This is a genomic window from Trichococcus shcherbakoviae, from assembly GCF_963666195.1.
In the GTDB taxonomy this organism is placed as follows: domain Bacteria; phylum Bacillota; class Bacilli; order Lactobacillales; family Aerococcaceae; genus Trichococcus; species Trichococcus shcherbakoviae.
The window spans coordinates 57,672-115,342 of the sequence record NZ_OY762653.1 but is presented as its reverse complement, the minus strand read 5'-3'; the positions used below and the strand labels follow the sequence as shown (position 1 = coordinate 115,342).

General features: G+C 43.4%; 46 protein-coding genes (2 of these 46 cut by a window edge). 11 read left to right on the top strand and 35 right to left on the bottom strand.

From position 1 onward, the window contains the following. A protein-coding gene (locus ACKPBX_RS00475; protein WP_319995703.1) for a S8 family peptidase crosses the window boundary here: on the bottom strand, positions 1–1,155 show its 5' portion. It extends 741 nt beyond the left edge of the window; 1,155 of the gene's 1,896 nt are visible here — the first part of the coding sequence; the start codon lies at positions 1,153–1,155; the stop codon falls past the left edge of the window. A gap of 301 nt (positions 1,156–1,456) precedes the next feature. On the opposite strand from ACKPBX_RS00475, the gene ACKPBX_RS00470 reads away from it, so the two are divergent. Continuing rightward, positions 1,457–1,732: a GNAT family N-acetyltransferase gene (locus tag ACKPBX_RS00470; protein ID WP_319995702.1), complete on the top strand. Its 276-nt coding sequence runs from the start codon at positions 1,457–1,459 to the stop codon at positions 1,730–1,732. Positions 1,733–2,072: 340 nt separating this feature from the next. Here ACKPBX_RS00470 and ACKPBX_RS00465 read toward each other — a convergent pair whose 3' ends face one another. The 5 genes from ACKPBX_RS00465 to ACKPBX_RS00445 form a co-directional block, all read right to left on the bottom strand. Then, positions 2,073–2,849, bottom strand: coding sequence for a SagB/ThcOx family dehydrogenase (locus ACKPBX_RS00465; RefSeq protein WP_319995701.1), 777 nt, complete (start codon positions 2,847–2,849; stop codon positions 2,073–2,075). A gap of 107 nt (positions 2,850–2,956) precedes the next feature. After that, a complete protein-coding gene (locus ACKPBX_RS00460) occupies positions 2,957–3,175 on the bottom strand; it encodes a helix-turn-helix domain-containing protein (RefSeq protein ID WP_119092950.1) in 219 nt (72 codons plus the stop codon). Between the two features lie 10 nt (positions 3,176–3,185). Continuing rightward, complete coding sequence (locus tag ACKPBX_RS00455; protein WP_319995700.1) at positions 3,186–3,665, bottom strand: DUF2975 domain-containing protein; 480 nt, start codon at positions 3,663–3,665, stop codon at positions 3,186–3,188. Between the two features lie 166 nt (positions 3,666–3,831). Then, positions 3,832–4,668: a Cof-type HAD-IIB family hydrolase gene (locus ACKPBX_RS00450; RefSeq protein ID WP_068559397.1), complete on the bottom strand. Its 837-nt coding sequence runs from the start codon at positions 4,666–4,668 to the stop codon at positions 3,832–3,834. A gap of 23 nt (positions 4,669–4,691) precedes the next feature. Further along, positions 4,692–5,075, bottom strand: a complete 384-nt coding sequence (locus ACKPBX_RS00445) for a VOC family protein (RefSeq protein ID WP_107995294.1) — start codon at positions 5,073–5,075, stop codon at positions 4,692–4,694. A 190-nt stretch (positions 5,076–5,265) separates the two neighbouring features. Between ACKPBX_RS00445 and ACKPBX_RS00440 the strand changes: the two genes are divergently transcribed. Beyond that, complete coding sequence (locus ACKPBX_RS00440; RefSeq protein WP_319995699.1) at positions 5,266–6,180, top strand: LysR family transcriptional regulator; 915 nt, start codon at positions 5,266–5,268, stop codon at positions 6,178–6,180. 82 nt (positions 6,181–6,262) lie between these two features. Next, positions 6,263–7,204, top strand: a complete 942-nt coding sequence (locus ACKPBX_RS00435; protein WP_319995698.1) for an NmrA family NAD(P)-binding protein — start codon at positions 6,263–6,265, stop codon at positions 7,202–7,204. Between the two features lie 171 nt (positions 7,205–7,375). Here ACKPBX_RS00435 and ACKPBX_RS00430 read toward each other — a convergent pair whose 3' ends face one another. From ACKPBX_RS00430 to ACKPBX_RS00375, 12 genes are all read right to left on the bottom strand, one after another. Further along, positions 7,376–8,365 carry a transketolase family protein gene (locus tag ACKPBX_RS00430; RefSeq protein ID WP_319995697.1) on the bottom strand — a complete coding sequence of 330 codons (990 nt, stop codon included), beginning with the start codon at positions 8,363–8,365 and terminating at the stop codon, positions 7,376–7,378. A gap of 19 nt (positions 8,366–8,384) precedes the next feature. Continuing rightward, the gene (locus tag ACKPBX_RS00425) at positions 8,385–9,290 is read right to left on the bottom strand and encodes a thiamine pyrophosphate-binding protein (RefSeq protein WP_319995696.1); all 906 of its coding nucleotides are present in this window, start codon (positions 9,288–9,290) and stop codon (positions 8,385–8,387) included. Positions 9,291–9,369: 79 nt separating this feature from the next. Then, positions 9,370–10,548: a RuBisCO large subunit C-terminal-like domain-containing protein gene (locus ACKPBX_RS00420; protein ID WP_319995695.1), complete on the bottom strand. Its 1,179-nt coding sequence runs from the start codon at positions 10,546–10,548 to the stop codon at positions 9,370–9,372. Positions 10,549–10,557: 9 nt separating this feature from the next. Then, a complete protein-coding gene (mtnA, locus tag ACKPBX_RS00415) occupies positions 10,558–11,631 on the bottom strand; it encodes an S-methyl-5-thioribose-1-phosphate isomerase (protein WP_068559385.1) in 1,074 nt (357 codons plus the stop codon). 13 nt (positions 11,632–11,644) lie between these two features. Beyond that, the gene (gene mtnK, locus ACKPBX_RS00410) at positions 11,645–12,871 is read right to left on the bottom strand and encodes an S-methyl-5-thioribose kinase (RefSeq protein ID WP_068559383.1); all 1,227 of its coding nucleotides are present in this window, start codon (positions 12,869–12,871) and stop codon (positions 11,645–11,647) included. Between the two features lie 16 nt (positions 12,872–12,887). Further along, on the bottom strand, positions 12,888–13,871 hold the full coding sequence (locus tag ACKPBX_RS00405) for an ABC transporter permease (RefSeq protein ID WP_319995694.1): 984 nt from the start codon (positions 13,869–13,871) through the stop codon (positions 12,888–12,890). After that, complete coding sequence (locus ACKPBX_RS00400; RefSeq protein WP_319995693.1) at positions 13,855–15,387, bottom strand: sugar ABC transporter ATP-binding protein; 1,533 nt, start codon at positions 15,385–15,387, stop codon at positions 13,855–13,857. The genes ACKPBX_RS00405 and ACKPBX_RS00400 overlap by 17 nt, the downstream gene beginning before the upstream one ends. 103 nt (positions 15,388–15,490) lie before the next feature. After that, entirely contained in the window at positions 15,491–16,624 is a 1,134-nt protein-coding gene (locus ACKPBX_RS00395; protein ID WP_319995692.1) for a sugar ABC transporter substrate-binding protein, read from the bottom strand. A gap of 691 nt (positions 16,625–17,315) precedes the next feature. Further along, on the bottom strand, positions 17,316–18,599 hold the full coding sequence (locus ACKPBX_RS00390) for an O-acetylhomoserine aminocarboxypropyltransferase/cysteine synthase family protein (RefSeq protein ID WP_319995691.1): 1,284 nt from the start codon (positions 18,597–18,599) through the stop codon (positions 17,316–17,318). A gap of 497 nt (positions 18,600–19,096) precedes the next feature. Continuing rightward, a complete protein-coding gene (locus ACKPBX_RS00385; protein WP_319995690.1) occupies positions 19,097–19,474 on the bottom strand; it encodes a hypothetical protein in 378 nt (125 codons plus the stop codon). Between the two features lie 58 nt (positions 19,475–19,532). After that, complete coding sequence (locus tag ACKPBX_RS00380; protein WP_319995689.1) at positions 19,533–21,680, bottom strand: hypothetical protein; 2,148 nt, start codon at positions 21,678–21,680, stop codon at positions 19,533–19,535. Positions 21,681–21,682: 2 nt separating this feature from the next. Further along, on the bottom strand, positions 21,683–23,887 hold the full coding sequence (locus ACKPBX_RS00375; RefSeq protein ID WP_319995688.1) for a hypothetical protein: 2,205 nt from the start codon (positions 23,885–23,887) through the stop codon (positions 21,683–21,685). 67 nt (positions 23,888–23,954) lie between these two features. Here ACKPBX_RS00375 and ACKPBX_RS00370 point away from each other — a divergent pair, with 67 nt between their 5' ends. After that, positions 23,955–25,379 carry an IS5 family transposase gene (locus ACKPBX_RS00370; protein WP_319995687.1) on the top strand — a complete coding sequence of 475 codons (1,425 nt, stop codon included), beginning with the start codon at positions 23,955–23,957 and terminating at the stop codon, positions 25,377–25,379. Between the two features lie 29 nt (positions 25,380–25,408). Here the strand turns inward: ACKPBX_RS00370 and ACKPBX_RS00365 are convergent, their stop codons facing one another. Next, positions 25,409–26,824 carry a hypothetical protein gene (locus ACKPBX_RS00365; RefSeq protein WP_319995686.1) on the bottom strand — a complete coding sequence of 472 codons (1,416 nt, stop codon included), beginning with the start codon at positions 26,822–26,824 and terminating at the stop codon, positions 25,409–25,411. Positions 26,825–27,216: 392 nt separating this feature from the next. On the opposite strand from ACKPBX_RS00365, the gene ACKPBX_RS00360 reads away from it, so the two are divergent. Continuing rightward, positions 27,217–28,941, top strand: coding sequence for an ABC transporter ATP-binding protein (locus tag ACKPBX_RS00360; protein WP_319995685.1), 1,725 nt, complete (start codon positions 27,217–27,219; stop codon positions 28,939–28,941). A 240-nt stretch (positions 28,942–29,181) separates the two neighbouring features. Here the strand turns inward: ACKPBX_RS00360 and ACKPBX_RS00355 are convergent, their stop codons facing one another. Both ACKPBX_RS00355 and ACKPBX_RS00350 read right to left on the bottom strand, forming a co-directional pair. Further along, entirely contained in the window at positions 29,182–30,723 is a 1,542-nt protein-coding gene (locus tag ACKPBX_RS00355) for a flavocytochrome c (protein WP_319995684.1), read from the bottom strand. A gap of 242 nt (positions 30,724–30,965) precedes the next feature. Then, entirely contained in the window at positions 30,966–31,739 is a 774-nt protein-coding gene (locus ACKPBX_RS00350) for an ABC transporter ATP-binding protein (RefSeq protein WP_319995683.1), read from the bottom strand. Between the two features lie 173 nt (positions 31,740–31,912). Between ACKPBX_RS00350 and ACKPBX_RS00345 the strand changes: the two genes are divergently transcribed. The 5 genes from ACKPBX_RS00345 (at position 31,913) to ilvA (ending at position 37,536) form a co-directional block, all read left to right on the top strand. Beyond that, positions 31,913–32,782: a patatin-like phospholipase family protein gene (locus ACKPBX_RS00345; RefSeq protein ID WP_319995682.1), complete on the top strand. Its 870-nt coding sequence runs from the start codon at positions 31,913–31,915 to the stop codon at positions 32,780–32,782. Positions 32,783–33,141: 359 nt separating this feature from the next. After that, positions 33,142–34,842, top strand: a complete 1,701-nt coding sequence (gene ilvB, locus ACKPBX_RS00340) for a biosynthetic-type acetolactate synthase large subunit (protein WP_462709215.1) — start codon at positions 33,142–33,144, stop codon at positions 34,840–34,842. A gap of 1 nt (position 34,843) precedes the next feature. Next, entirely contained in the window at positions 34,844–35,107 is a 264-nt protein-coding gene (ilvN, locus tag ACKPBX_RS00335; RefSeq protein WP_086627981.1) for an acetolactate synthase small subunit, read from the top strand. A gap of 87 nt (positions 35,108–35,194) precedes the next feature. Beyond that, the gene (ilvC, locus tag ACKPBX_RS00330) at positions 35,195–36,190 is read left to right on the top strand and encodes a ketol-acid reductoisomerase (RefSeq protein WP_086627982.1); all 996 of its coding nucleotides are present in this window, start codon (positions 35,195–35,197) and stop codon (positions 36,188–36,190) included. A gap of 83 nt (positions 36,191–36,273) precedes the next feature. Then, a complete protein-coding gene (ilvA, locus tag ACKPBX_RS00325; protein ID WP_119092965.1) occupies positions 36,274–37,536 on the top strand; it encodes a threonine ammonia-lyase IlvA in 1,263 nt (420 codons plus the stop codon). 271 nt (positions 37,537–37,807) lie between these two features. Here ilvA and ACKPBX_RS00320 read toward each other — a convergent pair whose 3' ends face one another. The 5 genes from ACKPBX_RS00320 to opp3b form a co-directional block, all read right to left on the bottom strand. Continuing rightward, positions 37,808–39,457: a peptide ABC transporter substrate-binding protein gene (locus ACKPBX_RS00320; protein ID WP_319995680.1), complete on the bottom strand. Its 1,650-nt coding sequence runs from the start codon at positions 39,455–39,457 to the stop codon at positions 37,808–37,810. 161 nt (positions 39,458–39,618) lie between these two features. Beyond that, positions 39,619–40,563, bottom strand: a complete 945-nt coding sequence (locus tag ACKPBX_RS00315) for an ABC transporter ATP-binding protein (RefSeq protein WP_106448557.1) — start codon at positions 40,561–40,563, stop codon at positions 39,619–39,621. After that, entirely contained in the window at positions 40,563–41,708 is a 1,146-nt protein-coding gene (locus ACKPBX_RS00310; protein WP_319995679.1) for an ABC transporter ATP-binding protein, read from the bottom strand. The genes ACKPBX_RS00315 and ACKPBX_RS00310 overlap by 1 nt, the downstream gene beginning before the upstream one ends. Before the next feature lie 11 nt (positions 41,709–41,719). Continuing rightward, complete coding sequence (gene opp3C / locus ACKPBX_RS00305; protein WP_407702558.1) at positions 41,720–42,766, bottom strand: oligopeptide ABC transporter permease; 1,047 nt, start codon at positions 42,764–42,766, stop codon at positions 41,720–41,722. A 2-nt stretch (positions 42,767–42,768) separates the two neighbouring features. Beyond that, positions 42,769–43,713: an oligopeptide ABC transporter permease gene (gene opp3b, locus ACKPBX_RS00300; protein WP_108032494.1), complete on the bottom strand. Its 945-nt coding sequence runs from the start codon at positions 43,711–43,713 to the stop codon at positions 42,769–42,771. Positions 43,714–44,017: 304 nt separating this feature from the next. Here opp3b and ACKPBX_RS00295 point away from each other — a divergent pair, with 304 nt between their 5' ends. Next, a complete protein-coding gene (locus ACKPBX_RS00295) occupies positions 44,018–44,245 on the top strand; it encodes a DUF3899 domain-containing protein (protein ID WP_319995678.1) in 228 nt (75 codons plus the stop codon). A 54-nt stretch (positions 44,246–44,299) separates the two neighbouring features. Here the strand turns inward: ACKPBX_RS00295 and ACKPBX_RS00290 are convergent, their stop codons facing one another. The 9 genes from ACKPBX_RS00290 to parE form a co-directional block, all read right to left on the bottom strand. Next, positions 44,300–45,976 (bottom strand): peptide ABC transporter substrate-binding protein, encoded by a 1,677-nt coding sequence (locus tag ACKPBX_RS00290; RefSeq protein WP_086627989.1) that lies wholly within the window; start codon positions 45,974–45,976, stop codon positions 44,300–44,302. Between the two features lie 371 nt (positions 45,977–46,347). After that, positions 46,348–48,339 carry a type I pullulanase gene (gene pulA, locus ACKPBX_RS00285; protein WP_319995677.1) on the bottom strand — a complete coding sequence of 664 codons (1,992 nt, stop codon included), beginning with the start codon at positions 48,337–48,339 and terminating at the stop codon, positions 46,348–46,350. Positions 48,340–48,479: 140 nt separating this feature from the next. Next, positions 48,480–49,433, bottom strand: coding sequence for a magnesium transporter CorA family protein (locus ACKPBX_RS00280; RefSeq protein WP_319995676.1), 954 nt, complete (start codon positions 49,431–49,433; stop codon positions 48,480–48,482). A 117-nt stretch (positions 49,434–49,550) separates the two neighbouring features. Then, positions 49,551–50,375, bottom strand: a complete 825-nt coding sequence (locus tag ACKPBX_RS00275; RefSeq protein WP_119092973.1) for a putative phosphoesterase — start codon at positions 50,373–50,375, stop codon at positions 49,551–49,553. Between the two features lie 89 nt (positions 50,376–50,464). Next, positions 50,465–51,394 (bottom strand): manganese-dependent inorganic pyrophosphatase, encoded by a 930-nt coding sequence (locus tag ACKPBX_RS00270; protein WP_119092974.1) that lies wholly within the window; start codon positions 51,392–51,394, stop codon positions 50,465–50,467. A gap of 99 nt (positions 51,395–51,493) precedes the next feature. Next, a complete protein-coding gene (gene pflA, locus ACKPBX_RS00265) occupies positions 51,494–52,255 on the bottom strand; it encodes a pyruvate formate-lyase-activating protein (RefSeq protein WP_086627994.1) in 762 nt (253 codons plus the stop codon). Between the two features lie 162 nt (positions 52,256–52,417). Beyond that, positions 52,418–54,646, bottom strand: coding sequence for a formate C-acetyltransferase (gene pflB, locus ACKPBX_RS00260; protein ID WP_086627995.1), 2,229 nt, complete (start codon positions 54,644–54,646; stop codon positions 52,418–52,420). Between the two features lie 300 nt (positions 54,647–54,946). Further along, positions 54,947–57,412, bottom strand: coding sequence for a DNA topoisomerase IV subunit A (gene parC / locus ACKPBX_RS00255; RefSeq protein WP_462709496.1), 2,466 nt, complete (start codon positions 57,410–57,412; stop codon positions 54,947–54,949). After that, positions 57,409–57,671, bottom strand: partial view of a DNA topoisomerase IV subunit B gene (gene parE / locus ACKPBX_RS00250; RefSeq protein ID WP_319995675.1) — the 3' end only. Its footprint extends 1,807 nt past the window's final position; 263 of the gene's 2,070 nt are visible here — the last part of the coding sequence; the start codon falls outside the window, past its right edge — the gene reads right to left on this strand; its stop codon occupies positions 57,409–57,411. Before parE ends, parC begins: the two co-directional genes overlap by 4 nt.

The window sequence follows — 57,671 nt, the reverse complement described above, 5'->3', positions numbered from 1 at the left end:
AGATGCCATCAGCAAAGCTGCAACGCCTGCGACATGAGGTGCAGCCATTGATGTTCCATTTGCTTCTATGAAGTACTCGCCTGCGTAACCTGCGAACGAAAACGGCTGCGGGCCCGCAAAGTTGGTGCCGTCTTTCCATGTCGAAAGAATTGATACACCAGGAGCAGCTATTTCAACGTCTGCGCCCGTGCTAGAAAAACTGGCCCGCAGATTGTTTTTGTCGAGAGCCGCAACTGCTACTACCGATTCATATTTAGCAGGATAACTGACATTATTACCGTTGCCCGCGGCACTCCCGTCGTTGCCTGCAGAGCCTATATGCAGAACCCCGGAGCTGCCCAACACATCAAAAGCTGCCTCAAGCTGTGACGAATTGGATCCGGTGCCATAACTATTATTTGTGATGCGTATCGGAGAATCGGGATGCGCGGCATTATAATTCTGAATCCACTGCAGCGCTTCGATGATCCTGCTTGCGGTACCTTCCCCATTGTCATCCAGAACTCTGAGTGCCACTATCTGTGCGTTTGGTGCAACGCCGACAACCCCAAATCCGTTGCTCGCTGCAGCAAGTATTCCTGCTACATGGGTACCATGCCCATAAACATCCTCGGGGAAGAAATCATCCGAAACAAAATCGTAGCCTAATTCATTTGCGGAAGAGTCAAAGTTATCCCGAAGGTCAAAGTGATTGAAGTTCACTCCGGAGTCCAAAACGGCGACCTTGACACCTTCGCCAGAATAACCAGCTGCAAGAGCTGCATCGGCGTTGATATGATCGGCGCCCCAACTATTCCCAAGCTCGTTTTCTGACGAATATTCAAGTGCTTGCACAGTGTAATCCAATTCGACTACTTCCACTTGCGGATTGTTTTTCAGGGCTTCGATGGCTTTCGCCGGAAGTCTTCCGGAAATCGCAGGAATAATGGTGAAAACACTGTTGACATCGCCACCTAGCCCCTTAAATGCATGCAATTCCGCCTGACCAGGTTTGTCTTTAAACCGTACAATGACATCCTGAAAATCGGCCGAGTTATTCGGGGTTGCGGCTGTCTGGGCTGGTGATTGGGATGCCATTGCCTCAGTAGTTATTGATGTATAGTTAAAAATGAACAAAAATGTTAATAGGACTGCATAAAATCTTTTCGAAAACATATCATTTCCCCTTTCTTGCTATCAAAAATCGACCATGGAAGGTCGGTCACACCACAGATTAAGAAATTTTGAACGGAGCTGTACCCAACTCATGTCTCAACGATTATAACATTTAATTCCCTATACAATATTTTTTTATTGTATACCTTTACATTGATAATTTACAAGAAGAAGTTTCTTTTCGTCATGACTATCTTTTCAAGACTAATCTCTTGACTGGACTCAACCGCAAGAATAATATGAAATGGAAAATGGATATCTAATGCTGTAAATACATCAAAAATAAAAAGGAGATCAGACAATGAACTTTGATAGCGGCGACTCATGTTTCTACAAAAACGACGAAAACGAAAACCTAATCTGTGAAATTAGCTATTCCATTGCAGACAACAACATGATCAGCATCGACCGTACCTTTGTGAATGACGATTACCGTGGCCAGGGAATTGCCGCACAACTGGTTGATCGCGTGGTGAAAATGGCACGGGAGGAAAATAAAAAAATTATCCCTCGCTGCCCTTTCGCCAAAGGCATGCTCGAACGAAACAGCTCACTTTACGCAGATGTAATAGAATAGAATCAAAAAGCGGAATCACTGTTTCATTAGACAGTGATTCCGCTTTTTGATTAGATTTGCGTCTCATGGGCGGTTCCAGCAACGCGATCGCAACCTTCCAAGTCACTTATGGCCTGGATGCCATGCTATCCAAGGCTGATTTCCCTATGGGCGGAACCTCGCCGGGGATATCTGTCCAATTTCGATGCGAATTCCCGATGAAGCGGTCTTCGTCGGGAATTCCGGCTTGATTTTGCAGTTAGTTCTCGCTGAATGGCTCCTCACCGGGTAATCTGCCCTCCTTCAAGCCGCAAAAAAAGAAACCCCAATTAATAGAGTTTCTTCCCGATACTATGATGATTTAGCTGCGTTCTTTCTTCTCCACTTTCTTCCCGACAGCCGCCAGGAAGATCGTGAATTCATCATCGCCGTCCAAATGCAGCAGTTCATCGACCATGTCCTGGTCGTAGATACCCAATGCGCAAGTACCGGCATCGATTGATTCGCTTGTCAGGTACAGGTTTTCCATGACTGCGCCGATGTCGATCAGGATTTTTTTGTGCGCGGTGATGTCGTACTTCCATTCCGAACGGTACGGGATGCAGCTCCATGAGAAGATGACCGACGCGCGTTTGGCGAAATTCGGCACGAATGGCTGATCGAGCGTCATTTTGTCGACCTGTTCATCGATGTCGTTGACTTCGCTCAGGTACAATAGTTTATGGCAATCCGCCAAATAACGGTATACGCCCTTCTTCAACCCATCCACATTGAGGATGAACAGATAGGTCTCAAACGAATGCGTCCCTCCGCTGCAGGGAACCGTGCGGAAAGTGATGCCTGATCTGTTGGTACCGGTGATGGCCTGCGTGCTCCACAATAGGTAGGAAAGTTCATCTATCGTGAGCGCATTTTTCGCATAGTGGCGGACGCTTCTTCTTTCTTTGATGATTTCGTAGATGTTCTCCTTCTTCACAACCCCGCCGTCGACGGCAGGCAAGTCCACGATTTCCGCATCCGCATCGTAGGCTTTGACGTTGGGTGGTTGCGGAATCCCCTTTTGTTTATCCGTTTCGATCGCGCTGAATGTTTTGAAATCCGACTTCAGAAAATTGCGTTGTTCTTCATATCTTGCCATGGTAAAACCTCCATTTTTCTTACTATTTTACCACGGATTGTGAATGTTCGCACTATGTCGGACTAAGGGTTTCCCCTGTATTTCCAGGTTATGTGGGCGCAGCATCGCTATTCCTCTTCTTCATCCTCTCGGTATTCCAAAATATCCCCGGGTTGGCAGTCCAAGGCTTTGCAGATGGCTTCCAAGGTCGAGAAGCGGATCGCCTTCGCTTTCCCGGTTTTCAGGATGGAGAGATTGGCCATCGTGATGCCGACATGCTGTGACAGTTCGGTGACGCTCATTTTTCGTTTTGCCAACATGACGTCTATATTGATGATTATTGCCATTTTGCACACCTCATATCGTATAGTCGTTTTCTTGCTTGATTGCGATCGCATTTTGCAGGAGTTTTTGAAGGACAGCGGCAAATACGGCAATCACCATGCAGGCGAAAATGATGATCAAGCCTATCAGGACGATGCCGGGAGCGTCATCCATATCACCCATCATAAAGATGAGCGGCATGAACAGGATGAACAGCCCGCCGATCGCCGCTGCACAAAGTTTGATGTTTTTCAGGACTTGCACCGTAAAATCGGAAAAAGCCAAGTCCTTATCGATGTAGCCCAACAATTTAAAGACTTGGTGCAGGGCGACGAAATAGATGCCAGCAGATGCGTACAGTCCGATCATAAATGGATATTGCAAATAAGTAAGGCTTGGGACCAGTTCGACCAAGAAAGCCGCGATTTCAGGGATAATAAAAATGCATAGCGCTACTACCGGAAGCCCCATCAGAACGACGACCGCCTTCAAAAAGAATGTTTCTCGTTTCATGTGTACAACACCTCATTTGGATTTGTTACTGTTAGTTTAGCCTTTTATTTATCGTTTCACAATAAATATTTATCCTTTTAATCAATTCTTAAAATATGTGTTCGGCAAAAAGCCAGAAGCGCTCAAAAGCGGTTCTGGCTTTTCCAACTAATTTTATTGAGTGTTCCTACAGATATCTTTCAAGCATGTGCGCAATGCCGTCCTCATTGTTGGACAACGTGATTTCGTTCGCGCTCGCTTTCAAGGCGTCGATCGCATTGCCCATCGCCACGCCGACCCCTGCGTAGGCGATGATCGATGTGTCGTTTTCTCCGTCACCGAATGAAATGACATTTTCGCTGTTGATTCCCAGCGGCTGCAGGGATTTATCCAGCGCAAAGGCTTTATCGATGCCCTTGTCGGTGAATTCGAAGTAGAACGGCGCGGAGAAATACCCGCTCACGCGGCCTTCGAACGGCTGCATGATTGCTTTCCAATTTGCTTCCAGATATTCCGATTCCCCTGCGACCAAGATCTTGTGCAACGGGAAATCGACGAACTCGGCGAGGTTGTCCACTTCGCACAATTTGAAATTGCCGCTGCGCGATTCATACTCGATGATGTTCTTCAATCCATGCGGCGGTGCGGTGATCATGCAGTCATAGACGTTGTTCACGTACATGTAATCCTTGTGCGCGACCATCGGCTTCACTTCAAAGTTCGCCAGGTGCGCCAGGATTTCCTTGCCCACTTCGTCGGACATGCTTTGGCTGAACAAAGTCTCATTTGTTGCGCAATCCGTCACGCACGCCCCGTTGTAGGACAACAACAGGCCGTGGTACTGATCCAGTTTTAGTTCCTTCGAGAACCGTTCCATCGCGGAGATCGGCCTCCCGGACGCCAACACGACTTTCACGCCTGATTCTTGCGCTTTCAGTAATGCTTCCCTTGTTCTCGAGCTGATTTCTTTCTGGTCATTCAACAGCGTGCCATCGATGTCCAAAACAATCGCTTTCAGATCCATTCAATTCACCTCATCTTTTATGGTCAAATCGTGATTTCGATTCTGTTTCCTTCCGGATCGCCGATTACCGATTCATAATAGCCGTCGCCGGTCACTCTGCACGGGCTCAACAAAGGATAGCCGGCATCCACCAGTTTTTGCGTCAAAGCATCAACTATGTCTTTGCTGCCTACTGCGATTGCCAGATGCGCGAAGCCTAATATTTCATTTGTATGGGAGCCTTTGATTACATCTTCGCGATGCATGATCTCCAATCTGGCACCATCCGCGAAGGATAAGAAATAGGATTGGAATCCTGATTTCTGATTATGGTACTTTTCACCTGCCGTTGCTTTGAAGAAATCACAGTAAAATTCTTTCATTTTTTCCAAATCCGCAGTCCAAAGACCGATATGTTCTATTTTCATCTGAAAACCTCCTCGATAACTAACGTTAGTATATGCCATTCATCCAAAAAAGACAGACGAAACGATTAGGTTGAAATAAATTTGTCTATACACTTCCATTCAGCCTCGAATTCGTGAAACAATCCTGTCAAAATCTCTGATTGCCTCTTAATAGCAGGATATGGTACTTTACAGACAGAAGTATTTTTGATTGGAGGCGAACCGCATCAATATTGAAAAAATCAAATATTACATAGATTTGGTTGAATGCCGCAGCTTCACGGAGACGGCCAAGCGGAACTATGTGTCGCAGACCACCATCAGCCAGACCATCGCTTCGCTGGAGGAGACGTTCCAGATCCGGTTGATCAACCGCAAAAAGACACCGATCGAGCCGACGGAAGCGGGACAGCTTTTCTACGAGGAAGCGCTGGTGCTGTGGAAGCAATACCAAAGCATGCAGCAGAAAATGCGCAATTTCCAAGCCAATCAGCGGGAAACCTTGTCGATCGAATATTCGGCCATGACGGATATCCAGACGCTGCTTTCCGTCATCCCGGTTTTCCGGAAAGAAAACCCGCTGGTCGAATTGAATCTGAATAAGGTGCTGTTGAAGAACATTTCCGACTATCTCGTGAAAGGTATCTATGATGTAGCCATCGCTTTCGACTCCGAATTCGAAGGCAAAAAAGACATCACGACGGTGCCTTTGTACGCCGGTAAATACCAGGCCGTCGTCAGTGCAGGCCATCCCTTGTTCGACAAAACGTCGGTTACCCTTGTTGAACTGTATCAGCACCCGCTCGTCATGCTGGACCCTTCCGTCATCGGCGCATCCTACGATTTGATGGTGCAGCATGCCCAAAAAGACGGTTATCAGCCACAGATTGCCAAAACAGTGGACGATGTCGAAACCGAATTGTTCGCAATCCGGACCGAAAACCTGATCGGCTTCTTTCCGGACAACTACAATCTGAACTACTCGTCAGAGGAAATCCGCATGATTCCAATCGAAGGCTCCTTCCATACATTCGTGATTGCCTTGGGATACTTATCCGTCAATTCAAAGCCAGGCATCCAAGCGCTGATCCGTTCCATCAAAGCGCATTATTCGATTTCCGGATAACCCATTCGCTTTTTGTATTGGAGTTTGCTCTTTGTTTCACATATCATGAAGATAGTTAAAACAGACAGGAGACGATACAAATATGGGTAAATTATTATTGACAGGCGTGGACGGTAACCTTGGAAATCAAGCAGCGGAATACCTTTTGGATTTAGTCGAAAAAGACCAACTGATTTTCTGCGCATACAGCGAGGCTGCTCTAAAGAAATATGCAGACCTAGGGATTGAAACACATGTCACAAATTTCAATCATAAGGGCGGCTTGGCTGAGGCCTTCGCCAATGCCGATAAAGTCGCGCTGATTTCGATGCCTTTCGTCGGCGCAAAACGTCAAAACGCACATAAAAACGTTGTCGATGCCGCCAAAGAAGTCGGCGTTCAGCAGATCATCTACACTTCATTGGTCAATGCGGCTGACGAATCCAACCCGAGCGTCGAAAAAATCGACCACATCTTCACAGAGGACTATATCAATGAAGTCGGCATGGATCATATTTTCCTGCGCAACTCACAATATGCCGAAGCCATGGTCACCAACTACTTCACCTTCGTAAAAATGGGTGGTGTCATGCAGAACAATCAAGCTAACGGCAAAATGGCCTACATTTCCCGTAAAGATTGCGCCAAAGCTGTTGCACATGCATTGGCCACCGATAAATACCACAATGCGGTGTTGAACATCAACGGACCTGAACTGATGACCATCACCGACTTCGTGAATTACGGCAACGCAGCGACCGGCAACAACGTCACTTATCAAGCCATCTCCGACGAAGAGAACTATGCCATCTTTGACGCGATGGGCGTTCCGAGAACAACGGAAGGCGCATTCAAAAAAGACTCCGAAGCACCCTTCTCTTCTGAAGGCATGGTCACTTTCGGAGAAGCGATCCGCCTGGGCAAGATGGACAACTTCACGGATGATTTCAAACTGCTGACAGGCGAAGAAGCCATCACAGTGAAATACATGTTTGAGCACTCTGATGAGTTCCAAGTCGGCGAACGCCATTCGGAAGACAAATAAATCCAATAACTGAAAATGAACGCCACCTCAAAATTGGGGTGACGTTCATTTTTTCTGAAATATTATTCTTTTGATTGTAAAAAATATATTCATACGTTTATGTCCAACTGTGGGATACCTCTTGTTTCAAAAGAAGTTAAAGTACAGTCAGGAAACGATCAACGGATGTAGTTAAACAGCATCATAATCTTCCAAACGAATAGAATCTAAATCTGCTTCACTAAAATTAAGGTTTTTCCCGATTAATTTTTCTACTGCATTAATCAGCGCTGTAGCATCCAACCCGTATTTTTTCATTAAATATGGTTTGGATGCGCCATGGGTGAATTCATCTTGAATACCAACTTTGATAAGTTTCTTGCCGATTTGATTTTCGACCATTACTTCGGCTACCGCAGTTCCTAAACCGCCTATAACTGTATGATTTTCCATTGTAATAACACCGTATTTTGCCTTTTTAATACTTTCAACCACAAGCGGATCATTAAATGGCTTCAATGTTGTGATATGGACATGCTGGACAGATAGCCCTTGGTTTTCTAAATATTTAGTTGCACGCATGGCTTCTTCTGTACATACGCTGCTGGAGAATAATGTAATGTCTGTCCCTTCACTCAGCGTTCTGCCTTTATTAAATTGAGTTGGCTTTAGCGGATTGAACAGGCGAGGTATTTCACCTCTCAGCATTCTTATATAAATGGGACCATTTACCTCCTTTGCAATTTCCAACGCAGATTCTACATCCGTTGCATCCCCACAATCAAAGATGGTCATATTGGGAATACCTCTAAGCACCGCAACATCTTCAATCGATTGATGTGTAACTCCGCCTGGAGTGGTAATGCCCGGAACAAATCCAAGAAGCGCTACTGGAAGATTGGGATAAGCGATTGACATTTCCAACTGATCAAGGGGTCTTCTATAAAGGAAAACAGCAAATGTATGAATTAATGGTCTAAAACCTTCTTTCGCCATGCCTGCAGCCCAACTCAACATATTTTGTTCTGCAATTCCCATTGAAAGATATCTTTCAGGAAATGCTTCCTGAAATTCTCTTATTTCACACGAAGTTCCTAAATCTGCCGACATAACAATGACGTCATCATTATCTTTCGAAAACTTGATTAAGTTTCTTGAGTGTACATTTGTTTCGGTTATCATACTATTCTCCTTTCACAAATTAATATTTGTCATAGAATTTTTTGAATTTGTCATATTCTTCACCTTTTTTTAGGCGAATGAAATGTAAATATGGCTTCTTTTCCTCTAGAAGCGGTATGTCTGTCGTACCAGATGTTTTACACAGGATGACCAAAGGTTTATCTTTTTCACCCTTCGTTGTCGCTTTTTTAATTTCCTTAACATCGTGGCCGTTTATTGTAATAACTTTTGCACCAAAAGCTTCAAATCGCTTGTCAATTGGTTCGATGTTCATTACATCCTTCGTTAATCCCTCTACTTGTTGACCATTTACATCGACGAACAATACGAAATTATCTAATTTATAAAATGAGAGCGCTTGGATGGCTTCCCATAATTGCCCTTCTTGTAATTCGCCATCGGACATGAAAACAAATACTCGGCCATCTTCATTTTTCAATTTTCTACTATGCGCAGTTCCACCTGCGGTACTGATAGCTTGCGCTAACGTTCCCGCAGCTGTTTCGAATCCGGGTGTGTGATTCGCGCCAATCATTTCCATTGCATAACCGTCTGTATTGAATTTATCCAAAGCATCTTCTGCCAATCTTCCGCATTCTATCAATGCTGCATAAACAGGTGCAGCGTAGTGAGCTGGGGATATAAACAAACGATCATTTCCAGCACCTAAATCACCATGGTATGCTGCACCTTGCAAGTATTCCATGTTCTCTCTTGATGGAGCTCCTGGAAACAGGCCGGGCTGCATTGGCGCTTTGCTCTTACTCAAATGCAATACTTTCATGTAAAGCGTAGCTAAAATTTCTGCGGAAGAACAGGCCTGTGCTAAGTAACAACCGTTTCTTTCTAGCGTTAATTTCAAAACATTTTTCCGGATATTATGAGCTGCTTTTTCGACATCCTGATAAGTATAAGATTTCCCCACAATAAATCTCCCTTTCTTAAAAAAATCCTAGCAATGTTTGTAAATATAAAAAATAAAAAAATCAATCCAACTTCAAATCTCAGACATTGCTGATCTTCTCGACTAGCCCACGAAAATATTTACAGTTCTGGATAATATCAGGCCCATGTTTAAATAAGCCTCCTCCTACGAGGAAAATCACATCATTTCCGTATGCTTGCAGCGATTCGGGAATGCTTTCAAGACTCATCCCGCCTGCAGGGCAAGGGAAAATCGGCTTCAGATTACCCATCTTTTCCTCTGAAGCGTGCGCTATGTTTATGCATTGTTCACGGCTAAATGAGAAACGGCCGCCAAAGGTTGGAAAAATAGTCCCATCGGCTCCAGCAAGACGGGCGATTTGTCCAAAAAGCGCCTGTTGAGATATTCCGTTATTGCCCAAAACATAACTTCCCTGGAAAGCTGGATGACTTATGATAGGAAGCGCTATGCTATCGTCTTCAGCAATTTGTTTCATAACATCCAGACCTGTAAGCCCAGGCGCAATCATGAGCCCACCTGCCCCAATTTCCTTTGCCAGTCTGGCTCTGTTTACGATTTGGTTGCTTTCAGCAGTAATATTCGGCACATAGATTGTTCTATTTCCTGTTTCTCTATTTGCCCTTTCTACAGCCTCCACACAAAGATGAACTCTTTCCTCAAAAGGAGAAAAAGCCTGATTAGATATACCATGGTCATCCTTTATTATGTCTATGCCCCCAAGTGCAAATTTATACGCAAGATCTGCTAATTCCTTATTGGTCAGACCCATTGGTTTAAGTGCCGTAGATAACAACGGACGATTTTCAACTCCCAACAGCTGTCTTAAGCCCTCTTTGCCATATCTTGGTCCTTTAAAATTCTTAAGCACTGACTCAGGGAGGTCCAGTTTTTCAACTTTTATACCGGGTTTCATACTTATATTCCCAAAAATGACGTTTAAAAGCTGGGTAAACTCATTTGCAGCAGCTTCCACGGGATAACTGATAAATGCTGTATAGCTTTTTTTATCATAGGATTCAAAAGATTCTATTCTTCCTACAATATTATTTGCTATCACTCCTTTTGGAATAAATTCCTCAGGGAATTCTACGGTCTGTTCAATACAAATATCCTTTGCTTTTTCATGAGCTTCTTGTTTATCACCCCAAATTCTGTATATCACAGTAAATCTTTCACAGGGGAGCTGCAGCTTGCTATCACCAGAAAAAAACATTTTTTGTCTCCTTTCTTCTTTCAAAAATTTCTACTATTCAAAAAATTTCTTAAGGCTATTTTCATATGGAGGGTAAGCAATACCTTTTTCTGTAATAATTGCTGTTATTATTTTGTGGTCAGTCACGTCAAAGCAAGGATTATACGTATTGACACCTTCAGGAGCCATAGGCTTCTCGTACCATTTTGAAGTTATCTCTTCCCCATTGCGGATCTCTATTTCAATGCTATCTCCCGTTTCGCATTTTAAATCTATCGTCGATAAAGGTGCACATACATAAAAAGGTATGCTGTAATAATTTGCCAATATTGCCACACCGGAAGTTCCTATTTTATTAGCTACATCACCATTGGCCACAACCCTGTCGCACCCCACCAGAACGGCTTGTATCTTCCCTTCCTTCATAACGATGGAAGCCATATTGTCGCATATCAGCGTAACATCCACCCCTGCCTCTTTCAGTTCCCATGCTGTAAGCCGGGCTCCCTGAAGTAAAGGTCTTGTTTCATCTGCAAACACTTTGAAATCATAACTTTCAGCTTGTCCCAGATAAATAGGTGCTAAGGCCGTACCTAATCCGGATGTTGCTATTGTTCCAGCATTGCAGTGAGTTAGTATTCCCCATCCTGGCTCAAGTAGTGATAAGGCGTTTTTGCCGATCGCCTCACAGACTTGTTCATCCTCCAGGCGAATTTTTTCCGCTTCGTCTTTTAGCGCAGCAATCATTTCTGCTTTTTTATTGTGTTCCTCAGCTTTTAACCTGTCTTCCATCCTATCGAGTGCCCAAAAAAGGTTTACTGCAGTAGGGCGAGACGTTGCAAGAAAATCCTTGCCCTTTATAAAATCTTCAAATAAATTTTCATATGTTTCAGATTGAGATGACTTTGCCCATAAGTATATTCCAAATGCAGCAGCAATTCCGATTGCTGGAGCGCCCCTCACTCTTAACGAATGGATTGCTTCCCATACATCTTCAATTTTCTTCACTTCTAAATACTTCTTTTCATTAGGCAGAAGCGTCTGATCTAAAATAATCAAGGCATTATTGTCGTCATCAAGCCTAACTGATTCAGTGACCGCAACGCCTGAATTTTGAAATCCATCCATGATGCACCTCCTGTCAGATTATGATTTTCTCGATTGAATTTACTATGTTTATAAAATCTCTGCCGTCCTTATAGGAATCCCTCTCAAGGATGAATTTTTTGCCTACTGAAAGACATATTTTCTCTGCCCTTTCCCTTTTTTTTGGATCCTCTATTTCTGTAATATCTTTTACATGAGCAAGCCCGATTATCCTTCTGATTAATTCACAACCTGCAACTGCTGCAGTATCCCGAATGATGCTATCCAAGTAATATTCTTGAAATCCGATATAAGCTGCCGTTTGTTCAGTGACTCTTTTTTCCCATAGTTTATTGAATTTCGCTTTGAACAAGTTCACTACATCCACAATCGTTTCTCCAAGCCATGATTTATATTCTTCTCTTTCATTAGGGTTTTCTATACGCGCTTCCGCATTTTCGTATGCAAAAATCAGGTTTGCGATCACATTACCGACGTCATAACCTGCAGGCCCATAAAAAGCGAATTCAGGGTCGATTATCTTTGTTGAATCCTCCTTTATGAATATAGATCCTGTATGAAGATCGCCATGCACAAGAGTTTGAGCGTTATTCATGAATTCAAATTTCAACTTTGCAGTTTCCAAAAGTAATTTGTCATCTGACCACAGTTCCTTCAGTGCAAATTCTCTTATAGCATGAGTCACATCATTTCTTTCACAGTCATAGAAAGGTTCTGTGTACACCAGATTTTCCGTTATTTCGCATAATTCAGGATTAATAAAGTTTTTCACTAATTGCTTTTTCTCTTTATGATCCAAGACAACATCTGAGTTCAAGAGTAATGTATTGGCCATAAAAGTAGCTATATGCTCCGCAAATAGCGGGAATTTTTTGTGCTCATGAAGAGCTGCACGCATGATCTTGTGGTCTGACAAATCCTCCATTACCGTACAGTTCATGACAGAATCATACTTAAAAATTACAGGCACAAATCCTTCTGCCAGAGTGTGCTGAATCTTCAGGATATCGCTCTCTATTCTATTTCGGTCCGGTGAAAGTTTAAAATCATCGGAAATTCTCGCGATTGGTCCAGCCTGTTTAATAATCACTGCCTCACCTGAATTCGCATCAATAATTCTGAACACATAATTTAAGTTGCCATCTCCGATTTCTTTGCAACTGAGCATAGATTCCGGATTGAACAATCCCAATTCGGTGATTGCATATTCCAAGGCATCGTCCTCATTCATCGTAAAATAACCTTCTGTGAATTTTGACACATTCCCTACCTCCAGTTTATTTTTTTCTCCAATAGGTAAGGGCTAAAGCAAAAGCAAGTACAAGCCCCTTCACTATGTCCATGGAATAATATGGAACGGACATCATAACGAGTCCGTTCTGAAGTATTCCTATCAGTATGGCTCCTACAAATGTTCCCAGCACATTAGGTTTACCGGAGCCACCAACAGAAAATCCAATGTATGCAGCCGCTACTGCATCCATAAGATATGCTGATCCTGCATTTATTTCAGCAGTCTGTACTCTGGACGCTAGGATGATCCCTCCAACAGAAGCAAAAAACGCAGATATCAGATATGCATACACCTTATATTTTTTCACAGGAATTCCTGAAAGTCTTGCTGCTTCTTGATTTCCCCCAATAACATACATATATCTACCGTGTTTTGTTTTTGTAAGGAATACGTGAACAGTGATCACTATGGCAACCATTATTATTATTATCCATGGCACCTGGCCCAATTTTTTGAAAAGTTCAGTTACGTTCCCTTGTGCAAAATTACCATCAGGCATAATCATATTTTTAGATACTGTAGCGCCTCTTGTATAGGTCTGTGCCACACCTTGAAATATGAACATGGTAGCTAGTGTCAGCAGCATATCCGGTATTCTAACTTTTACTATTAGCAATGCGTTTATCGCACCCATTATTAGTCCAACTCCCAGAGCAACAAGTATGGATACCCATGTAACCTGGTTATACCAGACAAACATCGATAGTACTACCGCGTCAGCTACAGACGCTACAGAGCCTACAGACAAGTCAAAACCGCCTACTGTAAGGGAAACTGTAACACCTACGGCTATAATTGTTACGATTGATATGGACCTTAAGATATTGATGATATTTTCTGGCTGTAAAAAAGAACTCTCGACTATGCCGAATATCATTATCAAAAAAACTATGGTGACAATCGTTCCGAATTTATACAAGTAATCAAAAATCCCACTATCAATCTTTTCTTTATATTTTAATTCCATAATTTCCTCCCCCTGTAGAATAAAACAACACCTCTTCTTCATTTGTGTTAGCAGTTTCAAACTCCTTTGCAATCTTTCCATCGTATAAAACATAAACCCTATCTGTTATACCCATGATTTCTGACAGTTCGCTGGATGCATAGACGATTCCTTTTCCTTGCGAAGCCAGTTTATCTATCAGGTTGAATATATCTCTCTTTGCCCCTATATCTACTCCTTTTGTTGGTTCGTCGAAAATAAATATCCTTGCATCGGCATCCAACCATTTACCAATTACAACCTTTTGCTGATTTCCGCCTGATAGTAATCCAACTTTACATTTTTCATCTGTAGTTTTTATTCCTAGAGCTTCTATGGATTTTATCGTAGTCTTTATTTCACCTTTGAAATCTAAAAATCCGGCAAATTTACTGAACTTTTCTATATTTGCTGAAGTAATGTTTGTTGTAATTGGCTCTTCTGAAAATATTCCTTCTTTGCGTCTTTCTTCCGGTACAAAAGCAATTCCGTTCCTTACTGCATAATAGGGACTTTTTAAATCAAGCTTCTTACCTTCTAACAGAACATCACCTGATATCACCTCAGTATCTCCGAACAAGGCTTTACACAGTTCTGTCTTTCCTGCTCCTACCAAACCTGCGATGCCAATGATCTCTCCCTGATTTAATTGAATGGTTATATTTTTCAATTTATTTTTATCAGTCAAACTGACTGTCTCAAATATTGTCTTACCAATTTTCCTCCTATTTTCCGGGAAAATATCTTCAAGTTTCCTTCCCAGCATATCCTCGACGATTTCATTTTGCGTTGTTTCAGATATTTTTCGGTTTGAAATTATCTTTCCGTTTCGCATAACCGTCACATCGTCGCAGATCTGAAATAATTCAGGAAGTCGATGAGATATAAAAATGACCCCCACACCTGCAGTTTTCAAATCGTTTACTACGCGAAATAACTCTTCAGTTTCCAAATTGCTTAAGGGCGCGGTTGGTTCGTCCAAAATAAGCAACTGGCATTTCTGGTATATGGATCTTGCAATTAGAACCATCTGTTTTTCTGCAAGAGTCAATTCATCTACTTGCTTTTTCGTGTTTATATCTAAATTTAATTTTCCGAGAACATCCGAGGCTTTTTTATGAATTTCCTTCCAATTAATGAATACCCTCTTCTCCATATTGTTAACCATATCGTCAAGCATAATATTTTCTGCCACAGTTAAATTGGAGATAAGGGCTATATCCACTTCCTGATAAACAACCTGAATCCCTATTTTTTTTGCATCAGATGGTGTATTAATATTTTTCTTATCGCCATTGATATAGATATCCCCTGAAAAAGAATTATTTGCCCCTGACAAAACTTTCATCAAGGTTGATTTCCCTGCACCATTGGCACCAACTACCGCATGAACTTTCCCCGCTAAAGAGATAAAATTAACATTTTCCAATGCTTTAACTCCAGGAAATTCTAATGAAATATCTCTCATTTCTAAAAGCGCTGAATTAAAAGTGCTCATTATGCATCCGCTCTCCTGTTATATCTAATTTTGATTAGTAGTTTCATACTGACTAAATAAAATGGCCAGTGAATCTTCACAGTCTCACTGGCCATTTTATGAATTATTTTGAGTTTTCTGCTTTTAACGTTGTCATCCAGGGTTCTTCGAATGCTGTTGTTTCTCCCCAGCCAGATATCACTTCAGACAAAGTTTCCATAGTTATGGTTTCTCCACTATCTTCAAGTTTGTCTTGTGTTATTAGTGCAGCCTCTAAATCATAATATTTCGGTGTGCTTTCTCCTGCAATTTTCTTAAGTAAGATTCTTGTGTCAACTGCTCCGATAAGCTTCGGATCTACTGCAGCCGTACTCACCCATGTACTGTTTTCTTCTTGCATAGCTTGCAAGTCTGCATTCGACACATCAATACCATATATCTCGATTTCATCACGTCCAGCTTCTTTCACAGCACGTTGAGCACCTATAGCAAAAGCATCCCAAGAAGCATAGATTGCATCAATCGTACCTTCCGGGTATTTAGCAAGCATTGCAGCTACAGCATTTTGAGTCTGGACCGATGTATCAGATGCTGCAATACCGAATCTTTCCACTTCATTGATTCCAGGATATTTTTCCAACAACACGTCATATTCCCTGTTTCTATTGACCATTGGAGGGAATCCATCTACCCACAAATAAATTATATTTGCCTCACCATCGTGATCCTGAATTAGATTTTTTAACGAAAGGAGTGCCAATGATTCATCATCCTGTGAAGTCAGTGTTACTCCGTCTATCTTAGCTGCTTCGGGATTAGAATCGAATGTAACTACAGGTATACCTTTATCAGTGATTTTTTTGATATCCTCTAATGTTGCTTCATCGTCGCCATGGGATATGATAAAACCATCATAATCCTTTTCTGCGGCCTGATTGATAGCATCATGAAATTTTGCGCTGTCTCCATTTGCACTATAGGTGTCCACCGTTATTCCCATAGACTCGCCTTCTTGTGTCACGCCTGCGAGGAATTGCGCAGTATGATCATCCCCTCCGATTTTTCTTATGACCATTATTTTTATCTCATCATCATTCGCTATCGCTTCGGGTATATTCGTAGAATTTTCCTGAGTTATGCTGTTTACGCTTACTTCCTCTGACGTATTTGAGTCACCAGTACTCTGAGCGCATCCTGCAAGCAAAAATAAACCGGCCATTGATATAGTTAATGCTGGAAATACAATCTTCTTTTTCATATAATTTCTCCTCCATTTTTTGATTATTAATATGCCTTATCCAACCGCTCAAATTTAGCAATGAAACATTTAAAACATCCTTGATTTATTAACTGTTGCAGTACAATAATATATACAAATGAACTGAACTAAATTAGACCACAAAATACAACTTGCCTTACTTACTCCGTGTAAAATAAATATGCTTTCATAATAGAACTAATATTTGACGGTATATAATTTAATAAAATAATTACTACACTGCTTTAATAAAGACTGTCAGTCCGCACAAATTGAAATTAGTTTAATTGCTTTTAAATAGAGCGTTATTCAAAAATTATTTTTGATGTTCCTTGAAATTTGCATACTCTGTTCCTGTTTTCAATATTTTTTACTCATTTTTCATTCGTTTATTATTTATTTAACGCAACATAAAAAGATTAACATGATTCTTGGTTTATGAAAAATATGTATTACCGAACAAAAATGATAGTAAATTCCGAACACGCACTTGTTGTTTAGTTAGCTTTTTCAGAAAATATCCCTCTATTTTTGTGATTTAAAAAAAATAAAATCTGAATATCTTTTTCATTACCAAATTATAAATTATTTTGCTGTTGTGAAATATCAATATTAAAAAAACACCTATAAGATTGGATACTTTCCTTCGTATCCAATCTTATAGGTGTGCTCTTTATGAAGATTATTTTATTTATTTAATTTGTTGGAACGCTTGATCCAGGTCTGCGATGATGTCATCCACATTTTCGATTCCGATGGACAGGCGGATCATGTCTCCGGAAACGCCAGCAGCCACCAAATCATCTTCACTCAATTGGGCATGGGTTGTGCTTGCCGGATGGATGACCAAAGACTTCGCATCTGCAACGTTCGCCAACAGGGAGAATAGTTGCAATTTGTCGATCCATTCGATCCCAGCTTGCTTACCTCCTTCGATGCCGAATGTAAAAATCGATCCGGCTCCTTTTGGAAAGTATTTATCAGCCAAGGCTTTGTACTTATTGCCTTCCAATTCCGGATAACTCACCCAAGATACTTTCGGATGGTTCACGAGGTAGGCAACGACTTTACGGGTGTTTTCCACGTGGCGTTCAACGCGCAGCGACAGCGTTTCGATCCCTTGCAACAACAAGAAAGAGTCGATTGGCCCGATGCAAGCGCCGGTGTCGCGCAACAGTTGCACCCGGATCTTGGTAGTGAAAGCTCCTGGGCCTAGATCGGTATAGACCAAGCCGTTGTAGTGTTCATCCGGTTCCGTGAAACCAGGATATTTACCGCTCGCTTTGTAATCGAATTTTCCAGATTCAACGATAACGCCGCCCATTGTCGTGCCGTGGCCGCCCAAAAATTTTGTTGCGGAATGGACAACGACGTCCGCTCCGAATTCGAATGGACGGATCAGATAAGGCGTCCCGAAGGTGTTGTCGACGATCAAGATGATGCCGTGTTTATGCGCAATATCAGCCACTTTTTCGATGTCAATCAGGTTGATGCTTGGGTTGCCGATTGATTCTATGAAAATTGCTTTCGTTTTCTCGGTGATGGCAGCCTCGAAGTTATCCAGATCATCCGGATCGACGAAAGTCGTTTCGATTCCCAGATTCTTCAACGTTGCACCGAACAAGTTGAATGTTCCACCGTACAATGTGCTTGCAGCGACAATTTCATCTCCAGCGCCCGCAACGTTCAGGACTGCGTATGTGATCGCCGCCGATCCGGATGCTACTGTAATACCTGATGTTCCACCTTCTAACGCTGCAACGCGTGCATCCACGACTGCTGTGGTAGGGTTCGTTAAACGGGTGTAGACATTGCCTGCATCAGTCAAAGCAAAACGGCCCGCTGCTTGTGCCGCACTGTCAAAAACAAAAGCGGTTGTTTGGTAAATTGGGACTGCACGGGCACCAGTCACAGGATCCGGTACTTGCCCAGCATGCACTTGCAATGTTTCAAAGCTATAATTATTTTCTGACATCTATTATCTTTCCCTTCGAGGTTCGTTTCTGAGTATTTTAACTCAGTATTGGATATCTGCAGTAGCTTGCAAATATTGATAACCAAATGCTACCATGCCAACTAAGCTTTGAATATCATATAATACAGGTCAAGTATGATAGATAATAACGATCACAAGAAGCGCAACTACTAAGAAATCTCCCTATTTATAACCTGAGTACATTCTAGCGTTGGATACTCTCTACTCATCCAAGATAAGATTGGGATTATTCACTACAGCACTAGTGATTTTGATTACGTATATTATCTAGTGTGACATTTTCCTATTATTGAGACCTCTAAAAAAGACTCCGAAGCACGCTGATGAGTTCCAAGTCGGCGAGCGCCATTCGGAAGATAACTAACTCCAATAACTAAAAATGAACGCCACCTCAAATTTGGGGTGACGTTCATTTTCAGTTTGCCATCCAGAGAATTTATCTGGAAATAGTTGAATGTTTGCTTTGTAGTATAAATTTACCTGAATGGCTTTCCTGTGATTTTAGAGATGGCCTGTCGGAATTTTCCCCATTGCTCAGGGTAACAGTTGCATCCATGTTTAGTGATTGTAAGGTCCTCCATCACTAAATCCACTTGCCATTGTGTCCCATCGAGGGTACCCGGATCTACGTATTCCTCTTCCCAATTCAACAAATCTAATGTTTCCAGCTGTTCAAGGAATTTTTTTGCAGTGGCTAAGCGAATGTTTTTATGAACTATTTCTTCCAGTTTGCCTTCACCGCCAGTAGTCCAACTGACCGAATTATTCTCCAAATCTACTTCAACTTGGTAATAACCACCAAAGTAGCCACCGACATATGCTTCAATCTTTTTTATTTTTTCATATTCAGTCATCACATTGCTCCTCCCGTGAGTCAGTAAAAGTCAAACTTATTATCCACACAGTATTTTATTAACCGATTGACTCGCCAAAACCGTCGGAATTATTCCCATTTATATTGGCAAATTCACGCAAATACTTAAAAGGAAATGGTAATACTGTATATTGTCCATTTCTAACAAAAGTAGCAGAAAGAAGAGGTAACAATTTTACTATCTCGGTATCTTTGCCACCCGAGAAATCAGGATAAATTGTCCTGATCGTAGCAGCTCTAGGGATTTTACTTTGCATGCCCTTTCCTTTTACGCCCACAAAATAACAAATTGCGTCACCTTCCTTATAATAACGAATATCTGTTATACTTTGCAGCAAATTGCCCCGAAAAGACTCATTCCGCATATGATGGTTCACAACAATCTCTTCTTCATCAAAAATATACCACCGGAATCTTGTCGCAAACAACGACTGGCCGCAAAATACGCGATAGTCATTTAGTGTAATCACCTCATCAGGACTATTCATAATTTTACTTTTAGCATCTTCTGTCCCACTCAATATTTTTTTTGCCTTCACTTCATCAAATTCGGTTTCTGTGACATCGGCATAAAAAGAATCCAATAGCTCCAGTAAATGCGTTTTGTTTAGCTTACTTCCAGCAATTGGGCTTCGTAGTATCGTTTTGATTGCTGTTAACGCAGGAATGGTGTACTGAGAAGATTTTCTAATAATCGCGCTATTTTGAATTTCCCCTGAATCATTTTTTGCGTAAACCAGTCCCTCTATATTGTAATCAAAGGAGTGTTTGTCAAAAGAATTGAGCTTTGTTTCAATTTGGTAAGTGGCAGAATCTATCGACTTTAATTGTTGAATACTAAATGCTCCCGTCTGTTGAATTTGCATTTCATAATAAACTGGCTTTCTACTTAAAATTTCTCTGTATGCAAAATATAAATCATTCTCAAAAGAAAATGAAGGCCATTTAACTATAGTTAGATGATTCTGTTGTATGTCCTGTTTTATCCAAAGTTCTTGAATGATTTTTATAAGTCTTGCATCCTTGCTTTTCTTCTTATCAAATTCTTCATTTTTTAATTTAAAATCTTCTATCGTAACATGTTGGATGACTTGCTGATTTGAATTTTCAGTTTGATGTGGATCAGGTATTCCGCTGTTTTCATAGTAATCCCGATTATGGATGATCTTAATGGTCAATCCATTTGATTCTTGATTTTCAGAACCCAATTTTAATGATGTTCCACAAGCCGTTAGGAAAAAGCCTTGAATGTAGTCCACCAAATTACCCGATTGGCTATTTCCGACAGCATCGATCAATTGAATTTGTTGTCCTTGGATCCATTGTTTATAGTCATCTTCCGATAGCTGCAGTTGATGAGATACTTGGACGTTTTTGTAAGAAGGTATCTTTTCAACTCTTAGTTTTACATAAGAAGAAAGATATTTTTCGACGTCCTCCAAAAATCTTAGTGTTATGCCCATTTTAGTTCTATAAAAAGAAGATTGATCCTGAAAATCAATAAAATCAACGGTATTTTTATGCTTCTTGCTGATAGGCTTTTCGATGTAAGTCTGTTCATCCTCAGAAACATCATCAGACAACTTTCTACGCAATCTATTCGTGCCTTCATCCAAAATGTACCTCGCCTTTTTATCCACATTAACATGATATTTTTTTAATGCAGAAAGCTTTGAAAAAGTTACAACATTCGTTTGCAGCATAGATTCACCATCTATTTGAATGCGCAAGAAATGCATATCATTTTTTCTGACCCATGATTCATGCTGATAAAGCAGCATACCCGTCAAATTTTGATAGTGCTTTTTCTCATTTTTAGCATTCGATAAGCTATTCAACAATAACTGCATTACCTGCAGTTCATCATCTTTCTTGCCATTGCTAGCCAAATCATTGATGTTTAATTGTGTGATTTTGAATTCTGATTCTATATTTTGGCTATCGCAAAAATATTGTACATTCTTTCGGAATTGATACTCTGAAATGCTCCCCTTTTTGATAAGAATCAGAAAGGAATTTCCTTGCTGATAATTGACGGCGATTGAATGGTAGTCTTCTAATGCCCCATCAATTATCTTAGCAGTACCCATATAGGAATTCGTCGTTCTGGTAATTTTGAATACATCAAAATCCGCATTTATTTTGTCGCAATCTAATTCGTAGTGAATCTTGTTTGTTTGTAACATGGCTATTTTCCTCCCAATGGTTGGATTGCCTTATGGTTTAGACCGTTTTCTTTATGCCACAAATAAGGAATTTCAATAATCCCCTCATTCTCATGTATTGTGTAATTTCCTTCACCCAATAAATTAATAATGAAAACTTTTTTTGCACCAATCTTTTCCATCTTTTTGGATATAGCTTGAATCATCTGTACATGGTTTGCGGTAAATGTCTCCTTCCAATGTTTGAAGTCTATGTAGACATCAGGTGAATCAGCCACCTCGTAATCAAAGAATTCAAATTTATCCGGATCTGTTATAGGCTTTAATGCTATTGCGGATTGCTCAAGGATAAATTTCCCGGCTACCTCTCCAAGAGATCCTTTATAAATATTATGGAAGAGGACAGGTGATAAAATATAGGGCTGTTCTTCAAATTGTGTCGCCCAGCCATTTTTTTCAAAAAATTGACTCATCCCTGGAAAATCAAGCAAATGGGATAGTCGAGCTTCTGTTTCGCTCACTTCGGATATATAGTTGTATTTTTGTTCAGGCTCACTTAAGGAATATTTGAATTGTGCCAAGCTCGAAGATTTCAAGCTAATCCTGACCTCACTAAAATCACTCCTTTGAGCAAAAAAATATTTGTTTAAAGGTACATCTCCAGCGATATACAATTGCTTCATAAGTGGGTTCACATCTACAATTTCGGCGCAAGCTGTTGGATTGCTTAGTACCAGATTCCTTAAATTGTTCCAAAGCGTCATTTTTTCAGTGTCCCAATCTCCCGCTAATATTTCCATGATGGCTTGTTTGCCACGTGAGGAAATCTTACTTGCTTTCCATTCTTGCTCGGGTTGTTGTACTGGCGTCTTCATGTGTTGTGCCGCTTGTTCCAAGAATAATGCATCCATTTCCGGATTCAACAATTTATGATTTATTGAAGTATCATCCAATTTTTCCAGTACCGATTTTGTTGTATAAATATGTATATTTGATTTCTTGTTGAATGTCCGGCAAATTCTTCCTACAGACTGAATAACGGTCTTCGTTAACGCCAACCTAGTGCTTTTTAAATTATAGAGACTCATATCCGTATAAACCTTGCCAGTACTGCCATTACTATATTTCGTGAATACTTCTTTGACGAATTCCCGTTTTTTAGCGGGCGAAATTTCACTATTCTCGGATAAGGACTCAATTTGAAATAAATATTTCAGCAACTCTTTTTCTGACCCAGTAGCTTGATTTTTGAATAACTGACTCGAACTCAAAACGTTATAGGTTATATCACCTAGGTAAAGTCCATCAAAGTCCTTTGTCTGGTTTCGTTTATCAGTTTGCTTGTTGGGTTGTATAGAGAAACAAGAGTTACTTTCAGGGACGGGGTACTGCAGATTTTGTCCGGCACCTATTGTCAAATAAGAAGACAAGACAGCAACTTTAGAACCTTTCCCTAGTTTCTGCAAAAGTTCATCTTTCTTTGAATCAAAGTCTTGGCTATTTAGAATGACCAATTCAGCATTTGTTAACTGTCCATCAGCGGAATGAAGCAATATAATTTGCTCAAAAAATTTGCGGATGTAAGTCTCATCGAATGCTGGATGATCCATTTTTGGTAAGGGCATATTCAGAACAAGAAGTGACTCCATATCGCTATTTCTCAAAAAATATTTCAGTACCCTGAACAGATTTAAATAACGGTGAGATATATATTCTCTATTTTCAGTATTGCTTAAATTAGATAACAGGTGACTCAACTTAATACTTTCACTCTCTGCTTCATCTATATCTTCCAGTAGATCCATGAACTGATCTGTAATACTTTGCTGCAATCGAATTGCTGCTTCATCAATTACATTTACTCGGACAGTGACCTTACCATTATGATAAGCTTCCATTTCTTTTTTGAAATTAGCCTCCAGTTTTTTCTGTTCTGAATTCTCCAGAAGCAGAAAATTGCTGCCCAATTGATCCTTTAAAAAAGGAATATCATAATTGCACAATACTGATTCAATTTGCGCAGTCGCTGATATGCCTAAAACTTTCGCCCGCATACTGATTTTCAACAACCATTTTTCTGGTGTATCATTTAATTCGGTATATCCAAAATTGGTAGTGGTACTGTGTTCCTCATCATCGATAAATTCGTAATAATTAATGTCTACTGAATAATTAACAAACCTTATCGCAACAGCGTTTTTAGCTGTTTTTTGGTATAATAGATGCATGGATTCCAGAGGGAAATACCAAAAACCCGTGCACTTTTTTCAAAAATGATACAAAGAGGCGATGAAAATGTACAAAAAGCAGACGAATCGGCAATTAACCATTTATGACTTCGATCAGCCATTGGGCCTTACGATGAACCCAGAAAACCGTTGGGTCAAAAAAGCAGATTCGATTCCCTGGTCAGTCATTGAAGATAAGTACGCTGCTCTGTTCAGCAGTGACAGAGGCAACATCGCCAAACCGGTAAGGATGGCACTAGGTGCCTTGATTATTCAAAGTGAATTTCAGTATGCAGATACCGAAGTCGTCAATCAGATTCGCGAAAATCCCTATCTGCAGTACTTTGTCGGACTACCTTCCTATAAGGATGAAAAGCCGTTCGATGCTTCTTCGATGGTGCACTTCCGCAAACGTCTCTCCTCCGAAATTCTGATTGAAATCAATGAATTGATCCTCAAACCTATAGAGGATGGAGCAGATGATTCCCAAGCTGACGATAATGACAATAGTGATGACAATGATGCATCGGGATCTAAGAATGAAGGGACGCTCATTCTAGATGCCACTTGCGCGCCTTCAGAAATCAAGTTCCCGCAAGACACGGAACTGTTGAACGAATGTCGGGAAAAGTTGGAAGGCATCATCGACGAAATCTGCGAAGCAAACCACCTTCCCAAACCGCGTACCTATCGGAAAATAGCCCGAAGGGATTATCTCAACATCGCACGCAAGAAAAAGAAAAGTGGCAAACAAATTCGCAAAGCCATCGGCAAGCAACTGAACTACATCCGGCGGGATTTAGGATACATCGACGCATTTATGGAGCAAGGTTATACGCTAAGAGCGAAGCAAGTCGACCTGTTGGGAACTTTGCGGAAATTGTATGAACAGCAGCTCTACATGCACACAAGTAGGACGCACAAAGTGCAGGATCGCATCGTCAGTATCAGCCAGCCATTTATCCGCCCGATTGTCCGCGGAAAAGCCAAGAACCCGGTGGAGTTCGGAGCCAAACTGGACATGAGCATAACCAATGGGTACGCCCGAATCGAGAAAATTTCTTTCGATGCCTACAACGAGAGCGAATGCCTCATAGTTGCGGTGGAACGCTACAAAGAACGGATGGAAGTGTATCCTGAACGAGTTTTGGCGGATAAAATATACCGAAATCGCACAAACTTAAGCTACTGCAAAGAACTCGGAATCCGATTATCCGGCCCGTCGCTCGGCAGGCCCAAGAAGGATCAGAAGATTGACAAAAAACAAGAATACAGCGACAACTGCGATCGAGTAGAGGTAGAGAGAGGCTTCAGCCTGGCGAAAAGAAAGTTCGGGCTCAGGCTTATTCGAACACGCCTTGAAGAGACCAGTCTCTGTGTGATTGCTTTATCCATCCTTACAATGAACCTGTCCAAGGTTTCATTGCGCATTTTTTTGACTTTCATCCAATGGATGAGCTCCCCTAGAATTGAACCTCTAATGAAGCCGTAAGCTAAAAATAGGGATTTATTCAGCAGGCATTAATTAAACCCGTTTGTATAAAAAGATGTATCCCGTAATGGTTGTTTCTCTTTCTTTCTTGATGTGTACCTTCCTTCAATATCTTTCATCAAAAAATGCACAACATCTTCTGTGAGCGAGAAATCATAATATATGGTGGATATGATTTTTTCTATTTGAGGTTCTCCGCCTCCTTGATCGCTTGCATTCATCGTGTCACTCACTAATGTTTGCGCCCAAAGAAAAACAGTTCTGCGAAAACGGCGGATAAAATTATTCACTTGACGTAATAGGCTGTATAGACTGACATCAATTTGATAATTTGCATTTTTATTATATCTATCGTGAGATTCGAAGGATATCAGCATATTATTTCCCTCAGCAATATTTGGCGTTGTTCGAATATAATCCTTTGATTTGCTGAGAATGGATATGAACGTATCACTATGGAAAAGAAAATTACGATTGCGATCTATGTCCCCTTCATTCGTTTTATAGGATAGATTCAATAAGAATTCGTCATAAATTCGATTCGATTCATGTCTAAGTGCCTCTAACTGTTCCTTGATAGGTCCTTTCGAAATGATAATTTTTTTGGATATTTGCTCATTATTCAATCCAGAGCGTATCTGTTTGAATGTGCTAAGAATTTCGCCTCTGTAATTAAGAGCTTCTTCGATATAGTGATTTGATACTGTATCTTTAGTGGAATCAAATTCATCCAAAACGATAACAGCGTTCTCTGTGATGGGATTATTTAGGAAATGATAGGAAGGTTCGATTAATGTGGCGTGTTGTGAAAGGAATTTTTTCATGCTCAAAAAAAATACTTTTCTCTCTTTGGTGTACACAGACGGATAAAGTTCACCAATCCATTGGTAGGTGGAATTATTTTTGATGGCATCTAATTTTTGATTGGGGGTATTGAAGTTTTTCTTTAATTCTGAGGAAATAAATTTTCGGAATTCAGGTTCTAACTTTAAGCGTATATCACCTAAAATTTTATCTTTGTTATCGCGGAAAATGTGGCCCACATGCGGATCCTGACTTTTTTTAATGTATCCCTCTGTCCGCTTTAAATCATTTATTATTTTTACTAATTTACGGTAGGACTCTTTTTTGAATTGTTCCGGAATCTGTATTTCAAGTATTTTTTGGATATAATCTGCATTTGATTTGATTTGTAATACTTCATTTTGGTAATCCTGGCCCCTGCCGGCTGCTCTATAGCACCCCTCCAACTTTTCCAAATCTAAATTCTTTTTTAGGTTGGTTATAAAGAAAACTTTCTGATGCTGTGCTAAGGAAGGAATCCTGTCATAAATACTGTTGATTACATTATGTGTTTTTCCGCTGCCTGTTGGCAAACTCAAAAGCATTAACCCGGTTTTTTGATCATCATTTTGAAAATAATTGTCGATAATAGTTTTAATCATTAGCCTATCCTCCAGCAAAATTTATTTTTAAATACACAGCACATGTGTCGAACAATATGTTTTCTGTGGTACATATTAATAATTTTTTTATGGATAATTTTTCTAATCATTTACTAAAAACACTTTTTTGCTTATAAATTTTTGAAATAGCTAAATTATGCAACGATTTATGCGATTTTTTACATAAAATCCCTATGAGGATTTCTCATCATCATAGTGTACTAATTGCATGATATTTCTTTTGTATAATTTTACCACTATATAGTTTTGAATCAACATTATTCAAATAGGTTTCAAATCAGAAATCGGCGTCTAAGTTAAGAAGCGTATCGATACCTCATTCCATCGATCTGTGTTATAACTATATTTGAATGATTTTAGAGGAGGTACCTATGCTTAAACGTTTTTTCAGCTATTATAAACCCTACAAGCATCTGTTTTTGCTTGATTTTTGTTGCGCTATTTTGGCGGCTGTCCTGGAACTTTCTTTCCCGGTCGTTGTCAACAGCGTCATTGATTCCATTTTGCCTTCCGGGCAGTGGAATTTGATTCTCTTGGTTTCGCTGGGGTTGTTGGTTTTGTACATCGTCAACACTGCGATGCAGTATGTCGTCGTCTATTTCGGGCACGTACTCGGGGTCAACATCGAGACCGATATGCGCCGGGAACTTTACGGTCATATGCAGAAGCAGCCTTTCAGTTACTATGATGATCAGCAGACCGGCAAATTGATGGCGCGGCTGACGACAGATCTGTTCGAGATTTCGGAAGTGGCGCATCACGGACCCGAAGATATCTTCATCACCATCATCACTTTATTGGGATCGTTTCTGTTGATGCTGCAGATCCATGTGCCGTTGGCGATCGCCACTTTCGTCATGATTCCCTTCATTACGATTGCGCTCGTCTTTTTCAACAAGAAAATGACCAAAATCAACACCCGCATTTTTGAAGATCTGGGGGAATTCAGCGCGGGGATTGAAGCTTCGGTCAGCGGTATCCGCGTCGTGCAGGCATTCGCAAACGAAGCCTATGAAGCGAAACGGTTTGAAGGATTGAACCAAGCTTATCGCCGTTCCAAAATGGCTTTCTACAAAATGATGGGCATCAGTTCTTCCTATAACTATTTGCTGATCCGGCTGATCAACTTGTTTGCGCTGTTCTTCGGCGCCTACTACACGATCCAGGGTCAGCTTTCCTACGGCGAGTTCGTCGGTTTCATCCTCTTGTCCAACATTTTTGTCCGGCCGATTGAAAAAGTGAACACGATGATCGAAAGTTATCCGAAAGGGATCGCCGGATTCAGACGCTTCACCGAAGAGTTGGATCGCACACCGGATATTCTGGATAAGCCTAGTGCCATCGAAGTGAGCCATCTGAACGGCGACATCGTCTACAGCCAAGTATCGTTCGGCTATGACGGTTCGAAAAAAGTATTGGACGGGATTGATCTGAAGATCCGGGCCGGAGAGACTGTTGCTTTCGTCGGTCCAAGCGGCGCGGGGAAAACAACCTTGTGCAACCTCCTTCCCCGTTTTTATGAAGCAACGGAAGGGACAATCACTGTCGACGGCATCAACATCCAAGATCTGACGCTCCGTTCCTTGCGCAACCAAATCGGCGTCGTGCAGCAGGATGTCTTCCTCTTTCCGGGAACCGTAAGGGAAAACATCGCCTACGGGAAATTGGATGCTACAGATGGCGAAATCGCCCAAGCAGCCCAGATGGCCAATCTCGACAAGGTCATCGCCGAGATGCCTCTTGGATTCGATACGCTGATCGGGGAACGCGGTGTGAAATTGTCCGGCGGGCAAAAGCAGCGGCTTTCGATTGCGCGCATGTTCCTGAAAAATCCGCCGATCCTAATCTTGGATGAGGCGACTTCCGCGCTGGATACCGAAACCGAACAAGTCATCCAGGAATCATTGGATAACTTGTCGAAAGGTCGGACGACTCTGATCATCGCGCACCGTTTGACGACTATCAAACATGCCGATCGGATCATCGTCGTCGATGAACAAGGGATTTCCGAACAAGGCTCGCACAAGGAATTGTTGGCTCAGGACGGAACCTACCGTCGCCTCTATGAAGCCCAGTTCTTGGGGATCGACCAGTAGTGGTACAAATCCTTCTACTTGGGAATTGAATTTATACCAAGAAATAACCCGTCAAAACCTCTTTGGCGGGGAAAATCAGTCAAAATCCCAGTCATAAAACCCGCCAAAACGACCTTGGCGGGGAATTACGCTAATAATCACGAACTCGAACCCAAAAGCAGACAATCACACGACCAAAAACAAACAAGAACGGCAACCCAGCGATTGGGTTGCCGTTCTTGTTTGTTTTTGGTGATTCATTTATTCCATTGATTGAACGTAGCTGGCGGATTGTACCCCTGCTTGGCGTCCGAATACGATGATGTCCGCTACAGCGTTGCCGCCGATACGGTTGCTGCCGTGTACGCCTCCGGTAACTTCGCCGGCAGCGTAAAGGCCTTCGATGACAGTGCCTTCCGTGCTGATGACTTGTGCATTGGAATTGATCTTCAATCCGCCCATTGTATGGTGGATTCCAGGTGCGATTTGGATTGCGTAGTATGGTGCGGCTGCTAATGGGTTAACCATACCAGTTGTACGGTTGAATGCGCCATCCACTTGGGAAGCGACCGTTTCATTCCATGAAGTCAACGTTTGCGCCAATGTTGCGCTGTCGATTTCCAATTGGCCACCCAAAGCTTCGATTGTTTCATCCGACTGGACAAAGCCTTTTTCGATGTACGTGTTGACTGCTTTCACGCGGTCCTTCACGCCTGCATCAAAAATCAGGTATGCGTAGCCTTCTTCTAGAGCATTGATCGCTGCCGAAACAGTGTCGCGGGTTTCCATTTCATTGACGAAACGTTCGCCTTGCTGATTCACAAGGATGGCCCCTTCACCACGGATCGCTTCAGTGATCAGGTAAGAGGATTCCTGATGTACGGTCGGGTGGATCTGGATTTGATCCATGTCAACGACAGCGGCTCCGATAGCTTCCGCCATTTTGATGCCGTCGCCTGTCGATCCCGGTTGGTTAGTTGTGACATAGCCTTCAAGTTGCGGTGCAAGTTCTGTGACCATATCAAAATCAGCACCGAATCCGCCGGTTGCGATGATGACTGCATCAGATGAAACCGTGATTTCACCTTCGTTGTTGAAATCGACTTTGACGCCGCTCGCTTTATCATCCGTCATGACGATTTCAGTCACATCTGAATTCACGAACACAGGAATTTCGCGTTCCATGATGTTCGCGTATAAGCCTTCTACCAAATATTGACCGACTGCAGAACCATCGGATGGACGGTGGGTACGGTTCACGCTCATGCCGCCCGTAACGGTGATGTTGTCTAAAGTGATGCCCATTGTGTCCAACCAGTCGATTGCAGGACCAGAATTTTCAACAAGATAATGCAACAATTCTGGATCGTTTGTATTTTTCCCGCCGGCTAATGTTTCGTTATAGAACAGTTCATTTGAATCTGCGATGCCTTGTTCCGCTTGGAACTTCGTTGCGGATGCATTCATCCCAGCGGATGATTTGATTGTGTTTCCGCCGTGGACCGGCATTTTTTCGAAGATGACCGGATTCAAGCCAGCATCTTTCGCTGAAATTGCAGCCGACATGCCGGAACCACCGGAACCTATGATGATGACGTCATAGCTTTCTTTCAGTTCTTCCGGGTCAGAATAGGTAACCTCTGATGCGCCAGTCACAGCCTCCACTGATTCAGAACTTGCAGCAACAGACTCCTCACTTTCAACAGCAGCGCTTGAGTCAGCTGCGTTGTCCGTGTTCGCCCCACATCCGGATAACAATATAAACATACTTAAAGCAGAAAATAAGCCAATTCTCTTCTTCATTTTTTACTCCCCCATTTCTTCTACTTACTTTTACATTGTATTTTTTTTATCATGTTTTGTACAGGTGTAATTATATAAATAAGGCTTTCTGATAATATTCTTGTTTATCAAAATCCGATTCACCAGAAACATTTATATATTTTGCGCAATGTTTCGCGCCATGATAGATTTGCAAATAAAAACAGCAGCGAAACCAAGTATCTGTATATTGGTTTCGCTGCTGTTTTTTTGATTATGAGGCTTCATTTCGGAAAGACCGCCAGTCTGTTCTTGGACATGTGAATCATCTGCACCGGTTTTTCGTAGAAATCATTCAGGACTTCCTCTTTCAGCAGGTCAACAGTTTTGCCTGTCTTATGGATGGAACCGTCCTTCAGCAGCATCAATTTTTTGAAACACGGCAGTATTTCCTCAGTATGGTGGCTGACATAAATCATCGTCGGCCCTTCAGGTTCATCGGCAATCTGCTGGATATCCTCCAAAAGCTTTTCTTTTGCGAACAGATCAAGGCCATTGCAGGGCTCGTCCAATATCAGTATTTCCGGTTCGGCCATCAAAGCCCGCGCGATCAAAATGATCTGTTGTTGCCCTTGGGACAGGATGCCATAGCGAAACCCGATCATTTCTTTTCCGCCGCATTTGATCAAAAGATCCAGTGCCTGTTGTTTTTCGGCTTCCGTCGGGACTGTCCAGACGCCTATCGAAGCGAATTTGCCGCTCAAGACGATGTGTTCGGCTATGTCGTTGGGATTCAGCTGTTGCTGCAGCGCCGAGCTGACCCAGCCTATCCGTTTGCGCAACTCGGGGATGGCGGTCTGCCCGAAAGTCTCGCCCAAAACGACCAGCTTGCCGCTGCTGGGCCACAGATAGCCATTCAACAGTTGCAGCAAGGTTGTCTTGCCGGAGCCGTTCAAGCCGAGTATGGCCCAATGCTCGCCTTTTTTGGCGTGCCAATTGATGTCGTTCAAAATTTTGCGTTTTTCGCGAATGACGTTCACGTGGTCGAATCTGATCATTCCATCACCCCATCTAGATTTTTGTGGTTCTTGGGTATCTTTACTGCGAATATACCACATTTGCCCCATCCGGAAAAGGCTGTCTCCACCACAGACCTTACACACCAAAAAATGAGAAAAGCATCGCATCACACCGCAATGTCATCTATACTATAGAATGAGGTGAAAAATGTATGGAACAAAACAAAGAAAAAGTATCCTTGATCATAGAAGGGGGAGCCATGCGGGGCGTTTTTTGCGCAGGAGTCATCAGCACCCTGCTGCGTCAAGAAATCTACTTGGATTATGTCATCGGTGTCTCTTCCGGATCGGCCAATGGCATCAATTATGTCAGCCGGGACCTGACCCGAACAAAAGCTTCATTTGTTGATATCGCCGCCAATCCGGCTTTTTCAGGAATGAAATATCTGCTCAACGGGCAAGGATATTTCAACACAAAATATATTTATGAGGATGCAATCACGACCGACATCCCCTTTCATTTCGAGACATTCAAGCAAAATCCAGCTTCCATGAAGATTGTTGCGACCGACATGGAAACCGCAAAACCTGTTTATTTCGATAAGGATGACATCGCAACCAGTGCAGAATTGGGTCTCAAAATCAGGGCGTCTTCCACTGTGCCGTTGCTGATGCCCCCTACCCAAATCAACGGCAAATTCTATCTTGACGGCGGCATCGTCGACTCGCTGCCGATCGAAAAAGCGATCGCAGACGGCAACAAAAAGCACGTGATCATTTTGACGCGTCCGCGTGGTTACATCAAAGAAAAGCAACGCTTCAACGCCATTATCCGGCGGCATCTGCGGGCATATCCCGAAGTCATAGCAGCCATCGAACAGCGCCACGTTACCTATAATCGGTCGATGGAATTGATCGAGCACCTGGAACGGGAAAACAAAGCCTTCGTCATTGCCCCAGATCAGCTTTCCATTGGCAGGATGGAGCGGAATGTGCAGCGCCTGGATGCCTATTATCAGTATGCCGAACGGGCCTCAGAAAGGCAGCTCCCTGAGTTGCAGGACTTTTTGTCAAGACGATGATCCGCACAAAAGAATCTTCCGGCATGTTCATTTTGGACAATTATTAGAAATAAGTGAAAATAATATGAAAATTACCGTTGACACTCTCATGTAAATCTTATATGATTATATCAATCACTTAAGCAATAACAAATCCATATAGAAATCAGGTATCCCATATGAAAACGATGAATCCACTAAACATTATTATCGTCTTAATAATCTAGGAGTTAAACACTGTAGAAATTTTTTGCAGATTGTTTAAGTCCTATTTGTGGTAATCAAATGGGATGAAGCATCCCATCATTGATTGATGAGGATGCTTTTTTTTATCCATATTGCAAACGGACTAAGGAAAAACGAGAAACGGGGAGATTAAAATGGAATCTGAAATGAAAACTAAAACAAAAACTGGCGTAACCCTTCTTGTTGAAGCGTTGAAAAATGAAGGTGTTGAAGTTCTGTTCGGCTATCCAGGCGGAGCGGTCCTGCACATCTACGATGAATTCTACAAATCCGAATCGAACCATGTTTTGACAAGACACGAACAAGGCGCTGTCCACGCGGCAGACGGGTATGCCCGCGCAACCGGCAAGCCGGGCGTCTGTATCGTTACAAGCGGTCCGGGAGCAACAAATGCTTTGACCGGTATCGCAACCGCTCAAATGGATTCCATTCCATTGGTCGTGATCACTGGACAAGTGCATGAAGCAGGCATCGGCAAGGATGCTTTCCAGGAAACGGACATGATCGGCATGACGACACCTGTTACGAAATACAATTACCAAGTGCGCAATGCCAAGGATATCCCGCGCATCATCCACGAAGCTTTCTACCTTGCGAATACAGGCAGAAAAGGACCGGTCGTCATCGACATCCCAAAAAACATCGGTATCCAGGAAGTCTCTTATGAAGAGTACAACCAACCCGACAAAAATCTGCCGGGCTACAAACCGGAATGTCTGCCTGTCCCTGAACAGATCGCTAAAGTGAACGAAGCGATCGCTGCAAGCAAAAAAACGATCATTTTGGCCGGTCAAGGCGTCATCCATGCCCAGGCTGAAAAAGAACTGCTGGCTTTCGCGGAATACTACCAAATTCCCGTTGTAAACACGCTGTTGGGTCTGGGCAGCTTCCCCATCAAACATGACCTGGCATTGGGCATGGGCGGCATGCACGGCTCTTATGCTTCGAATATGGCTTTGATGGAATGTGACTTACTTCTAAACTTCGGGGCACGCTTCGATGACCGTGTAGCAAGCGACCCTACCAATTTTGCTCCAGAAGCCGTCATTGTCCATGTTGACATCGATAATGCCGAAATCGGCAAAATCATGCACACCGATATCCCGGTATTGTCTGATGCCAGATTGGCTCTGATCATGCTGAACGACACGAAATTGGCTGAAGTGCCTGACCACTCCGTTTGGTTCAGCCATGTGATGGACAACAAAAAGCAGCACCCTTTCGGTTATGAAAAATCCGATACCTTCATCAAGCCACAACATGTAATCGAGCAAGTCGGTGAATTGACTCAAGGTGAAGCCATTGTTGTTACCGACGTTGGCCAACATCAGATGTGGGCGGCTCAATATTACCCGTTCAAGTACGGCAAGCAATTGCTGACAAGCGGCGGCTTGGGAACGATGGGCTTCGGCATTCCGGCAGCGATCGGCGCTCAAATGGCCTATCCTGACAAAACGGTTGTCTGCTTTGTCGGAGACGGCGGCTTCCAGATGACCAACCAAGAATTGGCGATCCTGAATGCCAACAGGTTGAATGTGAAGTACTTTATTCTGAATAATGAAGTACTGGGCATGGTTCATCAATGGCAGAACAAATTTTACAAAGGCCGCTACTCTCATTCCGAGATTCCGGATTCACCTGATTTTGTTAAACTTGCTGATGCTTATGGTATCACAGCTGCGAGGGTATCCGATCCCGATAAAGTGGATGAAGCGATCCAGACAGCCTTTAATTATCCTGGTCCTTATGTCTTGGATATCCTGATTTCCAAAGATGAATTGGTATACCCTATGGTTGCTTCAGGCAGGCCAAATAATGAAATGGAAGGTGTGTAGGATGATGCTAAGATTAATCCAAGCCAAAGTCGTGAATAAACCCGGCGTATTGAACCGTATCACGCAAGTTATCCTGAAGCCGCAATACAATATCGATACCTTAACGCTGACAGGGACGGAAGATTATGACGTATCTTTGATCACAGTCGGCATCAACTTCGATACCTTGGATGCAGCTGAATTATTGACGAAACAGTTGGAAAAACAAGTCGACGTCATCAGCGCAACCGACATCACCGAAAAGCGTTTAGGCCTAAGAGCTTAAATCCAACCAACCGCACTACCCTACTGACCGAATCAAATTGCTTAAAAAGCATTGAGAATATAAAAAAAATAAGGAGGTCATTTCAATATGACTAAAGTATACTACGATCAAGACGTAACAGTAAAAGCACTAGAGGGCAAAAAAATCGCCGTTATCGGATATGGTTCTCAAGGACATGCACATTCACAAAACCTACGTGACAACGGTAATGATGTCATCATCGGAATCCGTGCAGGTAAATCTGCAGACAAAGCAAAAGAAGACGGATTTGAAGTGTTCCCTGTTGCTGAAGCAACAAAACAAGCTGACGTAGTAATGATCCTTATCCCTGATGAGCAACAAGCTGAAGTTTATGCAGCTGAAATCGCTCCTAACTTGGAAGCTGGAAATGCCATCGCATTCGGTCACGGATTCAACATCCATTTCGGTACGATCACACCTGCTGCTGATATCGATGTATTCATGGTCGCTCCAAAAGGCCCAGGCCACATGGTTCGCCGTCAATTCGCTAAAGGTTCTGCAGTGCCTGCTTTGTTCGCAGTCTTCCAAGATGCAACAGGCAACGCAAAAGATATCGCTCTTGCTTGGGCACAAGGAGTCGGCGCTACACGCGTAGGCGTTTTGGAAACAACATTCAAGGAAGAAACTGAAACTGACCTATTCGGCGAGCAAGCTGTATTGTGCGGCGGAACAACGCACTTGGTTCAAGCTGGTTTCGAAACATTGGTTGAAGCTGGCTACCAACCAGAAATCGCCTACTTCGAAGTATTGCACGAATTGAAATTGATCGTTGACTTGATGTACGAAGGCGGCATGGAAAAAATGCGCCACTCTATCTCTAACACAGCTGAATACGGCGACTACGTTTCCGGACCTCGCGTCATCACTTCAGACGTGAAAGACCGCATGAAGGACGTCTTGACTGACATCCAAACAGGTGCATTCGCTAAACGCTTCACTGATGATTACAAAGCTGGCTTCCCTGACTTCCACGCAATGCGCGCTGAGCAACAAGGCCACCAGATCGAAGCAGTCGGTGCTGAATTGCGTAAAATGATGCCTTTCGTGAATGAACAACAATAATGAATCAGATGTAGGTTGAGAGCATCCTTATTTTTAAGCCTTCTCTCTTCATCATTGTATTCAATAGATTAGGAGCAGATAGAATGACGGATGAGTTAGTGAACAAAGAAGACGTGCTTAAAGCATATAAAGTACTGCGCAACGTGGTCAAGCAGACACCATTGCAGCATGATGCGTATTTATCGCAGAAGTATCATGCCAACATCTTTTTGAAGCGGGAGGACCTTCAAATCGTCCGCTCCTTCAAATTGAGGGGCGCTTATTATGCCATTTCGCAGCTGAGTGAAGCCGAAACTGAGACTGGAGTAATCTGCGCCTCAGCCGGCAATCATGCGCAAGGGGTAGCTTATACCTGTAACCATTTGGCCATCAAAGCTACCATCTTCATGCCTTCGACAACGCCTTCCCAAAAAATAGACCAAGTCCGTTATTTCGGGAAAGAGTATGTTGAGATCAAACTGATCGGCGATACCTTCGACGAATCGAACGAAGCCGCCCATGCCTATGCGGATGAACACAACCTGACTTTCATTGAACCTTTCAATGATCGCAATGTGATCGCTGGGCAAGGCACTTTGGCAGTGGAAATCCACCAGGATCTCGTTGCTGAAGGAGAAACGGCCGACATGGTATTCGCGGCAATCGGCGGCGGCGGCTTGATTTCAGGCGTCAGCAGCTACATGAAGGAAGCCATGCCCGAAACGAAGATCATCGGCGTGGAGTCCTTGGGCGCCCCTGGCATGAAAGTTTCGCTTGATGCGAATAAAGTGACGACTTTGACTGATATTGATAAATTCTGTGATGGGACAGCCGTAGCGACTGTCGGTGATTTGACTTTCAGACACTGCCAACAAAATGTCGATGACATCCTGGTCGTGCCTGAAGGACAAGTTTGCGGAACCATCATCGATTTATACACTAAACAAGCTATCGTAGCGGAACCATCCGGCGCACTCTCGGTTTCTGCGTTGGAACAATACAAAGATGAAATCAGAGACAAAACGGTCGTCTGCATCGTCAGCGGCGGTAACAACGATATCAATCGGATGGCTGAAATTGATGAACGCTCCCTACTCTATCAAGGTCTGAAGCACTACTTCATCGTGAACTTCCCGCAGAGGGCCGGCGCGCTGAAAGAGTTCGTGAATGACATATTGGGCGGCAACGATGACATCACCAAGTTCGAATATACGAAAAAGGTCCATCGCAGCGAAGGACCTGTACTGATCGGAATCTTGTTGAAAAATAAGGACGATATCGAAGGCTTGCTCAGCAGGATCGAAAAATTCGATCCGCATTACATTTCGGTGAACGAGAATTCCAAACTGTATTCCTTCCTGATCTGATCCGGACCAATTCTATAAAGTAACTTAAAACCTGACGTGAGCCACTTGAGAGGCTCGCGTCAGGTTTTTGGTTGGGTTGTTACGGGTTGCGGACGGGTGCATCCTTGTGCGGCCGAAAACAATGAATAACTGCGAAGTATTCATTGTTTCGGCCCTGAAATCACCGGGGAACATGGATATCTGCTAAGTATTCATGTCCCCCCACGCTCTCCAGAAACCCAAAGAAGGGCCGACTCAACCGAGCCGGCCCTTCTTTGGGTTCTAAACATTCTTATTCTTCGATATACGCTCTGCTCAGGTCAAATTCATTGCCCACTGAATTGAAGATGATGCCCTTAAGGTTAGGGTTTCTGAGTTGTGTTTCTGCTTCTTGATAAAGAGGTATGATAGCCGCATCTTCCATGACCAGCTTGTGGGCAGCCATCAGGTCAGCCCAGCGCGCTTCAGGATTGTTTGCGTTTGTTGTTTTTGAAGCATCGATCAAAGCATCAAATTCCACATTCGCATATTGTCCTTCGTTGTAGGCAGATGTGCTGTACAACAAGTCCATGTAGTTGATTGCGTCAGCGAAATCCGCTCCCCAACCGGTTTGCAACAAGTCGAATTCATCTTGATTCGCCAATTCCAAACGGTTTTTCTTCGGTACATTGCGCAATTCTACAGAGATGCCTTCCAAATTGTTTTGGATTTGGCCTTGGATATATTGGCTGATTTTTTTGTTCTTTTCATCATCGTCCCCGACCAAGGAGAAAGTGATTTCTTCAACGCTTAATTCAGCCTTCGCTTCAGCCCAAAGCGTTTGCGCTCGTTCCACATCATATTCCAGATAAGAGCCTGCTTCAGCGGCAAAGTCTTCGCCGGTCGTCGGGTTGCTGACAAAATCAGCCGGCAGGAAACCGCCGATTGCTGTCGAACCGTCACCGATGACGCTGTCGACCAATTCATCGCGATTGATGACAAGTCCGATGGCTGCTCTCAGCTTCGCATTCTGCAGGTAGACGTTATCGTGGTTGAATTCGATGTACGCCGTGCGGGCTTTTTTCTGAACGACTACGTTAGGATCAGTCGCCAATTGTTTAACCAATTCGCCGGTCACTTGTGCGTTATCGACTGATCCTTGATCGAACAGATTCACGACAGTGCTTGTTTCTTTGATTACTTGGACGTTGACTTCGTCCAACTTCACTTCGTCAGCTGCATAGTAATCTTCGTTCTTCACAAGATCCCAAGTCAGGCCAGTGCCGTCCCAGTTCTCGATGGTGAAAGGTCCGTTAGCCAAAATGTTTTCGCTGCTAGTTCCGTACTTGTCGCCTTTTTCAGTGACAAATTCTTCATTTTGCGGGAAGAATGCGCTGAACGCCAATAATGATTCAAAGTAAGGTGTCGGCTGCGTCAACTCGATTGTGATTTCAGTGTCGCTTACTGCCGTTACCCCCAATTTTTCAGGGTCCATTTCTCCAGCCATGATTTCATTGGCGTTCTTGATGGTCTCAGCCAAGTAAGCGTAGGATGCGCCCGCTTCGGGATCCACCAATCGTTGCCAAGCGAATACGAAATCGTTCGCTGTAACAGGCTCTCCGTTTGACCAAACTGCATCATCACGGAGTTTATAAGTATAAGTCAAGCCATCTTCCGATACAGTACCTGCTTCCGCAGCGATTGCGGGAACGGGCTTCCCATCTGCATTGATTTTCAATAAGCCTTCGATCGCATGGCTGATGTAGTTCGAACTATTGATGTCCGTCATCAGTGTTGTATCCAATGTTGCTAATTCGGTAGGTGCTGTATAGTTGACAACTTGTCCGCCTGCGCTTTCACTTGCTTTGTCTACTGCGCTGTCGTCCGTTGCGCCGTCTCCTCCGCAAGCTGCTAAGATGACAGCTGCTGTAGCTAAAATGAAAGAATTTTTCAATCTCCTCATGTAAATCTCCCCTTTTTCTTTTCGTATTTTAATATTATACTACAAGTAATCAGGATATTCCATAAAATAAGGGGATTATTATCATAAAAAATTCATCATTTTTTCATTTCATTAATTTTCTATGGCAAAAAAAGCCCAGAACAAGTTCCGGGCTTTTTTTATCAGTAATTTTCGTATTTTGCTTTCAATACGGGAACGTCGGACTCACGGCAATAAACAAAGTGCCCTGGAACGATTTCTCGCATTGCTTCCGGCTCACCATTCTCTTCACGTGGAACATAAGTGAAGCGGGTGCGGTTGCGCTCATAAACCGGATCCGGCAGCGGTATGGCCGATAACAGGCTTTCCGTATAAGGATGTAAAGGTTTGTTGTAAACGTCGTCTGCGGGCGCTAATTCGACCAATTTGCCGAAGTACATAACACCGATTCGATTGCTGATGTACTTGACCATCGACAGATCATGCGCGATGAACAAGAAAGTCAGTTTTTGTTTTTTCTGCAATTCCATCAGCAAGTTGACCACTTGCGCCTGAATGGATACGTCCAAAGCAGAAATCGGCTCATCGGCAATGATGAGTTTTGGATTTACCGCTAAGGCTCTGGCAATTCCGATACGCTGTCTTTGGCCGCCGGAGAACTCGTGCGGATAACGGGAAGAATGGTCTTTATTCAAACCGACCAGATCCAATAATTCCGCAACCCGGTCATCGACTTCTTTCTCGGTTGTCGCAAGGCCATGAATCTTCAAACCTTCAGCAACGATATCGCGTACTTTCATACGGGGATTCAAGGATGCATACGGATCCTGGAAAATCATCTGCATGTCTTTACGGAAAGCCAGTTGCTCTTTTCTGTCATGCAGCGTATGGATTTCGGTGCCATCAAAAAAGATTTCACCGGAAGTCGGGTTGTACAAGCGGATGATTGCGCGGCCGGTTGTCGTTTTTCCGCAACCGGATTCGCCTACCAAGCCGAGTGTTTCGCCTTCATAGATATCAAAGGAAACATCGTCAACGGCGCGGACTTCATTTTTTGTGCCGACGTTGAAATACTGCTTCAGGTTTTTTACTTCCAGAATCTTTTTCTGTCCTGTTGTGTCGTACATTACAGCAGTCCTCCTTTCTCAGTGATTTTCGGATCGATTTGCGGGCCTTTTCCGTGAGGCAATACAGCCGGTTCCTTATCTGCGGTGTCCATCACTTTCAATTCATCGGAAGGAGCGAGTTTCATTTCGGAGAAAGTCGCCTGTCGGTTCACGATGCCCTCTGGAGGATTCACGGAAGGTGCGTCAGGATGCAGCAACCAAGTAGCTGCCGAATGGGTATCGGATACCTTAAAGAACGGCGGATCGTACAAGGTGTCAATCTTCATTGCATATTCGCTCCGGGGCGCAAAAGCATCACCAGTCGGAGGATCCAATAAATCCGGAGGTGTCCCTGGGATCGCATAAAGCGATCCTGCAGTGTCCAATGTAGGCATCGAGCTCAACAGTCCCCATGTATATGGGTGTTGCGGGTTGTAGAAAATTTCATCGACAGTCCCGACTTCGACGATTTTGCCTGCATACATGACGGCTACACGGTCTGCAACGTTCGCCACTACACCCAAATCATGGGTGATAAAAATGATCGATGTCTTGATTTTCTGCTGCAGATCCTTCATCAACTCCAGGATTTGCGCTTGGATCGTAACGTCAAGAGCTGTTGTCGGTTCATCCGCAATCAGAATATCCGGGTTGCAGCCCAATGCGATCGCGATGACGATCCGTTGGCGCTGACCGCCTGAGAATTGGTGCGGGTACTGTTTCATTCTTTTGGCAGGGCTCGGGATACCTACTAGCTGCAATAATTCTTCAGCTTTTTTGTAGGCCTCCTCTTTACTGATGTTTTGGTGTTTGATGATCGGTTCAGCGATCTGCTTGCCGATTTTTTGAGTCGGATTCAAAGAAGTCATCGGATCCTGGAAAATCATTGCGATTTCCGAACCACGGATCTTCTGCATTTGTTTTTCGGTTTTGTGCACTAAATCTTCGCCCTTGAACAGGATTTCACCGTGTTCAATGTTGGCGTTGTTCGCCAATAGACGCATGATGCTGCGGCTAGTCACTGATTTACCAGAGCCGGATTCACCAACGATGGCTAATGTTTCACCTGGCTTCAGGTCAAAACTGACGCCACGGATAGCTTTTACTTTACCTGCATAGGTATCAAAAGTAATTTGTAGGTCTTTTACTTCCAATATATTTTCCATCTGGTTACCTCCTAATCTCTCATTTTTGGATCGAACGCGTCACGAAGTCCATCAGCCAATAAGTTGAAGCAAATCATGATGACGCTCATGATTCCGGCTGGATACCACATCAGATGCGGCAAGAAACGGAATGTCTTGTAACCATCGTTGATCAATGTACCAAGCGATGCATTCGGAGCAGGAATACCGATACCGATAAAGCTCAGGAATGCTTCGAAGAAGATTGCCGATGGAATGGAAAACATAACTTGAATGATGATGACACCGGCCAAGTTAGGCAGAATGTGTCCGAAGGCAATTTTCATCGGTGATTGACCCAACGTGCGGGCAGCCAGGATGTATTCCTGATTTTTCAATTTCAGGGTTTGTGCACGGACGACACGCGCCATCGAAAGCCATTCAGTCAAAGCCAAAGCAATGATGATGGAGCTGATGCCGGGTTTCAGAACAAGCAACATCAGAATAACGACTACCAAGTTAGGCACACCGGAAAGGATTTCCAGGATACGTTGCATGATATTGTCGACTTTTCCGCCCAACCAGCCGGACGTCAGACCATAGACAACGCCGAGTGTCAGGTTGAACAAGGCTGCCATGAACGCGATGAATAAGGATACGCGGGTACCGTAAAGGATACGCGACAACAAATCGCGTCCCAGGCTGTCCGTACCGAGATAGTAGTAAACATCCTCTGGAACGTTGGACGCCTCATACTTATCGATAACTACGCCATTCTGCTTCACTGTTCCGTTCAGACCGTTGATGTCGATGCCGGGAATCTTTGGTGGCATATTTGCGTACTGGACTGTTTGCGCATTCGGGTCATGCGGTGCAATGACTGGAGCAAACAGACTGGACATAGTGATGATGATCAAGATGACCAAACTGACCATGGCAACTTTATTTTTCTTCAGGCGGCGCCAAGAATCTGCCATGAAGCTTAGGGAAGGCGCTGAGATTTTTTCTTTATCCTGCATGCTTGACTCGGATGCCGTTTCGAAAAGATCTTTCGTGATTGTCGGCATCGCTGTTGTATTGCGTAATTCATTTTCACTCATGCTTATTCCCCTCCTTCTGTAGCGACTCTGATACGAGGGTCGATGATACCATAAAGGATGTCAACCAACAAAATGACGATGACCAACATGGTCGAATACATCATCGTAACGCCCATGATTGTCGGATAATCATTCGTCAGGATGGATTTTACGAATTGTTCCCCGATGCCAGGGATGGCAAAAATATTTTCCACAACCATCGAACCTGTCATCAAACCGACTGTCATCGGGCCGATGATGGTGACCAAAGGAATCAGCGCATTACGGATACCGTGTTTGAACGCGACTTCCCAACGGCTCAGACCTTTCGCTCTAGCGAGTTCGACATAGTCGCTGCCTAATACGTCGACCATTTCGGTTCGCATAAACCGGGCCGAATCGGCCAGCGGGGAAATGCTCAACGCAATCGTAGGCAGAATCGAAGAACGGAAACCATCATTCCACAAGGCGATCGGCAACACTTTCAGCCATACGCCGAATACCAATTGAAGAATAACTGCAAAAACAAAGTTAGGGATCGAACGGCCGACGATGGCTGTCAAAGTGGCAACTGTATCCACCCAAGTCCCCTGTCTCATCGCTGCGATCACACCCAGCACAATGCCGAGGATCGTTCCTATGATAACTGCTTGAAGCCCTAATTGCATGGAAGGTCCTATTCTGCTGCTCAACAAATCCGTAACCGGAGTATTGTTGAACTGGAACGAAACACCCAGGTCTCCACGTACTAGTCCAAAAATGTAGACTGCGTATTGGACCAGAATCGGTTTGTTCAGTCCATACTTCTCATTCATGATAAAAATTTGTTCTTCAGATAACTTGTCTTGGTTACTGTATGGTGTACCCGGCAAAGCTTTCATCAGAAAAAAAGTTATCGATGCAATCAAAAACAACGTAATTGCCATATATAAAATACGCTTGCCGATGTACTTTGCATAACTTTTCATCGTTTGTCATCCTCCATTATTTAATTATTTTGTAAATAGCACCTGATAGTATATCATATTTAAATATACAAAAAAGAAAATGAACACAAAATCAAATCATATTTTAATTGAGTTTTCTTTCTTTTTTTTGTACATTTAAAATTGAGAAAACAAAAAGGAGCCAAAATAAGTGAACCTCACAAAAAAAAACGTACTTGTTTCATTATTCATTTTTATATGTGCACTGATATATCAACTGATTAAATATGGATCCTTAAGTTGGACCGAAACATCCAATATTCTGTTCATGATAGCAGGTATTTTATTGATCATCGGTTTGTCCGGACTCGTGTTGGCTTCCGGAAGTTTCGATTTCTTCCACTACAGCGTCAGAAAAACGCTCAGAAGAGAACCAAAGGAGGATGGCTTCAAGGAACCATTGAATCCGCATGCTCTTTCATCTTCCGTCGGGAAAAGTTATCAAAATATCCTGACTATCGGTCTGTTGTTGTTGGCGATCAGCATCATCTGTCTCTGGGATTATATTTTATAAATAAAACATCCATCTGGCATAAATGTCTGCCAGATGGATTTTTTATTGCCTTAATTAATCCACGTTCTGAGTGCCAGAATTTGAAGCCCATTTGTATGAGTAGTCAGCACCGACTAAGTGCTCACCCAAATCTGTGACATACGGTTTTTGTAGAACTGCATAAGAACGTTGATACAGAGGAGCGATACCCGCATCTTCCATCAAGATCTTTTCAGCTGCAAGCAGGCTAGCCCATCTTGCATCAAGGTCAGTCACGTTTGTGCGTGCTTCATCGATCAAAGCATCGTATTCAGCGTTGGAGTAACCGGATTTGTTGTTGCCGTTTTCTGTCTGGAACAATTCCAGGAAGTTGATCGGGTCAGCATAGTCAGCTCCCCATCCAGCTAATTCGATATCGTATTCGCCGGATGTATCAGCTTCAAGACGGACTTTGAAAGGTACATTACGCAAGGTAACAGTCAACCCAGGAAGGTTTGTCTGTAGTTGGCTTTGCAGGAACTCAGAAGAACGTTTCGCATTTTCTGTGTCATCGCTCAACAATTCCAAAGTGATGGATTCAACACCCAACTCAGCCAAGCCTTTTTCGAAGTATGTTTTAGCTTCTTCAGCATTGAATGTCAGAAGATCGCCATTTTGTTTACGGTAGTCTTCGCCAGTTGAAGGATCCAAAGCAAGTTTTTCAGGAACCAATCCGTTTGCAGGGATGGAACCGTTCTGCAATACCACATCAGCGTACGCTTGTTTGTCGAAAGCCATAGCTAAAGCTTTACGGATGTTGGCATTTTGTAATGGTGTGCCTTCTCTTTGTTGGTTGAACTTCAAGTAGAATACAGAAGAAGTCGGCATTGTGTGGACTTCAGCATCGCCGGCTCTTTGTGCTACGTACTCACCAGTCAAGATCATGCGGTCGATTGCGTCTGTATCATACAGATTCAAGGCAGTGGAAGTCTCTTTGATGACTTCTACGTTGATTGCTTGTAATTTTACAGCATCTTTATCCCAGTACTCTGCATTTGGTTCGTACGTCCATGATAAGCTCGCTGCATCCCAGTTAGCTAACACGAATGGTCCGTTATACAATAAAGCATCGCTGCTTAATGCGTATTGGTCGCCTTGTTCTTCAACAAATGCTTGATTTTGAGGGAAGAACATAGCCAATGTCAAAAGATCTTTGAAGTATGGCACTGGAGATGTCAATGTGATTTCCAGCGTTTTTTCGTCGATCGCTTTGACGCCCAATTCTTCAGGCGCAACGGCACCATCAATAATTTCAGTTGCGTTGGCGATGACACCTGCCATCATGTAAGAATATGAAGCAGCCTCTGCAGGGTCCACCAATTTACGCCATGAATAAACAAAATCTTCTGCCGTTACAGGCTCGCCGTTTGACCAGTTCGCTTCATCACGGATAGTGAAAGTGTAGACCAAACCATCTTCGCTGACTGTAGGATCTTCTGCTGCGATACCTAATTCAACCGTTCCATCCAAGCCTTGACGATACAGACCTTCATTTACGTTGCTTAAAGCAGTAAACGCAACTGTATCTGTAGCTTGTACAGAATCCATTGTAGGGATTTCAGCGCTTTCAACCAGATTTAACACCTGATCGCTGTCTGTTGCACCTGCAGACCCGGATGAATCAGCCGTGCTTCCCTCTCCGCCGCATGCAGCCAATACAAGTGCGGAGCTTAAAGATAATAACACTAAAGATGATAGTTTCTTGTTGCCCATATTTCTTTTCCCCCATTCCCTCTGTTTCTATAATTTCTATAGTAAGGTTAATTATAGTTCTGACTGATATTAAAATCAAGTTTGGGAATTTAATAAATTGATTAAAATTAGATTAACATACTCATATTTTCACTTTTTTTGAGTTTATATATCGACATTAGATATATATTGAGAATCTCACACAACATGTCAGAACATTGGAACAAGGATGAAAGCGAATCCAAATGTTGTCAAAACGGCAAAACCAGGTTATAAACATTTGTTTATTAATAAACATTGAATTAATATATTAATATTGATATATTTGCATGATAAAGAGATATTCAATCATTTTCACGGAAAATATATACGCAATTCTTAAAAAATTCATTTTATTGTTGTTTTCCAATGTATAAAACAGTCGTTGTATGGGCTTTGACCAGAATTTTGTCCATTAAAATTGCTTCGGCTTTCCTTTCAAGGAAGACTTGGTTGTCTTCAACAAGGATGGCATACTTCCCTTTCTCGATTCGGAAGATCGTATCGCTTCGGTTCGCATTAAAAACGATGATGTACTTTTTTTCTTCGTTCTCCAAAGCAAAGGCTACGATGTTAAAATTTTCGCTGAGCGTTGTAAAATGGGCGTCAATTTCTTCATGGGTATGCAACCGGAACAGATACTCGCTCTTGCGCAGCGCAATCAAACCTCTGACGTAGGCTACCGATTGTTGGAATGTCGTGAGCCGTTCCCATTCAAACTGATTGATTTCGTCGGGGGACTGGTAGCTGTTGGCCACCCCTTCCTTCGTGCGCAAAAATTCCTGGCCGCCATGGATGAATGGCACGCCTTGCGACAACAACACAATGCTCGTTGCAAGTGTATGCCTTTTGACGCGCACCTCCTCGCTGTCATTCGGATTGGAACGCAACAGTTTATCGTAGAGCGTCAAATTATCGTGTGCTTCCACATACTGGACGACTTGTTCCGGATCGACATAACTGCTGTGGCTTGAGAGATTCATGCCGCCTTTTATATTCCGAAGCAGCAGATTTTCCTGATAATTTTTACCGCTGATGAATCCCCTGTCTGTTTCATCGCCGAAATCGCTTCCCTTCAGCACTATCCTCATCGAATCATTAAAATGGGCAATCCTTGGCATTGCTTGCGCATTTCTCTGTGAAGCTTTCAATTCCTCGGGGAGCGGCGTGGTCATTTCCCATCCTTCTCCGATGATGATAATGGATGGATCGACCTTATCCAGCGCTTCACGGATCTTGTTCATCGTGACTGAGTCATGTATGCCCATCAGATCGAAGCGGAAACCATCGAGCTGGTATTCTTTTGCCCAATATTTGATGCTATCGATGATGTATTTGCGCATCATATGTCTTTCTGAAGCCGTGTCGTTGCCCACACCTGTGCCGTTCGCAAGCGATCCGTCCGCATTGTAGCGGTAAAAATAGCCCGGTACTGTCCTTTCCAGCGCTTGATCTTTCGGGTCGTAGACATGGTTATAGACCACATCCATTATCACCCTCAACCCGTTCGCATGCAGGGTTCGAATCATTTCCTTCAATTCCTTGATCCTATTGAATGGGTCAAAGGGATTGCTGGAATAGGAACCTTCAGGCACATTATAGTTCAGCGGATCGTAGCCCCAATTGTATTGCGGTTCCGTCAGATTCGCCTCATCGACTGTTGCATAATCGAACATCGGCAAAATCTGGACATGGGTGATGCCCAAATCGATCAAGTAATCCAGACCCGTACTTATCCCACTGGCGTTTTTCGTATTTTTTTCTGTCAAACCAAGGTATTTCCCTTTGTATATTATCCCGCTCGTTTCGGATATTGAGAAATCCCGGATGTGCAGTTCATAGATGATTGCTTCTTCCGGGAGTCCGAAGGCAGGCAGCCGTCCCCCCCAACCATCAGGATTCGTTCTGGTCAAATCCGTAATAACCGATTTTGTGCCATTTACCGTCGTTGCTCGGGCATAGGGATCAACTGTGATCGTTTCACGGTTATTCAGGAAAAGAATTTTATAGACATAGATGGTTCCATGATGATCCCCGGGTAGGTAAGCTTCAAAAATACCCTTGGGTTTCTGTACCATGGCTACTTTTTGGGAAGGCTTTTTGATGAACTCATCTGTGTACGTCCAAACTTCCACGGATTTTGCTGTCGGTGTCCAAACCCTCAATAGCGTGCCTTCATTTTCGTATAGCGCTCCCAGTTCGCCATCAAAAGAAAAGTAGTTGTCAAAATCATTCGACCGGACGAACAGAAACATTTCCTTGTCGATTGTTTCCTTGTCCCTTTTATCGCTGAAGAGTTTTTCCAAATCATAGCTCTCCAACCAACTCTGGAAATCCTCCATCATCTTGTTTCACCTCCCTCCTATAGTATACCAACCATGGATGGGTTCCCATACTCAAAAGGGATGCCAAAAAGCGTAATCGGCTGAAATAATTGCCGATTACGCTTCATTGTGATGTCGCCTACATCTATTCAAACACCCTGTCAGAAGTAATCTTTCTTTTTCAACCAGTAAACCGTCAAAAAGCAGATGACGATAGTGATCAGACTGGTGATGCCGAACGCCCACGGATGATTTTCGAAGGGCAGATCGACATTCATGCCCCAGAACCCTGCCATGATGGTCGGGATAGTCAGGACGATGGTGATAGAAGTCAAAACTTTCATGATATTGTTCAAGTTATTTGTAATCACGCTAGAAAATACTTCGCTCAACTGATCGATCATCTTGCTTGATTCAGTGACCATCACTTCGGCTTGATTTGAGATATCCGTGATATCACGCAGCAACTCTTGACTCTGCACATCATCCCCTAATACAGCTTCATGGATGGACTCTGTTATCAAAGGATGATTTTTGTTGATGGATGTCTCAAAATAAACCAAGCTCTTGTGTAAGGCAATCAGCTTATAAAAGTATTCGTTATGGGTTGCACTGATTATCTGAATCTGCAGGTCTTCGATGATGCCATCGATTTCTCTCAGATGACGAATGAAACTCCTTGTCAATTCCCATAATATGTATAAGATGATGTGATGCTGGGTTGTTGCTGGCTCGTTTTTGAAAGACTCATTATTCATGATATGCGTCAAAAAAGAAGGCGTCTCTTTGCAGACTGTTATCAATGTATCATTGACTCTTATGATCGACAAGGGATACGTATGGTACTCCGTGTATTTTTCCTGTACCGATCGCATTTTGGGGAAGAGGACGATCAGAAGATTAATATCCTCCCCTGCACCATTCTGAACTTTCTCTTGCCGAGGAATCTCATATTCGTCCAGCGAATCCAAAATATAGTCCTTCGGGATGCCGAAAAGAGCTACCATATCCTCAACGTCTTCGTTGCTCGGATTCTCCACATGAATCCAATCCGCCGCTTTCCAATCCTTCGTCTGCGTGTATACCCCTTTATCCGACAAGTCGAATGCTCTCATTGAAATCCACCTCCAAGCTGCTTTATCTGAATGTACTTGCCTTCAAGATAAGCATAACTTATTTTTGCCAAAAGGAAAGCAATAACCCTCTCCAGAAAGGCAGGAGAAAGCTGCCAATTACACGTCAACCATGATTTCTTCCATAGTATAGGCCATTTCGATGTACGGGTCCTCCGTATACCAATGCCGTGCACTGCCGAGGCAGGCACAATAGAAAGTTGTATCATTCTCCTGCAGTATTTTCCGGAAGTGAACATGGCCCATGATGCTGTGCGTAATCTTGTAGCGGTCATACAATTGCATATAGCTTTTGCTGCCGAGGAAAGCATTGTAGTAATCGTATACCTTGTGCGGGAGTGGGATTACAAATTGCGGATGCGTCACAACATGTGTCATCATGATGATTTTCCGGTCGCTGACTTCCTTCAGATCGCTTTCCAGTTCCTCCTGCATGGCTGCTGCAACCGCGCGATCATCTTTCTGCCAATGCACATACCGGCGGTCATTCCAACCGCCGACTTTCAGCTTTTTCTTGGAAAACTCTTCTATAGTATAGCGGTCACTGGCGAACCCATAATCATACCACCCCGGATTCCCCACCACTGCCCATTTATCCCCGATCAGAAATGGATTTCCGACAAGATTCTCATCCCGCTCCTTGAACAACTGATAGATTCGGTCGGTATCCTCTTCATGGTTGCGTATGGACCAAAAGTCATGGTTTCCGGGTACGAATTGGATTTTCGAAACATTATGGTCTCGCATGCGATCCAAGAAAGCAAAGGTATCGTGGTAATCGGAAGAGACGTCCCCCGCCAACAATAGCAAGTCGATTTCTTGGTTGTAGAGCAACTCCGCCAAGAGATGGTCATACGTTTGTCCAGGCGCCAGCCTTTTCGCATTCGAGTCGATATGCAGGTCCGACAACACCCCAATTTTCACGTCCTCAACCCCTTTCTTTGCTTACTGTTTGAAAAAAGCGGAGCTGCATATCAGATTAACTGAGTTGCAGCCCCGCCCTTTTTAAGTGATTATTTAGAGAATGCTTCCGTCAATGGCGGAACTACTTGTTTTTTGCGTGAAACAACGCCAGGCAGCAGGGCAACGTTGTCAGTCAATGAGATGCCGAATGCGGCCTCTACAGTGTCCAAATGCGAACCTACAGCCAACAAAGCTGAATCGCTTTCGATGATGTTTGTGATGACCAACAGGAAGACATCATACCTTTGAGTGTCGTTTTCAGCTTCCATAGCGGCAACAAGCTCAACCTGTCTGTTCAGGACATCCTGAACGTCTACAGTGTTCACTTGTGCGATGCGCACGTTTTTATCGCCCATCGGGAATGATTTTGCATCTAAAGTCAACAATTCCGCGATCGACTTGTCGTCCAAATTCGTTCCGGCTTTCAGCATCGCCAGGCCATACTCCTGCAAAGAAACACCGGCGATTTCAGTCAAGGCTGTTGCTGCTGCTTCATCTTCCGGCGTGCAAGTCGGAGATTTGAACAATAACGTATCGGAAATGATTGCAGAAAGCATCAAGCCAGCGATATCGGCTGGAATCGCGATGTTCTTTTCTTTGTACATTTTATAAAGGATCGTGTTTGTGCAACCAACAGGCTCTGCACGATAATACAACGGGTTGGCCGTTTCGAAGTTCGCGATGCGGTGGTGATCCACGACGGCATATACCTCAACATCTTTGATGTCGCTGACGCTTTGTTGGGCTTCATTATGGTCGACCAATGCAACCGTATCTGTTTCGTTTGCCGCAGTCTCGATGACGCGCGGAGCCTCTGTTTTGAATTGATTCAGAGCATAGGCTGTTTCTTCACTCGGCAGGCCAAGCGCCACAGCTTCCGCTTCGATTCCGTTTTGATTCAAATAGTAGGCGTATGCGATTGCAGATGTGATCGCATCCGTATCCGGATTTTGGTGCCCAAAAACTAACAGTTTGTTCATACAATTCACTCTCTCTTCCATTTTCTAATTTTATCATAATAAAAAAGGAAGAAAAGAGCAATGGCAATTCTCTTTTCTTCCTTGAAAAATAGTATTATTTTATAGATCCAAATAACCTTTGTAGTCTTCCGTATGCAGCAGCTTTCTGGCATTTTCGACGCGCTCGGCTGTAGGAGGATCAATCCCCTCCAATTGATAAGGGATTCCTAATGTTTGCCACTTATAGACGCCCATTTTATGGTAAGGCAGAATTTCCACTTTGACAATGTTTTTCAATGTTTTCAGGAAAGCATCCAGACGGATCAAGAAATCATCATAGTCTGTCCGCTCAGGGATCAGCACATGACGGACCCAAATCGGTTTATTGATTTCCGACAAATATTTCGCCAATTCGATGATACTTTCGTTCGGCCACATCGTCAATTCTTTGTGCTTCTGGCTGTCGATGTGCTTGATGTCCAGCAGGATCAAATCTGTCACAGCCAACAGTTTGTTGAATTGGCTGAAGAAAGGCTCGTCATAAGTGAACGGCAGGCCGCAGGTGTCCAAAGTCGTATGCACGCCCTGGGCTTTGGCTTTCGTGAACAATTCGATCAAAAAATCGATCTGCAGCAACGGTTCGCCGCCACTGACGGTGATGCCGCCTTTTTGCCCCCAGAATGGCTTGTATTGCAAGGCCATGTTCAGCAATTCATCGCTTGTCATCTCATTGCCGCCACCGATGTTCCAAGTGTCCGGGTTATGGCAGAATTGGCAACGCATGCGGCAGCCTTGCATAAATATAATAAAACGGATTCCTGGTCCATCAACGGAACCAAAACTCTCTGTTGAATGCACAAATCCTTTTAAAGGTTCAGTCATTTCAAAAACTCCTCTGTCGTTTATTTCTTAACTTCATTGTATATCGCGTAAGGAATATTTCCTATCAAAAAGAGCGAACTTTCGCTCCCTTTGATAGAAAACGGATGAATCAAATGATCCATCCGTTTAAATTTATACGATTAGTATGCAGGTTGAAGCAAATTACATCATTTCGTGCATTGTACGGTTGATAACGTCCATTTGTTGTTCGCGAGTCAACTTGATGAAGTTAACAGCGTATCCGGAAACACGGATTGTCAATTGTGGGTAGTTTTCTGGGTGATCCATAGCGTCAAGCAATGTTTCACGGTTGAATACGTTGACGTTCAAGTGGTGGCCGCCTTTAGCGATGTATCCGTCCAACATTGATGAAAGATTATCTTTTTGAACTTCTTCTTCACGTCCCAAAGCTTTAGGGATGATTGAGAATGTATTTGAGATACCATCCAATGAATATTTGTAAGGGATCTTAGCTACTGAAGACAAACTTGCCAAAGCGCCGTGAGTATCTCTTCCGTGCATTGGGTTAGCACCAGGTGCGAATGGTTCGCCGGCTTTACGTCCGTCTGGCGTGCTACCAGTTTTCTTGCCGTAAACCACGTTTGAAGTGATTGTAAGGACAGAAGTTGTAGGGATAGAGTTGCGGTATGTTTGGTGTTTCTTAACTTTGCCCATGTATTGTTTCAACAAGTCGATACCGATTTGGTCAGCACGATCATCATTGTTACCATATTTAGGGAAGTCGCCTTCGATTTCGAAGTCAACAGCAATGCCGTTTTCGTCGCGGATCGGTTTAACTTTAGCGTATTTGATAGCTGAAAGTGAATCGATTGTAACTGAGAATCCAGCCACACCAGTTGCCAATGTGCGGACAACGTTTGTATCATGCAAAGCCATTTCCAATGATTCGTATGAATATTTGTCATGCATGTAGTGGATAACGTTCAATGTATTCACATACAAAGCTACGATCCAGTCCATCATTACATCGAATTTTTCAGAAACTTCAGCGTAATCAAGGTATTCTGAAGTGATTGGTTGCAATTTAGGTCCTACTTGTTTTTTCTTCGTTTCGTCAATCCCGCCGTTGATTGCATAAAGCAATGTTTTAGCCAAGTTAGCACGAGCTCCGAAGAATTGCATTTGTTTCCCGATTCTCATCGCGGATACGCAGCAAGCGATTCCGTAGTCATCGCCCCACTCAAGGCTCATCATGTCATCATTTTCGTATTGGATAGCGCTTGTTTCGATGGACATTTTAGCACAGTATTTCTTGAATCCTTCAGGCAATCTAGTTGACCAAAGAACTGTCAAGTTAGGTTCTGGAGCTGCTCCTAAGTTTGTCAATGTGTTCAAGAAACGGAAGCTTGATTTTGTGACCATTGAGCGGCCATCATGTGCCATACCAGCGATTGATTCAGTAACCCATTGTGGATCTCCTGAGTACAATTCTTGGTATTCTGGCGTACGTGCAAATTTGATCATACGCAATTTCATTACGAAGTGGTCAACGATTTCTTGTGCTGTTTCTTCAGTCAATGTTCCGTTTTCAAGATCGCGTTGGATATAGATATCCAAGAAAGTTGAAGTACGGCCTAATGACATTGCTGCACCATTTTGTTGTTTAACAGCAGCCAAGTAACCGAAGTATAACCATTGGAAAGCTTCTTGAGCGTTTGTAGCTGGTTTTGAAATATCGAAACCGTAGATGTTTCCTAATTCTTTCAATTCTTTCAAAGCACGGTATTGTTCGCTGAATTCTTCTCTCAAACGGATGATTTCTTCAGTCATCGTGCCGTCGCCGATTTTAGCGAATTCATTTAATTTGTCTTGCATCAAGAAGTCCACACCGTATAAAGCTACACGACGGTAGTCGCCGATGATGCGGCCGCGGCCGTATGCATCAGGTAAGCCAGTGATGACGCCGGTTGTTCTTGCTGCACGCATTTCTGGAGTGTAAGCGTCAAATACGCCTTGGTTATGTGTTTTTCTGTAATCGCGGAAAATCATTGAAACTTCTGGATCAACTTTGTAGCCTGCTTCTTCACAAGCCTGTTCGCTCATGCGGATACCGCCGAAAGGCATCAAGCTGCGTTTAAGTGGTTTTTCAGTTTGGAAACCAACGATTTGCTCTTTTTCTTTGTTCAGGTAGCCTGCTGCATGGGATGTGATGGAAGATACAACTTTTGTATCCATGTCCAATACGCCGCCAGCTTCTCTTTCTTGCTTAGTAAGATCCATAACTTGATCCCATAATTGAGTAGTAGTTTCAGTAGGACCAGCCAAGAAGCTTTCGTCGCCTGTGTATTCAGAGAAGTTGTTGATGATGAAGTCTCTTACGTCGACTTCTTCTTTCCAAGTCTTTCCTTTAAACCCTTGCCATTGTTCCATTATATATTCCTCCTATAAGGTGCTTTCACATTGTGATATGTGTAACAGGTTTCTACATGAATATTATAACACGTACAGAAGAAAGTGCAACAACTATCAATCTTTTTTTTGAACTTTTTGTAAACTTTTCGAAAACATTTTATAAACGTTGATACGACAACGTTTATAAAATCAAATTATCGAATATCGCTTCCGTTTAGTTAGTGAAACCTTTATTTTGTCAAAAAAACTGTTTCAAATAAAAACGGAAACTGTATTATTACACAGTTTCCGTTTTGGCTTTTTGTTTATAACAGTTAATTAGAAAATTCTAATTTGTGAAAAATCAAACTCTTTCTCGATGTCCGATACTTCACCATCCGTCTTCTCGTTGATTGCGAAGCTGCCGTTGGAATACCTTGGACTGAATGGTATTTCTTTGCTTTCCGCCACAATACTGGTACCAGCTGTGGTGCGGATTGCATAACGATTAGGCAACGATAGATCGCAATCCATGAAGATGATGCGGTGCGGCTTGGCCTTCAATTCCTTCAGAAGCATCAATCCCCGTTTCGCGCGGCCCAAAATCGGGACTTCTCCGGATTTGAATTTTTTGATGTTCCCTCTTTGCGTGACCACCAGGACCGGGAATTCCTCATCCCCTTCTTTAAAGGCAGCACCCCCGACCACAACGTCTCCGTCCTTCAGGTTAATGGACTTGACTCCGCTGGCACGGGTTCCGATGATGCCTACCTCATTCACGGCGTAACGCAGGCTGAATCCGAAATGCGTCACAAGGAGCACATCATAGTTTTGTTGATCCTCCAAGCGTTGGATGGAAACAATCAAATCCGTTTCGCTCTTCAGCTTCATGGCGACTGCTTTCTTGTTTCTGTAGCCCCGGAAAGTCCGGAAGTCGCTCATCAACGTCTGTTTGATGTAGCCTTCTTTTGACACGAAAAGGATTGTCCCGGTCGGTTCACTGTTGTTCGGGAGAATCTCTACGCTGATGATCTTTTCCTCCGGAGCGAAAGGAATGTTCTGCGAAATATGATGCCCCGTATCTTTCCATTTCAATTCCGGCAACTCATGTACCGGGAAATGCAGGTAGTCACCCTTGCTGGTGAACATCACAATCGCATCCAGAGTCGATGCTTTGCCGACAAAAAGTGGCTTATCCCCATCGCGCAAGCCGATTTCTGCGATTGTCGAGGCTCCAAAAGAACGCAGGCTGGTGCGCTTGTAGTAGCCCTCTTTCGTGATCACGACAACGACTTCCTCTACAGGCACGAGAACTTCTGTATCGATTTTGATTTCTTCGATTTCATGCTGGATCGTAGTCCGGCGAAGATTCGCGTATTGTTTTTTGACTGAGGCAAGTTCTGTCTTCATCACAGCGTACAATGTTTTTTCCTGCTTCAGAATTTCGTGGTAGGTTGCAATCTGCTCATTCAGCTCCAACTTTTCATTCTGCAGGGCTGTGATGTCCGTATTGGATAGCCGGTAAAGCTGCAGAGAAACAATGGCTTCCGCCTGCGGTTCCGAAAAAGCATACTGCTTCATCAGATTCTGTTTTGAGTCCTTTTTGTCTTTACTTTCACGGATCAACTGGATGACTTCATCGAGAATCGAAATGACTCGGATCAATGCATCCACGATATGCAGCCGCGTCTCGGCCTTCTTCAGGCTGTAATTCGTCCGGCGGGTGATGACGATTTTCTGGTGTCGGATATATGCTTTCAATATTTGGTGCAAGCCGACCTGCATCGGACGGCGCTCGTCGATCGCGACCATATTGAAGTTATAGTTCACTTGCAGATCCGTATTTTTAAGCAGATAGTTGAGGATCCCCTCTGCATTCGCTTCTTTTTTCAATTCGACGACGATCTGCAGCCCTGTACGGTCCGATTCATCCCGCACTTCGGCGATCCCTTCGATTTTGCGATTGATGCGGATTTCGTCCATCCGCTTCACAAGCGTCGCTTTGTTGACGTCATAAGGTATTTCCGAAATGACGATCTGCTGTTTGCCTCCGCGGATGCTCTCTATGGAAGTGCGCGAGCGAACGACAACTTTACCTTTGCCGGTCCGGTAAGCGTCTTTCAGGCCATCCAAGCCCTGTATGATCGCGCCGGTTGGGAAATCGGGGCCTTTCACATATTTCATGAGTGCTTTGAGCTCCGCCTCAGGGTGATCGATCAGATGCAAGGTCGCATCGATGACTTCACCCAGATTATGCGGCGGGATATCGGTCGCGTAACCGGCGGAAATGCCGGTGGCGCCGTTCACCAGAAGATTCGGGTAGCGAGCCGGCAACACGGTCGGTTCCTGGTCTGTGTCATCGAAGTTCAGCACAAAGTCAACTGTTTCCTTGTCGATGTCGCGCAACAGTTCAGCGGAAATTTTTGACAATCGGGCCTCGGTGTACCGCATCGCTGCGGCTGAGTCCCCATCCATGCTCCCGTTATTGCCGTGCATTTCGACCAATACTTCCCGCATCTTCCAATCCTGGCTCAACCGGACCATCGCTTCATAGACACTGGAATCGCCATGCGGATGGTAATTACCGATTACATTCCCGACGGTTTTTGCCGATTTGCGGAAGCCTTTGTCCGAAGTGTTCCCGGCAACATCCATCGCGTACAGGATCCGCCTTTGGACAGGCTTCAGTCCGTCGCGGATATCAGGCAAAGCACGCTCCTGGATGATGTACTTCGAGTATCGCCCGAAGCGGTCCCCCATTACGTTTTCAAGCATCAGCTCTTTAATTTCCAGATTATCCACTATAGTTCACCACTTTCAAAATCTAACGAAATTTGCTCCATGTCACGAGCGGTCTGCTGATCCGAAAATTCCTTCTTCACTTTCTCCTGCAGATGCGCCTCCCCACTATCGGACGCCGGTGCAATGTCTTCCTCAAGAATGCTCTTATTGTCGGACATCGAAAACTCGACATGCTTCTCGATCCATTTTCTTCGCGGTTCGACTTTGTTCCCCATCAGTGTCGTGACCCGGCGCTCCGCTTGGGCCTTGTCATCGATCAGCA

Bases quoted from the DNA above. Each gene is read 5' to 3' on its own strand.
- ACKPBX_RS00470 (WP_319995702.1), top strand. From the start codon at position 1,457: ATGAACTTTGATAGCGGCGACTCATGTTTCTACAAAAACGACGAAAAC.
- ACKPBX_RS00465 (WP_319995701.1), bottom strand. From the start codon at position 2,849: ATGGCAAGATATGAAGAACAACGCAATTTTCTGAAGTCGGATTTCAAA.
- ACKPBX_RS00460 (WP_119092950.1), bottom strand. From the start codon at position 3,175: ATGGCAATAATCATCAATATAGACGTCATGTTGGCAAAACGAAAAATG.
- ACKPBX_RS00455 (WP_319995700.1), bottom strand. From the start codon at position 3,665: ATGAAACGAGAAACATTCTTTTTGAAGGCGGTCGTCGTTCTGATGGGG.
- ACKPBX_RS00450 (WP_068559397.1), bottom strand. From the start codon at position 4,668: ATGGATCTGAAAGCGATTGTTTTGGACATCGATGGCACGCTGTTGAAT.
- ACKPBX_RS00445 (WP_107995294.1), bottom strand. From the start codon at position 5,075: ATGAAAATAGAACATATCGGTCTTTGGACTGCGGATTTGGAAAAAATG.
- ACKPBX_RS00435 (WP_319995698.1), top strand. From the start codon at position 6,263: ATGGGTAAATTATTATTGACAGGCGTGGACGGTAACCTTGGAAATCAA.
- ACKPBX_RS00430 (WP_319995697.1), bottom strand. From the start codon at position 8,365: ATGATAACCGAAACAAATGTACACTCAAGAAACTTAATCAAGTTTTCG.
- mtnA (WP_068559385.1), bottom strand. From the start codon at position 11,631: ATGGATGGATTTCAAAATTCAGGCGTTGCGGTCACTGAATCAGTTAGG.
- ACKPBX_RS00405 (WP_319995694.1), bottom strand. From the start codon at position 13,871: ATGGAATTAAAATATAAAGAAAAGATTGATAGTGGGATTTTTGATTAC.
- ACKPBX_RS00400 (WP_319995693.1), bottom strand. From the start codon at position 15,387: ATGAGCACTTTTAATTCAGCGCTTTTAGAAATGAGAGATATTTCATTA.
- ACKPBX_RS00395 (WP_319995692.1), bottom strand. From the start codon at position 16,624: ATGAAAAAGAAGATTGTATTTCCAGCATTAACTATATCAATGGCCGGT.
- ACKPBX_RS00390 (WP_319995691.1), bottom strand. From the start codon at position 18,599: ATGTCAGAAAATAATTATAGCTTTGAAACATTGCAAGTGCATGCTGGG.
- ACKPBX_RS00385 (WP_319995690.1), bottom strand. From the start codon at position 19,474: ATGACTGAATATGAAAAAATAAAAAAGATTGAAGCATATGTCGGTGGC.
- ACKPBX_RS00380 (WP_319995689.1), bottom strand. From the start codon at position 21,680: ATGTTACAAACAAACAAGATTCACTACGAATTAGATTGCGACAAAATA.
- ACKPBX_RS00375 (WP_319995688.1), bottom strand. From the start codon at position 23,887: ATGCATCTATTATACCAAAAAACAGCTAAAAACGCTGTTGCGATAAGG.
- ACKPBX_RS00370 (WP_319995687.1), top strand. From the start codon at position 23,955: ATGTACAAAAAGCAGACGAATCGGCAATTAACCATTTATGACTTCGAT.
- ACKPBX_RS00365 (WP_319995686.1), bottom strand. From the start codon at position 26,824: ATGATTAAAACTATTATCGACAATTATTTTCAAAATGATGATCAAAAA.
- ACKPBX_RS00360 (WP_319995685.1), top strand. From the start codon at position 27,217: ATGCTTAAACGTTTTTTCAGCTATTATAAACCCTACAAGCATCTGTTT.
- ACKPBX_RS00355 (WP_319995684.1), bottom strand. From the start codon at position 30,723: ATGAAGAAGAGAATTGGCTTATTTTCTGCTTTAAGTATGTTTATATTG.
- ACKPBX_RS00350 (WP_319995683.1), bottom strand. From the start codon at position 31,739: ATGATCAGATTCGACCACGTGAACGTCATTCGCGAAAAACGCAAAATT.
- ACKPBX_RS00345 (WP_319995682.1), top strand. From the start codon at position 31,913: ATGGAACAAAACAAAGAAAAAGTATCCTTGATCATAGAAGGGGGAGCC.
- ilvB (WP_462709215.1), top strand. From the start codon at position 33,142: ATGGAATCTGAAATGAAAACTAAAACAAAAACTGGCGTAACCCTTCTT.
- ilvN (WP_086627981.1), top strand. From the start codon at position 34,844: ATGATGCTAAGATTAATCCAAGCCAAAGTCGTGAATAAACCCGGCGTA.
- ilvC (WP_086627982.1), top strand. From the start codon at position 35,195: ATGACTAAAGTATACTACGATCAAGACGTAACAGTAAAAGCACTAGAG.
- ilvA (WP_119092965.1), top strand. From the start codon at position 36,274: ATGACGGATGAGTTAGTGAACAAAGAAGACGTGCTTAAAGCATATAAA.
- ACKPBX_RS00320 (WP_319995680.1), bottom strand. From the start codon at position 39,457: ATGAGGAGATTGAAAAATTCTTTCATTTTAGCTACAGCAGCTGTCATC.
- ACKPBX_RS00315 (WP_106448557.1), bottom strand. From the start codon at position 40,563: ATGTACGACACAACAGGACAGAAAAAGATTCTGGAAGTAAAAAACCTG.
- ACKPBX_RS00310 (WP_319995679.1), bottom strand. From the start codon at position 41,708: ATGGAAAATATATTGGAAGTAAAAGACCTACAAATTACTTTTGATACC.
- opp3C (WP_407702558.1), bottom strand. From the start codon at position 42,766: ATGAGTGAAAATGAATTACGCAATACAACAGCGATGCCGACAATCACG.
- opp3b (WP_108032494.1), bottom strand. From the start codon at position 43,713: ATGAAAAGTTATGCAAAGTACATCGGCAAGCGTATTTTATATATGGCA.
- ACKPBX_RS00290 (WP_086627989.1), bottom strand. From the start codon at position 45,976: ATGGGCAACAAGAAACTATCATCTTTAGTGTTATTATCTTTAAGCTCC.
- pulA (WP_319995677.1), bottom strand. From the start codon at position 48,339: ATGATGGAGGATTTCCAGAGTTGGTTGGAGAGCTATGATTTGGAAAAA.
- ACKPBX_RS00280 (WP_319995676.1), bottom strand. From the start codon at position 49,433: ATGAGAGCATTCGACTTGTCGGATAAAGGGGTATACACGCAGACGAAG.
- ACKPBX_RS00270 (WP_119092974.1), bottom strand. From the start codon at position 51,394: ATGAACAAACTGTTAGTTTTTGGGCACCAAAATCCGGATACGGATGCG.
- pflA (WP_086627994.1), bottom strand. From the start codon at position 52,255: ATGACTGAACCTTTAAAAGGATTTGTGCATTCAACAGAGAGTTTTGGT.
- pflB (WP_086627995.1), bottom strand. From the start codon at position 54,646: ATGGAACAATGGCAAGGGTTTAAAGGAAAGACTTGGAAAGAAGAAGTC.